Raw genomic sequence first — 55,637 nt, 5'->3', positions numbered from 1 at the left:
TCCTGCGGCGTCAGCGCGATGATCCCTGAGCACTTGCCTGCCCCGGCGATCGCGCGCAGCCCGGCCTCGATGGCGCGTTGCACGGGTTCGGCGTTCCAGTCGCTGCCGTGACCCATTGCGTGCGCCAGGTCGTTGGGGCCGATGAACACCGCATCCACGCCGTCCACCGCCGCAATCTCGCCCGCCGCCGCAATGGCCTCGGGCGTTTCGATCATGGCGATGAAGCCGATGCCGTCGTTGCTGCGCTGCGTATGCCCAGCGCCGCCGAAGGCCCCGTAACCCGCCGCGCGCGTGCTGAACGCGCTGCCGCGTCGGCCCAGCGGCGGATAGTGGATCATGCCGGCCAGGCGCCGCGCCTGCTCGGCGCTTTCGACCATGGGCACCTGCACGGCGCTCGCGCCCATGTCCAGGATGCGCGGCAAGTCCTGCTCGAAACAGCGCACGATGGGCACGATGCCCGTGGCCCGCGCGGCGCGCAGCATGTGTTCGGTCATGCCGAAGTCCGCGCTGCCGTGCTCGTTGTCCAGAATGATGAAATCGAAGCCGGCATACGCGCACATCTCGACGATGGCTGGGCTGGGCAATCCGTTGAACAGGCCGCGCAGCGGCTTTCCGCTGCGCAACATGTCCGGCAGGCGGCCGTCCAGCGGGAGGCGGGGATCGGTCATGAAAGTCTCCTGTGTCGGGGCGGGATCAGTCGGCCTGGATGCCGGCGTCCTTGATCACCTTGCCCCATTTTTCTATTTCACTGCGTTGGAACTTCGAGAATTCTGCCGACCCGCGGCCGTCGGGCGCCACGCCCAGCGTCAACAGCTTGGCGCGCACGTCGGGGGTGTTGACGATGGCCGCAATCTCGCGCTCCAAGCGCTCCACCACCGGCGCGGGCGTGCCCGCCGGCGCAAAGATGCCTTGCCACGATTGCATCGCAAAGCCCGGCAATCCCAGCTCGGCAAGCGGTTTGACGCCCGGCAGGTCCGCCAGCGCCGCACTTGATGTGACGCCCAGCACCTTGACCCGCTTGGCATCGATCATCGGCCGCGCGGCCGCGACCGTTTCAAACACCATGTCGATCTGTCCGCCGATCAAATCCACCATCGACTGGGATCCACCCTTGTAAACGATCTGGCGCAACCGCGTGTCCGAAATCGACTGGAAGAGCTGTCCCGACAAATGCTGCGACGTGCCCGCGCCGGCCGTGCCGTACGTCAGCCCGTCCGGGTCGGCGCGCGCGGCGTCGATCACCTGCTGCACCGTGTCGAAGCGGCTGTCGGCGCGCACCACCAACGCGTTGCTGACCATGCCCACCAGCCCGACGGGCGTGAAGTCCTTGACCGGGTCATAGCCCAGCGACTTGATGAAGAACGGGTTGACGGCATGCGTGGTGATGGTGCCGCCCACGATGGTGTAGCCATCGGGCTCGGCGCGCGCCACCTGCTGCGTGCCCACAATGCCGGAAACGCCCGGCTTGTTCTCGACGATGACCGATTGCCCGAGACGAGCGCTCAATTGCTCGGCCATCAGGCGCGCGACGCCGTCGGACACGCCGCCCGGCGAAAACGGCACGATGTACCGGATATTTTTGGTCGGCCAGGCGGGCGCGCCGCCTTGGGCGTGGGCCATGCTGGCGGTCAGTCCGATGGCCGCTACGGCGGTCAGGGTGCGTACAAAAATGCTGCGCATGCGTTTGTCTCCTGGTGTCAATGAGCGCGGTCTGCGCGCGCTTTTTTTGGTAATGCTGGAAAAAAAGAAAAGCGTGTCGTCAGGGCCCCGCCCGGACCGTCGCGCGTTCGACGAGACCGCAGGGCACGACGATGTCGCGCGGCCGCAGTTCGGCCTGCATCTGTTCGCGCAACAGCGCGACGGTGGCGTCCACCATGGGCTCGACCTGCTGACGCACGGTGGTCAGGCGATACGCGCCCCAGGCTGCTTGCGGCACGTCGTCAAAGCCCACGACGGCCACGTCCTCGGGCACGCGTGCGCCCAGCTCCTGACGCAGCACGTCCAGCGCCGCAATCGCCATGTGATCGTTGCCGGCAAACAGCGCGTCCGGCGGCTCCGTGGCAAACATCTTCCGCACGGCGGCCTGCGCCAGATCGAAGTCGTAGTGGCCCACTTCGCGGCAGGAGACGTCGTGGCCGAGTTCCCGCAAGGCATCGCGGTAACCGCGTTCGCGTTCGATGCTGGTGGAAGAATCCTCCAGCCCCGCCAGGTAGCCAAAGCGCCGGTAGCCGCGTGCCGCCAGCAGGCGCGCCACCAGTTGGCCGCCCGCATAGTTGTCGGACGTGACCGAGCTGCTGGCGTGACGCGCCAGCCCGCCCAGAATGGACACCCGATTGAATTGCACGACCGGTACGCCGACCTCGGCACAACTGCGCGCCACGTTGGACGACAGCATGGCGGACGCCATGACGATGCCATCGACCTGATACTGCAGGATCTCGGCCAGCACGCCGTCGGCCGCCTCGTCCACCTCGGCGATGAACATCAGCACGTGGTAGCCCTCTTTCTGCAGCTTCTGTGATAGCCGCTCGATCACCAGCGGGTAGAACTGGTTTTCCAGATAGCTCATCACCAGCGCCACGATGCGGCTGCGTCGAGTGATCAGGCTGCGTGCCAGCGCATTGGGCCGATAGCCCAGCTTTTGCGCGGCCGCCAGCACCTTGCGCCGCGTCTCTTCCGACACGCTGGCGCCGGGGGTGAACGTTCGGCTGACGGCCGACTGCGACACCTGCGCCAGATCCGCCACGTCCTGCGCGCGGGGCGCGGTCCTCATGCCGCGGTCCATCCTGCATCCAGCATCAGGGCGCTGCCCGTCATCAGACTGGACGCGTCACTGGCCAGGAAGACGATGGCGCCCATCACCTCGTCCAGACGGCCGACGCGGCCCAGCGCGTTGCGCGCACAGACCCAGTCCCGAAACCCGGGCTGCGCCAGCATGCCCGCCGTCATGGGCGTTTCGATGAAGGTCGGGCACACGGTGTTCACGCGGATGTTGGCGGCGCCCAGCTCCCACGCCAGCGCGCGCGTCATGCCTTCCAGCGCGTGCTTGCTGGCGCAATACAGCGTGCGCCGGGGACTGCCCACGTGCCCCATCTGCGACGACACATTCACGATGGATCCGGCGCGGCCTTCCATGATCAGACGGCGCGCCACGGCCCGGCAGGTGTAGAAGGCTGCCTTTACATTCAGGTCCAGCACGGCGTCGATGTCCTCGTCGGACTGATCGACGAGCGGCTTGGGGCGATTCATGCCCGCGTTATTGACCAGAATGTCGAAGGGCTCCGCGCGTGCGACCGCCTGGTCCACGGCCGCGGAATCCGTCACGTCCAGCACCAGCGGCACACAGCCGATGCCCTCAAAGCGCAAGGCTTCGCACACTTGCAAAAGCTCAGCCTCGCGCCGGGCCGCCACCGTGACATGCGCGCCCGCACGGCCCAGCGCGGCGGCCGCCGCCAGCCCGATGCCGCCGCTGCCGCCCGTCACCAGGGCGCGGCGACCGTCCAGGCGGAAGTCCGGTCCTTTGGGCAGCGCCATCATGCCTGGGCCTTTACCGGCTGATACCACGGCAGGTCGGGGCGATTGCCATAACGGCGCACGCGGATGTTGGCCTGCTCGCCATGGCCCGCAAAATTCTCCATGTGGCACAGGCGCGAGCAATACTCGCCCATCGCCGCGCTGGCTTCGTCCGTCAGCACGCGCTGATACGTGCAGGTCTTGAGGAATTTGCCCACCCACAGGCCGCCGGTATAGCGGGCGTTGCGGTTCGTCGGCAGCGTGTGATTGGTGCCGATCACCTTGTCCCCAAAGCTGACGTTGGTGCGCGGCCCCAGGAACAGCGCGCCGTAGTTCGTCATCCGGTTCAGGAAGTAGTCGGGATCGCGCGTCATCACCTGCACGTGCTCGAACGCCAGCTCGTCGGCCACCTGCAGCATTTCCTCGTCGCTGTCGCAGACGATAACCTCGCCGCAATCGGCCCAGGCCTTGGCCGCGATGCCGGCCGTCGGCAGGATCGAAAGCTGGCGCTCGACTTCGGCCAGCGTGTCGCGCGCCAGTTGTTCGCTGGTGGTCAGCAGCACTGCGGGGGACGTGGGGCCGTGTTCCGCCTGGCCCAGCAGATCGACGGCGCACAGCTCGCCGTCCACGCTGTCGTCCGCGATCACCAGCGTCTCGGTGGGTCCTGCAAACAGGTCGATGCCCACCCGGCCGTACAACTGCCGCTTCGCTTCGGCCACAAACATGTTGCCCGGGCCGACCAGCATGTCCACGGGCGCAACGCTGGGCGTACCCACCGCCATCGCCACCACGGCCTGCACGCCGCCCAGCACCAGGATCTCGTCCGCGCCCGCCATGTCCATGGCGGTCACGATGGCCGGATGCGGCTTGCCCTGATACGGCGGCGCCGTGGACACGATGCGTTTCACGCCCGCCACCTTGGCGGTCAGGACGCTCATGTGCGCCGAGGCCAGCAGCGGATATTTGCCGCCCGGGATGTAGCAGCCCACCGCATTCATCGGCACGTGCTTGTGGCCCAGGACCACACCCGGATACGTTTCCACTTCGACGTCGCGCATCGAATCGCGCTGGATCTGCGCAAAGTTGCGGACCTGGCTCTGAGCGAATGCGATGTCCTCGATCTCGCGCGCCGACAACTGCTTGCGCGCCGCCTCGATCTCGGCGCGCGAGAGGCGGAAATCCGCCGGGTCCCAGTTGTCGAACTTGCGGCTGTAATCGCGCACGGCGTCGTCGCCACGGGTTTCGATGTCGCGGATGATGTCTTCGACGGTGGCGCGCACCTTGGCGTCGTCGTCGGTCTTGACGGCGGCGGTCCGGCCGCGCTTCAGATATCGGATCATGGTCTCGGGTCCTGCAGCGTTGAAAGTTCATCGATGGAGGGCACTTTCAAAGCCTTGCATACGTATGCAAATAGGGAGAAACCCGGAGAAACGCCGGCATTGCCGGGATGGCCGGATCGCCTCGATTGGCCAACTGGGCTGTCAGGCTGCCGACAGCCAGGCGCGAAGGGCTTTCGATACACTCTCGGAATCCCGCATCGATGACCGCCGCGCCGTCCGGCGCCCCACGTTCCCCTCATGTCGCATCCCGAATCGTTCAATCTGAAGCAGATCGCCGTGCCGGCGTTCGGCCCGTCGCTGCTTTACGGCATCAGCAACGGCGCCATCCTTCCCGTGATCGCGCTCACTGCGCGGGAACAAGGCGCGTCATTCGCGGCAGCCGGCCTCATCGCGGCCCTCATCGGCGTCGGCTCGCTGCTGTCGAACATTCCGTCCGCACTGATCACCGAGCGCTTCGGCGAGAAGCGCGCCATGGCCGGCGCCGCCTTGTTGAGCGTGGCGGGGCTGCTGCTCGTGATCGGCGTGCCGCATCTCTGGGTGCTCGCACTGGCCATGCTGATGCAGGGCTGCGCGCAATCGGTGTTCCAGCTGGCGCGCCAAAGCTACATGATCGAGGTCGTGCCGCTGACGTACCGCGCGCGCGCCCTGTCGACGCTGGGCGGGACGACGCGGATCGGCACCTTCATCGGCCCCTTCGCGGGCGCGGCACTGATTCATTTCATGGGGCTCGACGGCGCGTACTGGATTGCCGTCTGCGCCATGCTCGGCGCGGGATTCATCGCCATCAAGGCGCCGGACATCGAACCCTCGCACGCCAAGGCCTCAGGCGCGCCGCGCGCACGCATCGGCGAGGTCGCGCGCGACCATCGCGGCGTGTACGCCACGCTGGGCGTCGGCGTGATGCTGATCAGCGCGCTGCGCGCGTCGCGCCAGGTGGTGATTCCGCTGTGGGCAGACCATCTCGGTCTGGACGCCACCACCACGTCCCTCGTCTACGGCCTGGTCGCGGCGGTCGACATGTCGGTGTTCTATCCCGCGGGCAAGGTGATGGACCAGCGCGGCCGGTTGTGGGTGGCGCTGCCGTGCACGCTGCTGATGGGCTTGAGCCTGATGGCGATCCCGCTGACAGGCGGCGTGACGAGCTTCATCCTGGTGTCGCTGCTGCTGGGCTTTGGCAACGGCATCGGGTCGGGCATTGTGATGACGCTGGGCGCGGATGCCGCACCGCCCGGCGCGCGCACGCAGTTTCTGGGCATCTGGCGCTTCATGGCCGATCTGGGTGCAAGCGGCGGGCCGGTGGCGCTATCGGCGCTGACGGCACTGTTGTCGCTGGGCGGGGCATCGTTTGGCGTGGGGACGTTGGGCCTGGTCGCGGCTGGGGTGTTCTGGCGGTGGCTGCCGCGCCGGGGGTAGGCAGAACAGGCCGCGGTGAGCGGCATTGCCGCACTGCGTCATCGCAAAGCGCTGAACCTACCGCGTCGCGGCATCTCCGCAGCGGCACGCGGTACCCCTCAAAGCGTCCAAAATAAGTTCAAAAAATATCAACCAAATCTGTATTGCTTCAAGGATTCGCAAGTTCCAGAATTCTGTTCATGGGCGCAGCATGCCGCTTGAGGACGGAAAATGGATACGACGCATTCCACCAACCAGAGACAGCTAACGGTTCGCATCTCACGCGGCACGGAGGAAGGAAAGTTCTCCACCTACCTGGTCCCGTGGCGCGACAACCAGACCGTTCTGGACGTGGTGACGGAAGTCCAGCGAACGCAAGAGCCCGGCCTGTCGTACCGCTACGCCTGTCGCGTCGGCGTGTGCGGGTCCTGTGCGATGACCGTCAACGGCAAACCGCGTTGGACGTGCCGCACGCACGTGAGCCGCGTCGAAGAAGCGGGCGTGATCGTGATCGAGCCCTTGCGCAACATGCCGCGGATCAAGGATCTGGTCGTCGACATGCGCGAGTTCTTCCAGAAGTGGGCGCGCGCCGGCAACACCTTTGTCGGCACCGCCACGCGCAATGATCCGCCGGCGCTGGTGTCGCCCCAAAGCAAGCAACGCAAGCTCGCTGACGCGGCCATCGAATGCATCAACTGCGGCGTGTGCTACGCCGCCTGTGACGTGGTGTCGTGGGACAAGGACTACCTGGGTCCGGCGGCGCTGAATCGCGCGTGGACGCTCTATAACGACGAGCGGCACGCCGACCCCAAGGATGTTCTGCACAAGGCCACCTCCGGCAGCGGCTGCAATTCCTGTCACACGCAGGGCAGTTGCATGAAGCACTGTCCCGTCAGCCTGAGCCCGACCGGCAGCATCGCGGGCCTGAAACGCAGCGCCATCTTCAGCCTGCTCAAGGGAGGCTGACGTGGAGGCCCGTCTGTTTGCACTCCAGCGCCTGACGGCAATGGTGATGGCGCCCTTCGTCCTGGTGCACGTCGGCCTCGTCATCTATGCGGTCCGCGGCGGCCTGACCGCCGGCGAAATCCTCTCGCGCACCGAGGGGAACTGGCTATGGATCGTCTTCTACGGCCTGTTCGTGCTCAGCGTATCGGTCCACGTTCCCATCGGCCTGCGCAACATCCTCATCGAGTGGCTGAAACTCGGCCGCGCGGCGGCCTCCGTCATCGGCCTGATGTTCGGCGCGGCGCTGCTCGTTCTGGGCATCCGCGCGGTCGCCGCGGTAGGCGGACTGGCATGAGAAAGTCCGCACGCAATCACCAGGCGTACTGGGCCTTTCTGGGACATCGGCTTTCCGGCCTGGCGCTGGCGCTGTTCCTTCCCGTCCATTTCTATGTGCTGGCCATGGCGCTGGACCAGGCCAGGCTTGACGCATTCCTGAAGCTGGCGGAGCTGCCGTGGATGAAAGCCGGTGAATGGGGGCTGGTGCTGCTTCTGACGCTGCATATGTTCTTCGGACTGCGCCTGCTTGCGCTTGAACTCCTGCCCTGGCGCACGCCGCGCGACGCGCGCGTCGCGTGGATCGGCTGGGGCTTTGCGATCTCGATGGCCACCGGACTGGCGTTCATCGCCGGAGTGATCTGACATGCGTATTGAAAACCACAAGACGGACATTCTGGTGCTGGGTACTGGCGGCGCGGGCCTCTTCGCGGCGCTGCACGCGAAGAAGGCAAACCCGTCGCTGCAGGTCACGGTGACCGTCAAAGGCCTGCTCGGCAAGTGCGGCTGTACCCGCATGGTCCAGGGCGGCTACAACGTCGCGCTGGCCGCGGGTGACTCGGTCGAGCGCCACTTCATGGACACGATCGAGGGCGGCAAATGGCTGCCGCGCCAGGATCTGGCCTGGCGGCTGGTCGAAGGCGCGGTCGAACGGGTTCGGGAGCTGGAAAACGAGATCGGCTGCTTCTTCGACCGCAATCCCGATGGATCGCTGCATTCCAAGGCGTTTGCCGGCCAAAGCTTTGACCGGACCGTGCACAAGGCGGACCTGACCGGCATCGAGATCATCAATCGGCTGATGGAGCAGGTTCGCGCGCTGGATGTGGAAGAACTTGAGGAGCACCGCGCCATCGAACTCATCCCGGCCGCCGACGGCTCGGGCATCTCGGGCGTACTGTTCATCGACATGCGGGCGGGTACCTATCGGTTCATCCAGGCCAAGGCAGTTCTTTTGGCCACCGGCGCCGGCCCGACGATGTACCGCTACCACACGCCTTCCGGCGACAAGACCTGCGACGGCCTGGCCATGGCATTGCGATACGGCCTGAAGCTCAGAGACATGGAGATGGTCCAGTTTCATCCGACAGGTCTGTTGGGCGGACCCGATACGCGGATGACCGGCACGGTGCTGGAAGAAGGCTTGCGCGGCGCCGGCGGTTACCTGCTCAACGGCGAAGGCGAGCGCTTCATGACGAACTACGACAAGCGCGGCGAACGGGCCACGCGCGACGTGGTCAGCCGCGGGATCTACGCCGAAATGCGCGCGGGGCGCACAGGTCCGATGGGCGGCGTCTACATCCAGATGAGCCATCTTGGTCCGGAGAACGTGGCCAAGACCTTCCCCGGCATGGTCAACCGCTGCAAGGACTGCGGATTCGACCTGGCCGGCGGAAAAGTCGAAGTGGTGCCGACCGCGCATTACCTGATGGGCGGCGTCGAATTCAATGTGGACGGGTCGACCGCCTCGCCCGGCCTGTATGCCGCGGGAGAGGACTGCGGCGGGGTGCACGGCGCGAACCGCCTGGGCGGAAACGGCGTCGCCAACTCCACGGTGTTCGGCGGCATCGCGGGCGACGCGATGGCCGCCTATGTCGCCAAGTCAGGCCAGTGGCGCGATCCGGACCAGCAGGTCATGGCGCGCGGTGTCGAACGCGCCGAGTTTCCGTTTTCGCGGCGTGCCGGGCGCATCCACGAGCTGCGCGATGCGCTGTCGCAGACGATGTGGGACGACGTCGGCGTGCTGCGCAATCGGGACGCCATGGAACACGGCCTTGGGGCCATTTCCGGCCATCGCGCGGCCCTGCGCAACATCGGTGTCGCGGACGGCGACCGGCGTTTCAACCTGACCTGGCACGACTGGCTCAACCTTGAAAGCCTGGTCGACATCTCGAAGGTCATCACGGTGTCGGCGCTGGCACGCGAGAACAGCCGCGGCGCGCACTATCGCGAAGACTTTTCCGAACCCGGCGACCTGTACACCAGCTGCTACACCCGCGTCAGCGCGCAGGACGGCGAATTGCAGCTGGAGATGGTTCCGGTTTCCTTTGACATCGTCAAGCCGGGCGAATCGCTGATCGAAGGCGAAGCAGGCATCCCCCAAAGCTGAAGGCAACCCACCATGAGAATTCCCGTCCAGAAAATTGAAGAAGCCGCGCTGGAAATCATGCGCCGCGCTGCCATCGAGATACCCAGGGACTACAAGGAAGGCATTCAGGCCCTGCAGAAAAAGGAAACCGGCAAGCTGCCGCGATTCGTCATCCACGCCATGGTCGACAACTGGGAGGCCGCCGACCAGGACCGGCGCCCGATGTGCGCCGATACCGGATTGCCGCGGTATTACGTCAAGGTGGGCAACGAGGCCTGCGTGGACGCTGGTTTCGTCGCCGTGGAGCGCGCGCTGCGACACGCCACGGCCGAAGCCACCGTGACCATCCCGCTGCGGCCGAACCGCGTGCATCCGCTCTGGCGCACCGACCACAACAACAACGTCGGGATCAACGCGCCGGAAGTCGAATGGTCTTTCGAACCGGACGCCGACTGGATCGAAATCACCACCGTGCACAAGGGTGGCCTGTTCGGCACCGACTACCGGATGCTGTTTCCCGGCGACGGCATCGACGGCATCAAGCGCTTCGTGCTCGACACCCTGATCGCGTTCGGCAAGCGCGGCCTGGCGTGCCAGCCCGCCATCGTCGGCATCGGCCTGGGCGGGTCCAAGGACACGTGCATGCAGCTCGGCAAGCAGGCGGCCTGTCTGCGCACGGTTGGCGACCGGAATCCCGATCCCAAGGTGGCCGAACTGGAGCTTGAACTGATGAAGCTCGGCAACTCGATCGGCATGGGCGCCATGGGCTTCGTCGGCTCCGGCATGGTGGTCGATTGCCATATCGAATGCGGCTACACGCACACCGGCGGCATGCCCATCAGCCTGCATACGTTCTGCCTGTCTTCGCGCCGCGCCACCGCGCGGATCCACGCCAATGGGGAAATCCAGTACCGCACCGATCCTCAATGGTTCACGCCCTACCTGCGCCGGGAGACGGTCGAATGGTGAACAACGACGACGACATCAAGGTCTTTCATCTTGACCTGCCCGCCAAGACGGAAGACATCGCCAAGCTCGAACTCGGTTCGGCCGTGTACCTGAATGGACTGGTGTACACGGCCCGCGAGGGTGTCTACAAGAAGGTGCTGGATGAGGGCCTGCCCCTGCCGGTGGATCTGCGGTCCGTCAGCAACGTCAATTTCCATTGCTCGCCGGCCGCCGCCCCCGACGGCCACGGCGGCTACAACGTGGGCGCCGTCACCGCCACCGCGTCATTCCGGTTCTCCAAATGGATTCCCCGGTGGCTCAGCGAGACGGGCTGCCGCATCCTGATCGGCAAGGGCGGCATGCCCGCCGATGACTACAAGCAGGTGTTGGCGCCGGGCGGCGCCATCTACCTGACCACGGTGGGCTACGGCACGGGCGCCTTGCTGGGACGGGGCATCAAGCAGGTGCGCGAGGTGCATTGGCTGGATGAGCTGGGCATCGCGCAGGCGATGTGGCTGTTCGAGGTCAAGGATTTCGGCCCATTCATCGTCGAGAGCGACCTGGACGGCAACTCGCTTTTCGCGCAGCACGCGGAAGCGATCAACGCCGGCATCGAAAAGCTGTATGCCGGACTGAAGCCGCCCGCGCTGCACCGCTACGGCGAGACGGACGACCGCAAGGACGAAGTGATGTAGGCGCTGCGTCGCCACGCCCCGCAATCGGATTCCATTCAGAGAGACTGCGATGATCATCGACTTTCGGCTTCGGCCGCCCGTTGGCGGCTTCTTGAACACACTGATGTATTCAGCGGGAGAACGGCGCGACGGCTTCACGCGGACGGTGGGATTCGAACCATCCAAAGCGGCGCAGCAGCAGTCGATGGACCTGCTTCTGCAGGAGATGGACGCGGCCCGCATCGACCGCGGCGTGGTGGTGGGCAGACTGGCCGGCGTGCTGGGCAGCGTGTCCAACGACGATGTGCGCGGCATCGTGGCCGGGCACCCGGACCGGTTCATCGGTGCGGCCTCGATCGATCCCACCGACCGCCGCAAGGCATGTCAGACCATCAACCAGGCCATCGAAAACGGCTTCCGGCTGATCAACATCGAACCGGGTTCCTATCCCGTGCCCATGCACGCCGACGACCGGCGTCTCTATCCCATCTATGGCCATTGCGAGGACGTCGGCGTTCCCGTGATCATGATGGTCGGTGGCACGGCGGGGCCCGACCTGAGCTATTCCGATCCGATACGAACCGATCGCGTCCTGACGGATTTTCCCAACCTTAATGTCGTGGTCGCCCACGGCGGTTGGCCGTGGGTCAACGAAATCCTGCACCTGGGGTTCCGGCGGCCGAATCTGTGGCTGTCGCCCGACATGTACTTTTCCCGCATGCCCGGCTGGGAGGAATACGTAAAGGCGGCCGACAGCTTTCTGTCAGACCGGATGCTGTACGCCAGCTCGTTTCCCTTCTGTCCGGTGCAAGGGTACAAAGAATGGTTTGAGCGCTTGCCGATCCGTGAGGAAAACCTGAAGAAGGTCATGGGAGGCAACGCCCGGCGGCTGCTCGGGCTGTAGCGCCCGCATCCCGCGCGTTTCGCGACGCCCACCGACCAGGACGAATACTGCATGGACATCCGGACCCTCTACACGCTGATTGCGATCGCAGACCACGGCAGCTTCGCCGAGGCCGGGAACACCATCGGCCTGTCGTTGTCAGCCGTGAGCATGCAGGTCCGCGCGCTGGAGGATGAGCTGGGCATCACGATCTTCGATCGCAGCCGCCGCCCGCCGATCCTGACGGACACGGGCCTGGCGCTGGTCCACCGGGCGCGCGACCTGATCACGCATTGGGAAAGCATGAGCGCTTCGCTCAAGAAGGGGACGTCGGCCGGCCTGCTCAAACTGGGCAGCGTGCATACCTGTGTGTCGGGCGTGCTGCCGCTGGCCTTGCGCCACCTGCAAAAGCAGGGGCACGGGCTGGAGGTTCACGTCACCACGGGGCTGACGCACGACCTGGAGCGGGCCATCTATCACCGCCAGCTCGATGTCGCCATCGTGACCGAGCCGGACGCGCCGCGCTCGGGGCTGGACTTTCTGCCCTTCGTCGAGGAGGAGCTGGTCGTCATTGCGCACCGGTCGGTGCAAGGCGCCAGCGACCAGGAAATTCTGGAGCAGACACCCTATGTCCGATTCAACCGCTCAGCCCGCGTCGGCCATCTGGTGCAGGAAGAAATGGTGCGCAGGCGCATCACGGTGCGATCGACCATGGAGATCGACAACCTTGAAGGCGTCATCGCGATGGTGGCCAACGGCCTGGGCGCGTCCGTGGTGCCGGCCAGGCGCGGCCGCAACGAGTTCCCGCCGGGCATCCGAGTCATTCCGTTCGGCGCGCCGACGATCACCCGCCGCCTGGGCATCCTGGCGCCGCAGGAGAATCCCAGATCCCATCTTTCGCAGTTGCTGCTCGATGCGTTGAAGTCGGTTTGCGCCAGCCAGACCCGATGACGGCGCAGGCGCGTCCCAATCCCTGATCCGCAGTAAGTAGTCCAGCAGTCCCGCAGTCCGCAGCCCAGTAGTTCAGTAGTCCGCCAACAATCACCGCGACGTCCCAAAAAAATCGAGCCAATCGGCTTGAGGGGCAGTTGCTGCCTGGCGAAACCCGCCCTGCCCGCAGATCGGCGGGTCGCGCCTACCGCGAGCGAAAGGAGACAAACCCGTGAAAGACGACAATCAACTTGTGCATGGACGCCGCCGGCTCATCAAGGCCATGGGATACGGGCTGGCCCTATCACCGTTTCTTTCGACACCTGCCCGCGCGAATTGGCCATCGGACAAGGCCATCCGCATGGTCATCCCATTCTCGGCGGGCGGCGCCACCGACCTGCTCGGGCGCGCGCTGGCCTCCGAAATGGGCAAAGGCCTGAACCAGAGCATCGTCGTCGAAAACCGTGCGGGCGCCGGCGGCAGCGTCGGCGCGCAGGCCGTGGCCGGATCCCCCGCGGACGGCTATACGCTGATGCTCGCATCGGGCAGCATGTTCACCGTCAATCAGTTCATCTACAGCAAGCTGCCCTACTCGCTGAATGACTTCAGCCTCATCGCCAAGGTCGCCAGCGGACCGATGGTCATCACCGTCAATGCCGAACTGCCTGTCAACAACACGCGGGAACTCATCGCCTACGCGAAGGCCCGGCCCGGCAAACTCAGCTTTTCGTCCGCCGGTGTCGGGAGCCAGACACATATGGCTGGCGAAGCGTTTACCGACGCTGCCGGGATCGACCTCATGCATGTCCCGTACAAGGGCGAAGGGCCCGGCTACACGGACCTGATGGCCGGAATCATCCAGGTGGCCGTCGGCAACATCAATGCGATCGCGCCGCTGCTCAAGGGCGGCCGCCTGCGCGCGCTTTCCGTCACGGGCAAGGAGCGCGCGGCCTTGCTGCCCGGCGTGCCGACCACGGCCGAGGACGGCGTGCCCGGATTCGAGTTCACCGGCTGGTTCGCGCTGATGGCGCCTGCCGGCACGCCGCAAGGCGCGATAGACCGGCTGCTCGCCGTTGCCAAACAGGCCGTTGAACAACCGGGCTTGAAGCGCTACCTTCAGGACCAGGGCATGGCCCCCACCATCGTGCCTGCCGCGGCGCTGCAAAAGGAGATCGCCGCGGAGTCCGCCAAATGGCAGGCCCTCGTGCAAAAGAAGGGAATCACCGCCACCTGACCACCCGCCGGGCGCCGGCACGCCCCAGCCCTGTTTCACCCATCGAGGTCCCTTCCCGCCTATGCCCGCCGAATCGCTCGCGCTTGTCATCCCCGTCATATTCCTTGCCTACACGGTCTTCGGGATGACGGGATTCGGCGCGGCCATGGTCGCCGTGCCGGTCCTGGTGCAGTTCATTCCCCTGCAACTGGCCGTGCCGCTGGTGGTGCTGTTTGACCTGACCTGCACCGCCCTTGTCGGCGGACGGAACTGGAGACGCGTCAGCCTGGCCGAATTCAAGCGCCTGCTGCCCTGGATGCTGCTGGGCATCGCGCTGGGCGTCACGCTGTTGCGCGACGCCGGCGCCCGCTGGCCATTGATCCTTCTGGGCGCGTTTGTGCTGGTCGTGTGCATCCAGGGCCTGCGGGGCGCACGGGGTGGCGCCAAGGCGCCGCTCAAACCCTTCTGGGCGTTTCCATTCGGCATCGTTGGCGGCGTCTTCAGCGCGCTGTTCGGCACCGGCGGCCCCATCTACACGATCTATCTGTCGCGCCGGTTGGATGCGCTGGAGCAGTTCCGGGCAACCATTTCGGTCGTGATCCTGCTGAGCGGGATCGTGCGGGCGGCAGCCTTCGCGACCGCAGGGCTGTACTCCAACCCGGACATCCTGCGCGCCGCCGCGGTGCTCCTGCCCGTTGCGCTCATCGGCCTGTACGCGGGGTCGCGCGCCCGGACCCGGGTGTCTCCCGAACTGCTGAAGCGGTCCATCTTCGTGCTGCTCGCGATCGCGGGCGCGGGCGCGATCTACCGCGGGTGGATGTCTCCGGCATGAGCGGCATTGCGCCGCCCGCGCCAGTGAAACGCGGCGCGGGCTGGCGGCCGCGTTCCGGCCGCCAGCCGCAACGGTCACTTCGCCGTTGGCATCGCAAACTCGGCGCCCTTGCCGATGCTCTCGGGCCAGCGCTGCATGATCGACTTCTGGCGGGTGTAGAAGCGCACGCCTTCTTCGCCGTAGGCGTGCATGTCGCCAAACAGGCTGCGCTTCCAGCCGCCAAAGCCGTGCCAGGCCATCGGGACCGGGATGGGCACATTGATGCCCACCATGCCCACTTCGATGCGCCGGCCAAATTCGCGCGCCACATTGCCATCCCGCGTAAAGCACGCGACGCCATTGCCGAACTCATGCGCGTTGATGAGGTCCACGGCCGCCTTCAGGTCCTTGACCCGCACGCAGCCCAGAACCGGGCCGAAGATCTCTTCCTTGTAGATGCGCATGTCGGGCGTGACGTGGTCGAACAACGTGCCGCCCATCCAGAAGCCGTCACCGCATCCCTCGCCCGCTTGCGTACCCCGGAATCCCCGGCCGTCGACCAGCAGCGTCGCACCCTCTGCCTCGCCCTGCGCGATGTAGCCGCTGATGCGCTCGTGCGCGGCGCGGGTCACGATCGGTCCCATTTCGGCGGCCGGGTTCTCGCCGTCCAGCACCTTCAATGCCTTCGTACGCTCGATCAGCTTGGGCAGGAGGCGGTCGGCCACGTCGCCGACCAGCACGGCCACGCTGATCGCCATGCACCGCTCGCCCGCCGAACCGTAGCCGGCCCCGATCAAGGCGTCCACAGCCTGGTCGATATCGGCATCGGGCATCACCACCATATGGTTCTTTGCGCCGCCCAGCGCCTGCACACGCTTGCCAAGGCGGGCGCCCGTCTCATAGATGTAGTTGGCGATCGGCGTGGACCCGACAAAGCTCACCGCCTTCACGCCGGGATGCGTGAGCAGCGCGTCCACGGCGACCTTGTCGCCCTGCACCACGTTGAACACGCCATCCGGCAGCCCCGCCTCGCGCAGCAGTTCGGCGATGCGCAGCGACGGACTGGGATCCGTCGGGCTGGGCTTGAGCACAAAGGTATTGCCCGCGGCGATCGCCACCGGGAACATCCACATGGGCACCATCACCGGAAAATTGAACGGCGTGATGCCGGCCACGACACCCAGCGGCTGGCGCAGCGTCCAGTTGTCGATGCCCGTGGAGACCTGTTCGGTGTGCGCGCCCTTCAGCAGTTGCGGAATGCCGCAGGCGAACTCCACAATGTCGATGCCGCGCGCGACTTCGCCCTGCGCATCGCTGAACACCTTGCCGTGCTCGGCGGTGATCAAATGAGCGAGCTCGTCGCGGTGGCGGTTCAGCAATTCAAGAAACCTGAACAACACACGTGCACGTCGGATCGGCGGCGTGTCGGCCCACGCCGGAAAGGCGGCCTGCGCGCTGGCCACCGCGCGCTGCACCTCGTCGGGCGTGGCCAGCGTGACGTGCCGGGTGACGGCGCCCGTGGCCGGATTGAAGATGGGCTGGCGGGCGCCTGTCCCATCGACACGGGATCCGGCGATAAAGTGTCCGGCGATGGAAACGCTGGCGCTGCGCGTGGTGGCGTTCATGGGTTTCTCCTGTGCTCAAGCGTGATGTGCGGGTGCTGGCACTATGTCGCGCCGCCGGCCGCCCGTCGAGACCAGAAGGCTGGAATCAGTGTTTGCAGTTTTGAACAATGGGAAATGGCATGACAAAGACGAGACGCCTGGAAGACTTGTGGTCGCACATTCACTGCCTGGGCGTGCTGGCCGACACGGGTAGCTTCACGGCGGCCGCCCGCCGGCTGCAGATCAGCAAGGCATCGGTCAGCCAGCGCATCGTGGAACTGGAGCAGGCGGCCGGCGTTCCCCTCGTGCGGCGCACGACTCGCAGCGTCAGCCTGACCGAAGCCGGTGCAAGCCTGGTCGACCAGACGGCGTCGGCCTATCTGCGCATCGAGGAAGGTTTCTCCGCCGTCCGGGATCTTTCCGAAGGCCCGCGCGGCGTATTGTCCGTGACGGCTCCCGTCGCGTTGGGCCGCCAGGTCATTGCGCCGCTGATATCGGGCTTTCTTGCGCGCTTTCCGGACGTCCGGATTCAGCTTGAGCTCAGCGACCACCTGGCCTCGTTGGCGACCGAAGGATTCGACCTGGCGATCCGGCACGTCGCGGGCGTGCCCGACACCCATGTCGCCACGTTGATCTGCGAGACGCGCTCGGTGCTCGTGGCCACCCCGGAATACCTGTCGACACACGGCACGCCGCGAACGCCGGCGGACCTCGAGGGCCACAATTGCCTGCACTATCTGCGGCGCAGCGGCGGCGCCACCTGGTCATTCGAGTCTCAGGCGCGGGATAAACACGTGGCCGTGCCGGTGCGCGGGACCTTCACGGCCAACAACAGCGAAGTCTTGCGGGAAGCGGCCGCGGGCTCTGTCGGCATCGCGCTGCTTCCCGATTTCAGCGCTGGCGAGGCCCTGCGGCGCGGAACGCTGGTCGAGGTCCTGCCAGGGTGGCGCGTTGTCGGCGACTATGCCGAACGCCTCTACGCGGTGCGGCCCTATACGCCGCGCGTACCTCTTACCGTCACATCGTTCGTCCAGTATCTGCGCGACGCCATTCCGGCCGCCGAGGGCCTCGGCGGCCCGTCGGCCCCGCTTGCGAGCGGCTAGTTGACCTGCAACCCCGCCTTGGCCACCAACTCGGCATAAATCCTGGAACCCTGATCGACGTACTTTGCCGTATCGGCGGGCGACAACACGTGGGGGATGCCACCGAAATTGGCGTTCCCCTCGATCCACTTCGGGTCCTTTGATATCTGCTGGAGAGCAGAAGCCCACTTATCAACCGCTTCCGCGCTCATGCCCGGCGGCCCGAAGAGCCCGCTCCAGCCGATCACCGCCTCAAGCTGCGGGAGTTTGGATTCCCGTGCGGTCGGGATATCCGGAAACTGCGCAAGGCGCTCCGGCGTCGTCGTCAGCAATGCGCGCAACTTGCCGCCCGCAAGAATGCCCGTCATCGAACTGAGGTTGTTGCAGGCAAAATCCACATCGCGGCTCAGGACCGCCATCGCCACCTCGCTGCCGCCCTTGTACGGAACACTGACGGCCGCATCCGGCTTCAATCCCAGGCTGCTCAGCAACAGTTGCGGCGCCAGGTTCTGCACGGTCGCGGGGCCGGAATGGCTGTAGTTCAGTTTGCCGGGCCGGGCCTTCAACGCCTGGGACAGGTCGCCGATGGTCCGGTAGGCGCTGTCCGGATGGACCACACAGACAACGGGGTTCAGCTCCAGCAATCCGATGAACGTGAAGTCCTTCGAGGTATACGGCGTCGTCTTGGGCTGCAAGGCGGGCAAGAGGACCTGGGAACCGATGCGGCCCATCAGCAGGGTGTACCCGTCGGGCGCCGCATTCTTGACCGCGGCAGATCCGATCGCGCCGTTCGCGCCCGCCTTGTTGACCACGACGACCGGCTGCCCCAGGACACCCTGCGCGGCGGCAGACAGATTGCGCGCCGCCATGTCGGCGTCGCCGCCCACGCTGAACGGCACGATGAGCTGGATGGGTTTCGCGGGGTAAGCCTGGGCAGCGGCCAGGCCGGGAAAGGTGAGAAGCAGGCAAAACGCGGCGCGAGCGGACCCGCCCGGGCGGATGCCGGTGAGGCTGATCATGGGATGTCTCCTGTTCGTTCTACGGGACGAAACCGGACTGCGGCGACGCTCGATGCCTTGAGGTCAATGACCGGTCGTGGACTGCGTGGATGCTGCGTGGAAAACCGGGGCGGCCTCGCCCGCGAGGGATACATTGATGCAGGCCGGCAGGCCGCTGTCGGCTGCCTGTCTCAACGCGGCGGTCAGCCCCGCGGCGTCGTGCGCCGCAAAACCCGCGCCCCCCAGCGCAGACGCAACGTCGTGATAGCGAGCCGTCGGTGCAAGCTCGCACCCGATCAGCCGCTGCGGTCCATAGGTGCGCATCTGGATCAGATGTTCGGCGTTCCAGCGCAAGTCGTTGCCGATCACCGCCATCACCGCCGCACCTTCGCGCACCGCCGTATCCAGCTCCATCATGTGGAATCCGGCAGTGCCGTCTCCCATCATGACGACCACCGTCGCGCCGGGCCGCGCGATCTTTGCGGCGATCGCATAGCAGACCCCCGCCCCGATCGCGCCGGACATGCCATTGATGATGCGTACCGGCGCCTGGCAGAACGCCTGCGCCCACTGACCGAACTCGCCGCCGTCGCAGATCAGGATCGGGTCGGGCGCGGACGCCAGGAATGCCTGCACGGTCTCGCACAGCGCGCGCGGACCCATAGCGCCTTGCGCCGGCGCGGACGGCGTCTTCACCGTCCGGCTTTGCAGCGCTTCATCGACCTGGGCGCGCCACGCAAGGCGTTCGGCCGGCGGATGCGCCGCCGCCACCGCCGCCATCGCCGCCACCGCGTCGGCCTGGAACGTCAGGACCAGACGCGCGCCAAGAAGCCGGCCCGCGCGTTCCAGCATCGCGGGGTCCGGGTCGATGACCGCAACACGGGCGTTTTCGCCGAGCGCGCCCGTGCCGCCGAATCCCAGCGTGAAGTCCAGGCACTTTCCCGCCAGCACGATCAGATCGGCGCTTGGCATGATGCTGGCCAACGCGCCCAGCGACGGATCCTTCAGTCCGCGGGGGCTTTCCATCGGAATGATGCGCACCCCCAGCGCTTCTTCGGCTGCCGCGCGCGCGGAACGTCCCTGCGGCCGCGCGCTCGTCGGCCCGGCCAGCACCAGCGGACGCTGAGCCGAATGCAACAGGTCAGCCAGTTGGTTCAGGCGCGTGGCATCCAGCGCGGCGACCGGCGGGGCCGCGGACACGTCAGGTAGGTCTGCGATACCCGATTCGGCTATCAGCAGGTCAAAGGGCAACGCGACGTGGACAGGGCCCCGCCGAGGCGCAAGCGCCTGCGTGATCGCGTTTTCGAGCGCGGGGCAAAGCTCGGCTGCGGATTGCGGGCGGACCGACAACTTGGTCAACGGACGGGTGATGGCGACCTGATCCAGCTCCTGGAACGCACCAGTGCCATCTTCCGACACCGAGGAGTCGCCCGAAATCAGCAGAACCGGGCTTTCCGCCTGCGAGGCAGAATACAGCGGCGCGAGTCCATTGGTCAGGCCCGGCGCCGCGGTGATCATCGCCACCCCGAGTTCGCCAGTGATCTGCGACCACGCATCTGCCATGAAGACGGCGGCCGCTTCATGCCGCACGTGGATGATGCGGATGCCTGCGTCGATACAGGCATCGTAAAGCGGCATGATCTGGTTGCCCGAAAGGCTGAAAATGGTCTTGACGCCCCGCCGACGCAGCGAGCGAATGATCAACTCAGAACCAAGCACGTTTGTCTCCCCCAGAGGTTGCGCTTGGCTGTGCCGTGCAACCTTTTATTGATCCGACATGTTTCTTTGACCCATTTGCGGCTCAGTGTATCGGGTAACAGCGGCATTTAGGTTGATGTTTTTTGAACCAAGGATCATGCCCTCCGAGGCGTGGCGGCCTGCCCTCAGACACCGAAAGCGGAGACCTCTATGCAGATCGGCGCGCCTGTAGTTTCATACCGTCTTGGGGGTCCATGACATTGCGCGGCGGTCGCGCGGCCCACCTCGAAGGCGACACCATGGCAAAAAGACACCTTGGCGCAGCAGTTGGCCTCATGACCTGGATGATGACGATGACCCCCAGTTTTGCCGGTTCCATTGGTTACCTGGGGCCCGCGGGCTCCTGGACCCATCAGGCGTGCCTGGACCTGTTCGGGCCCCAGGAGCTTGTCCCGCTCTCGCGCGACGAACTCTTTTCCGGCTACGCATCGGGCAAGCTGACCCAGGCGTGCGTCCCCGTGACGACATCGGTCGTTGGCGTCACACCGTATCTGGACGCGGTGCTGGATCTGCCCAATGCCGTGGTGGTCGGCGAATACCCAAAGATGCTGGGCTACAGCCTGCTGGCTCGGCCGGGCGCGAAGCTGCAAGACATCAAGGAAGTGTTCGCCCACCCGGTGGCATTTGAGGAAGTGAAACCCTGGCTGGACCGGGAAATGCCCGCCGTGAAGCGCACAGAGTCCGCAAGTGGCGGCGCCGCGGCCAAGACCGTCGCCGAAAGCGCCACCCTCGACAAGGCCTCGTTCGGTCCGAAGGTGGGCGCAAGCGTGTATTCGCTGGGCGCGCTGGTCGATGGGATCGAGGAAGGACCGCACAATGTGACGCGCTGGTGGGTGCTGGGCCGCGACGTGCCGGCGCCCACGGGGCATGACAAGACCTCGCTGGTCCTCTCGACCGCGGACGACAACTTGAATGATTCACTGCGCGCCCTCGTGCAGGCCAACGTTGCCGTGCTGACGATCTATGAGCGTCCCAGCAAAAAGACCCTGGACACGCATCGGTATGTCGTCGAGGTCGCGGGCCATGCCACGCAGGAACCCCTGGCCGGGCTTTTGAAGGCGCGTCCCGAATTCCGGTTGCTGGGTTCCTATCCGCGCAAGTGAGCCGGTGTTGATTCCCCATGCGGTGTTGCGCGCGCGCCGCGCCCCCGCCATCCGACAACTCTAATTAATAGTATTTCTTATTCGCATTCGGTAGACTGCTGGGCATCTTGCAATCTCCCGACTCCCTTTCTCTCCCCGTGGTCGAGCAGCTTTATCGCCATCACCATGGCTGGCTGCAAGGCTGGCTCCATCGCAAGCTGGGCGACAGCGGCGACGCGGCCGATCTGGCGCAGGACACGTTCTTGCGGCTGATGGCCGCGCGCCGGCCGCCCGTGCTGCGCGAAGAGCCGCGCGCGCTGATCACGCATATTGCCAAGGGCCTGCTGGTCGACCATTGGCGACGGCGCGCAGTGCAGCAGGCCTATCTGGATGCGATCGCGCACCTGCCCGAGCCGCAGGTGCCGTCTCCGGAAACAGGCCTCATGATCGTGCAGACGCTGGTCGCGATCGACGCCATGCTGCAGCGCCTGCCCGCCGCCACGCGCGACATGTTCCTGCTGGCGCAATTGGACGGGCTGACGCTACAGGAAATCTCCCAGCAGACCGGCAAACCCGTGATCACGGTGCGGCGCCATCTGCGCAAGGCCTTGATGGCTTGCATGACGGCCGCCGCATGAGCGCGCCGGGCGACCTGTTGCTGGAGGAAGCGGCCGACTGGGTCATCCGGCTGCGCTACGAGCCCGCCGACGCGGCCACGCAACGGACATTTGAACGTTGGCTGGCGCAGGGCGAGGCCCACGCGCAGGCCTGGGCTCGTGCCGAGCAGGTGCTGGGCGCGTTCGACGGCCTGCCCGCCCCCATCGGACATCGTGTGCTGCGCGACACCCGCAAGCGCCAAGGCCGCCGCGCCGTGCTGCGCGCGGCGCTGGGACTGGGCGTGCTGGCGCCGGCCGGCTGGATGGTCTGGCGCGAGGCGCCGTCCTGGCGCGCCGACCTGCGCTCCGCGGCGGGCGAACAACTGACCCGCCGTCTCGACGATGGCACGCAACTGGTGTTGAACAGCGGCAGCGCCGTCGACCTGCGCTACGGCGCCGGCGAACGCCGTCTGGTGCTGGTGGCCGGCGAGGTGCTGGTCACCACCGGCCAGGAATCGCGAGCCGCGTACCGGCCCTTCGTGGTGCAGACCCCGCAGGGCGAGGTGCAGGCGCTGGGCACGCGCTTCTCGGTGCGTCTGATCGACGACCGCACCGAGGTCATGGTGTTCGAGCATGCGGTGCTGGCGCGCCCCGCCAGTGGCCCGCCCCTGCGCATCGACGCCGGGCAACGTGGCAGCTTCACGCTCGGCCAGACCGGCGCGCTGGCGCCCGTGGACGACAGCGCGGCGCTCTGGGAGCAAGGCATGCTGGTCGTGCGCGATCAGCGCCTGGCCGACGTGGTGGCCGAGCTGGCGCGCCATCGCCCGGGTTTTCTGCGCTGCGCACCCGAGGTTGCCGACCTGCGGGTCTCGGGCGCCCTGTCGCTGCGCGACACCGATGCAGCGCTGCAGGCCTTGGCCGAACGCCTGCCGATCGCCGTGCAACGCGTCACTCGCTATTGGGTATCGGTCGGCCCGGTCGGCGCTTGAACCACCGCCCGGATAAATATTTTGCGTCGAGGTGATCACTTTTTCGTTGTCGTGCGGAGTAGGAAGTAAGACCGCATCAAGGGGATGCGGGCGCTTCTTGCTTGACGATGAAAGGATGAAAGAGTGATGGCACGTGTACGCGCAGCGCGGGGCAGAGGATCCCGCAAGGCAATGATCTGGACGGCGCTCTGGTGCACGGCCATGGCAAGCGCCACCGCGGGCGCACAGTCCGCGGCCCAGACCGGCGCGGCGCCGGCCGCCCAGGTGCGCTCCGTCGCAATCGGCGCGGGCTCGCTCGACGCCGTGCTGGCGCGCTACGCGGCCGCCGCCGGCGTACAGATCGTCTACGACCCCGCGTGGCTCGCCGGCCGCCAGAGCCCTGGCATCTCGGGCGAGATGAACGTGCAGCAAGGTTTTGACCGCCTGCTCGCGGGCACCGGTTACCGCGCCGTGCCAAGCGCGGCCGGCACCTACGCGCTGCAGGCCATGCCGCAAGGCGGCATCACGCAACTGGCGCCCGTCACCGTCACCGGCGCGGCCGAGCGCGCCACCAGCGAAGGCACGGGCTCGTACACCAGCAATGCCGTCACCATCGGCAAGGGCACGCAGACGCTCAAGGAAATTCCGCAATCGGTGTCCGTCGTCACGCGCCAGCAGCTCGACGACCAGAACCTGAACAGCCTGTCGGACGCGATGCGCAACGTCACCGGCATGACCGTCGAAACGCTGTCCAGCGGCGGCAATATTTCCGGGTTCATCTCCCGCGGCTATTCTCTCGATTCGATCCAGGTGGACGGCATGCGCGCCCCGGCCGGCGCGGGCAACCTGTCGGCGGGCTTCGACCTCGCCATCTACGATCGCATTGAAGTGCTGCGCGGGCCGTCCGGGCTTTACCAAGGGACCGGCGAGCCCGGCGGCAGCGTGAATCTGGTGCGCAAGCGCCCCATGCAGGAATTCGCCTTTGGCGCACAGGCCAGCGTCGGGTCGTGGGATTACTACCGCGCCGTGGCCGACCTGAGCACGCCGTTCGATAGCGAAGGCAAGGTCCGCGGCCGCTTCATCGCCGCCTACGAAGACCGTGGCTCCTTCGTCGACCGCGTCAGTTCCGAGCGGCCCACACTCTACGGCATCGTCGAGGCCGACCTGACATCGAGCACGACGCTGGCGGCGGGCATCACGCACCAACGCTCCCGCGTCACGCCGGCATTCGGCCTGCCCGCGTACGCCGACGGCTCGCTGCTCGACGTGCGCCGCGGCACCAATCTCAGCGCCGAATGGAACCGCATCGAAGAAGAAACCACCGAGGTCTTTGCCGACCTGGAACACCGGCTGGATGGCGGCGGCTCCATGAAGGCAAGCGTCTTTCATCGCGACACCGACACGCCGACGCGCGTGACCACCTGGCCCAACCGCGCCGTCGATCCGGTCACCGGCGACACCAACCTCATCGCCTGGTCGTACCGCAACCACTGGAAGACCACCGGCGCGGACGCGCACGTGAACCTGCCGTTCGAAGCCTTTGGCCGCGAGCACAGCGTGCTCGTGGGGGCCGACTACAGCTACACGCGCAAGCAATTCAACTACGGCGGCGGCACGATCTTCCCGACCAACGTGAATGACCCGGTCATCAACATGCCGCAGCCCGAGATGGAACAGGTCAACGGCAACGACGGCCGCACCAGCGAATTCGGTCTGTACACGCGCGCGAACATCCAGGCGACCGATCACTTGAAGGTCATTGCGGGCGCGCGCCTGTCCTGGTGGAAGAACGATGCACGCAACGCCAATCAGTACTTCGGCGACTTCAGCCAGGCGACCACGCGCATCGACGCACGCCCCTCGCCCTATGCCGGACTGGTATACGAACTGACGCCGCAGTTGTCCGCCTATGCCAGCTACACCAGCATCTTCCAGCCGCAAACCGAGATCGATGCGCAAGGCAGCACGCTGTCGCCGCGCGTGGGACGCCAGATCGAAACGGGCCTGAAAGGCGCGTTCATGGATGGCGCGCTCAACGCGCACGCCGCCCTGTTCCAGATCGTGGACCGCAACCGGGCGATGAGCGACCTGAACAATCCGATGTATTCGGTGGCCGCGGGCAAGGTGCGCAGCCAGGGCTTCGAGACCGAGATCAGCGGATCGCCGTTGCCGAACTGGGACATCGTGGCCGGCTACGCCTACACACAGACCAAGTATCTGGAAGCGAGCCAAGCCCAGGAGGGACTTTCGTACAGCACCATCACCCCGCGTCACGCCATCAACCTCTGGACCCGCTACCGCTTCACCCAGCCGGCGCTGGAAGGATTCAGCGTGGGCACGGGCGTTCGCTGGAACAGCGGCAACTATCTGCAAAGCGGCAACGTGCGTTGGGATCAGGGCAGCTACGCGCTCGTCTCGGCCCAGATCGGCTACCGCTACAACCGCCACGTCGAAGGCACGCTCACCGTCGACAACCTGTTTGACCGCAAGTATTACGAAAAGCTTGGCGGCGCCTCGCGGCAGAACTACTACGGCCAGCCGCGCAGCGTGATGCTGACGCTGCGCTATCAGTATTGATTCAGCGCGCTTCCTTCAGCAGGGTCCGAACCTCCTCCCGACGGCCCTCGTCAGCCACTTCGCGGCCGGGGCGGGGCGGGGCTTTCAGCGCCTTTTCCAGGTACGGAATCGCTTCGGACTTGCGGTTCCGGTACACCAGGTAATCCGCATAGAAGTAGTTCGGATCGATGCCATCCGGGTTGATGGTCAACGCCTGCTGCAGCAAGGCCTCGGCCCGCTTGTTGTCGCCGAATCCCACAGGCCAGCCCGGCACCTTGTAATACAGTACGCCCAGGCTGTTCAGTGCGGACCCGTCCAGCGCCTTGCTGTCGATCTGGATGGCGGTTTCGTACTCGGCCTTGGCCTGCTTCGCCAGGCTGAGCGCCCCCATGCCGCCCTTGGCGCCGGCCCACGAGCTCAGGATGATGCCTTCCCAGATATGCGGTTCGGCTTTGTTGACGTAACGCTGCGTCAGGTCGTGGGCCTGCTTGGACAGTGCCTCGAAGCGCTTGGCGCGATCGTTGGGCGGGGTCTTGTATTGAATGTCCGCCCAGCCGTTTTGCAGTTCGCGGATACCCTGGTCCATTTCGGCGGGCGCCGCGAGGGTGAAGGTGGAAAACAAGCACGCCACGCCCGCCAGCAAGCCAGCGGCCGCATTGCGCAGGCCAATATTCTGTTTCATGACTAGGCTCCAGTAGGAAATTTCAACGACATCAAGGCGCGGCGATGCTTCGCAAACGCGCCGTCCAACCATTCAGGGCAAAGACCATTCAGCCGCGCCGCGACGGATTCGATTCCGCCCGCGAAGCGTTGGCGTGATTCGCTTTGCAGCATGCGCGATACCGCCTCTGCGATCTCTTCCGGGCTATCGCTAGCCGAATCAGTCTCTTTGTTGAACGCCTGCACTTCGGGCGAGTTGAATGGCGTGTCGATGGCCCGGGGCGCGTAGTACTGCACCCGTACGGACGAGTCGGCCAGTTCGCGGCGCAAGGCTTCGGAGTACATCCGAAGCGCGGCCTTGCTTGCCGCATAGGCCGAAAACCCCGGCACGCCCAGGCTGCCCAGCGTCGATCCGATGTTCAGCACCTGTGCGCGCGGCTGCGCCAGCAACAGCGGCAGCATGCCGGCGGTCAGCATCATGGGCGCGACGACATTCGTGTCCATGAGCTGGCGCAGCGCTTCGGTCTGCAGGGACTGCGCCGGTCCGAACGCGGCCAGCGCCGCATTGTTGATGAGCACGTTGGCATTGCGGGCGCCCGCGGCATCGATGACCGCGTTGCGGCCGGCGTCGGTGGTCACATCCACCACCAGCGCGTCCACACGCGACCGGTCGCGCGCCCCGGCGCTTAGCGACTGCGCCAGCGCCAGCAAGGGCGCTTCGCTACGGCCAACCAGCAGCAGGCTCGCGCCTTCGTCGAAGAGCCGGCGCGCAATCGCGCTTCCGAGGCCGCCCGCGGCGCCCGTCAGTACGACGGAGGCATCGCGCGGGCTCATGCGACCTGTCCTTGCGAGGTCGAGCGCGGCAGGGAACGGAAGATCGCCCCATACAGCCCATAGAACATGTTGGCTGCATGGACCACGGCGGCACGGTCGGCGTCATCGTCCAGACGGTTGACCAGATCGGCGAAATGCGCGGTGTGCTCCTGGTCCAGGGTGCCATGGGACCGCAGATAGCTGAAGGCGCTTGGCGGCAGCGCCAGCGCGCGCTGGATCTGGTCGGCGGCGTTCAAGGCCAGCGTGACGCTGGTGCCCTCCAGCACGTGCACCATGCCGAAGAATCCCACCGGATTCTTGCGCGCGATGGTGTCGTAGGCGTAGGCCACCATGATTTCGGTGGCAGGACCGGGTCCGGCGCGGCGAACCTCGTCCGCATCGTGTCCCAGCGCACGCAGGTCATTGAGGATCCACGCATCGTGGCCGGTCTCCTCCTCGATGTATTCATCGATCGCGGGCAGCATCCATGCCAGGCGTGCCGGCATGCGCGCGCGGCATGCGTGCATCAATGGCACGGTGTGGCTGACGTGGTGATAGGCCTCGCGCAGAAACGCCGCATAGGCGGGCCGCGCGACTTGGCCGCGCAGGCAATCCTGGATGATGGGCGTGGCCACCAGGGACTCCCGGGCCTCGCGCGTCTGATCAAGCAACTGTTCGAAAAAGGTCATGATGGGTCTACATCGATAGTTGAGCGGTAACCCGCGGAAAAGAGATCGGCATGCAATTCGGCAACGGCCTGCCGGCGCGGACGCCCATTCACCGTCGCCAGGCCGCTGGTGGCAGAGAACTCGGCCCGCGCGCGTATCCAGGCCCCGATCCGGGCATAGTCCGGCAGCCCCTGGTTGACCAGGTCGACGCACGCTTGAATGGCGCTATCGCTCGGATTGCCCAGCGGCCAGATCACGGCGCCCAGCGCTGCCTGCCCTTCGCCCAACACGACGCAGTGGGCGATGACGGGCTGGTTCGCCAGGCGCAGCTCGACCCATTCGGGCGACACGTTGCGTCCGTATCCGGTAATCAGCACATTCTTCTTTCGACCTCGGATATGCAGAAATCCGGCATCGTCGATGCGGCCCAGGTCGCCTGTCGGCAGCCATTTCGAGGGCATGGCGGGCTGCCCCAGATAGCCCAGCGCCAGCGCGCCGGCCACCTCGATTTCGCCGTCGGCGGCGACGCGCACGCGCGCATGCGGCAAAGGGCGGCCCGCCGAGCCGGGACAGTCTGCGCCGGGCAGGTTCAACGTCTGCACCGAACAGGCCTCCGACAGCCCGTAGCCTTCATAGGCGGGTATCCCCAGCGTGCGGGCGCTTTCCAGCAGGTCGCTTCCCACCGCCGCCCCGCCCACCGCGACGAAACGCAGCGTGCCGGGGCCTGCGATGCCGGCCGCCGTCAGCCAGCCCGCATAAGCGCGCAACATCTGCGGCAACACGATGGCGCTTTGCGCGCGGCCCGCCACGAGGGCCTGGTGAAACACGGCCGGATCGAAGCGCGACGATCCCTGAAGCCCGATGTCCTTCAAGGGGTTGACGCAGATCGCCGCGCCCTCGATCAAGGGCGCGTAGACGCCCGCGATGTTCTCCAGCAGCACGGGCAGCGGCAGCGCCGTGAAGTGGCGCGCAATGCCTAGCGGCTGCGTGGCGGCCGTCAGACCGCTCGCCACCGCGAGCATCTCGGCCGCGCCCAGGCACACGCCCTTCGGGCTGCCGGTCGACCCGGACGTGAAGGTGATCTTCGCCGTGCGAGCGGGCAACGGCACCTTGGCGAAAGTGCGCCGGAAAAGCGCCGAGTGGCCCTGCGCTTGCGCGGCGATCTCGAAACCGAAGGCCTGCAGCATGGGCTGCAGTGACGCAGGCCCGACGACGGCGTTCACGCCCGCGGCGTCAAGGGTCTCGCGCCACTGGCCAGGCGTGAAGAACAGCGGCAGGGGCACGTGCACCACGCCCGCTTGAAGACAGGCCAGATCCAGCGCGATCCAATCAAGACCGTTGTCCATCAGCGAGGCCATGACCGTCGCTCCGCGCGCCGCGAGCGCTTCGGCAAGCGTGTCCACGCGGGCGAGCAGCGCGGCGTAGTCTGATTCCTCTGCCTGGGTCTGGACCGCAACGGAACGCGCGCGGGCGGGTTCCCTCAACAGCGAGAAAAAATGGGATACGTTCATGCGTCCAGCTCCGGCAGGCGGCCAAGAATGGCATTGAGCCGCCCCGCGAAAACCGTCGGCGCATGCGCGTAGTAATTGCCCCAGTCCTTGCGCTCGGCTTCGTTCAAGTGGTCCGAGGTGGCCGCCGAGATCGGCTGATGCGCCAACCCCATCCGCCGGAACAGATGGTGCAATTCGATCGTGAGCGTGCTGACCGCCCAATCAAAGCCCTCGGCGTGCAGATGCCTTGCCAGGAGCGGCACCAGCAGCCTGCCGCCGCCGGGCCGCACGGCGGCGAACTGCCCGGCTTCAACGATGAGACTGCGCGCAACAGGCGCGCCTTGATCGCGCAGGTATTGCTCGATGGGCGCGGACAGATAGCGCTCCAGAAAAAGCGGATCGCTCGCGCCGCGATAGCCCGCCGCCGCCAGGATCTCGCCGTCGCGCTGCACGCTGACCAGCGTGGGCAGCCACTCGGTCAGCCGGGCGCCGAAGCGCTGTTGATAACGTTGGTGAATGTAGGACTCGATCCGCGCGCGCATCGGATCCTCGAGGGGATGGACGTGCAGGGTTGCGGGCATGGCCCGTGGCCGCGCGGCCATCGCCGTCCAGGCGGACGGCGCGGAACATTTGTTGTGAGGCATGCGGTATTCCATGCTTAGGAACTGATTTTCCCGATACGATGGACCGCAGCTTAGGCATGGAACCTTAATGAGAAATTAACCAGCCGCGCGGTGTTAACCTCAGTCCTGCACGGCGAGAAGACGACAAATGAGAATTCTCATCATTGAAGACGACCCGCTCATTGGCGATGGTCTTAAATCCGGCTTACGGCTGCTGGGCTATGCCGTCGATTGGTTCTCCAGCAGCCGCGAAGGCGATCAGGCGATCAGCGTCGTGCATTACGACGCCGTGGTCCTCGATCTGGGCCTGCCGGGCGAAGACGGCGTCTCCCTGCTCAACCGCTGGCGCCGCGAAGGGCGCACCGTGCCGGTTGTCATCCTGACTGCGCGCGAAGCGGTATCAAGCCGCATCGCGGGCCTGGATGCCGGCGCGGACGATTACCTCATCAAGCCCATCACCCTGGATGAACTGGCGGCTCGGTTGCGCGCGGTGACGCGGCGCGTGGCAGGCAAGCCCGAGCCCGTCTGGCGTCATGGCGATCTTGACTACCACCCAGCCCTGCATGAAGTGCACTGGAAAGGCCAGAAGGTGGACCTCACAACACGCGAAGCCCTGCTGCTGGAACTGTTCCTGACGCATCCGAATCGCGTGCTGACGCGCGACTTCATCCGCGACAAGCTCTACGACTGGGAAGCCGAACTCGAAAGCAATGCGCTGGAGGTGTTCGTGCATCATCTGCGCAAGAAGATCCACCCGAAGATCGTGCGCACCGTGCGGGGGTCGGGCTACGCGCTAGGCCAGGTGGAAGCCGACTCATGACTTTGCAACGCCGCCTCATCATTGCCGTGCTGCTGGCGGCGCCAGTCGCCTGGCTCATCACCATCGCCGGCACGTACTGGCGCGCCGCCCACGAGATCAACGAACTCTACGACACCGACATGGTGCGCCTGGCACAGCAGACCATCGCCATATCCGCACTGATCCCGCCTTCCGCCCAGACGCAGCCGACACGCGCCCAGTTGCCCGCGTCGGACAGCGCCGGCGATGCCGGCCTTGGCGATCTGTCGGTGGCCATATGGCGCGGATCGCAAGCCCCCCTGGTGCTCGACCCCGAGGCCCTGCAGTTTCCTCGCAACGAAGACCGCGAAGGGTTTGCGGAAAGCATCGTCAACGGCGAACGCTGGCGCCTCTTTTACCTGGACGATGCCTCGGGCCAGACGCGGGTCGGCGTGGGACAGCGCATCGGAGAACGCGACGACCTCGTGATCGCCTACGTGGCGGGGCAGATCCTGCCCTGGCTGTTGGGCCTGCCGGTGCTGATCGCGCTGCTGATCTACGCGGTGCGCCAGGCGATGTCCCCCGTGCGCAGGCTGTCGTCCGAACTGGAACGGCGCAGCCCGGACGACGCCAAGCCCTTGCCGCTATCGGGCGTGCCGGGCGAGCTCACGCCGCTGGTGACTTCCATGAATGGCCTGCTTGCGCGGGTCGGTACGCTGATCGAGCAAGAGCGCCGGCTGACTGCGGATGCGGCGCACGAGTTGCGCACGCCCCTGGCTGCCGTGCGGGCGCAGTGGGATGTGATGCGGCGCACGCGAGACCCGGAGGCGCTGCAACAGGCGCAAACCAGCGTGACACGCGGGATGGAGCGGCTGGACCGGCTGGTCTCGCAGCTGCTGACGATGGCGCGATTGGACAATGCCAATCACACGGACTTCGGCAGTGCTGTCGACTGGGGCACCGTGGCCGAGCAGGCCGTCAGCGACTGCCTCTGGATCGCCAACCGGCGGGACGTGGACATCGCGGTGGAATGGCCCGAGCCGGGCGTGCTGCCGCTGCCCATGGCTGGCGATGCCGACGCGCTGGTCATCATGCTGAAAAACATTCTGGACAACGCCATCCGGTACGGCCCGCGCCATGGCCGCGTGCGTCTGGCATTCTCGCCCTCGCAAATATCGGTCGACGACCAGGGGCCGGGCGTTGCGCCCGAGGTGCTGCCGCGGCTGGGCGACCGGTTCCTTCGCGCCGCTGGCAACGAGGAAGCCGGCAGCGGCCTGGGCGTCTCCATCGCCCGCCGCGTCGCCCATGCGCACGGCATGCGCATCGCATTCGCCATGCGCGACGCGCAATGCGACTTCGGCCCGGGCCTGCGGGTGACGATACGCCGCGGCGCGTAGATGGCAAGCCCGCGCGAAGGCACTAGAATCTGCGCTTCACGTTCCTCCCCTGCCCGGCCTTGGCGCCGGCCGCTGGTATCTCCATGGCCCACGAGCCCGCAACGCCAACGCCGAAGGCAGACAAGCTGCTTTCCCTTTCCCAGGCCATGCATCAGGCCCACGCCCATTGGAATGCCGGCCAGGCAAACCAGGCCGAAATCCTGTGCCGCCGCATACTCGACGCATCGCCCGGACAGGCCGATGCGTCGCACCTTCTGGGCCTGATCGCGCACGCCTACGGCCAGCCGGCGCTCGCGCTGGATCTGCTGCGTCAGGCATGCCGGACCGACGCCGCGCCTGCGGTCTACCTCGGCAACCTGGCCGAGGTCTGCCGGCAGCAGGGCCTGCTCGCTGACGGCGAGGCCGCCGCGCGGCGAGCCACGAAGCAGGACCCCGGGCTGGTCATGGCGTGGAACAACCTGGGGATCATCCTGCAGGAAGCGGGGCGCTCGGCCGAAAGCGTCAATTGTCTTGAACGGGTGGTGGAACTTCAGCCGCACAGCCCGGAAGCGCTCAACAACCTCGGCAACGCGTATGTGGGCGTGAATCGCCTGGAAGAGGCGCGCCGGCTGTATGTCCAGGCGCTCGCATTGCGAAGCGACTACGCCGAAGGACACAGCAACCTCGCCTTCGTGCTGGGAGAGCTGGGTGACTACGATGCGGCGGCAGATGCGGCGCATCGCGCCATCGCGTGCAACCCACGCCTGGCGAACGCGTACATCAATCTCGCGGGCATCGAAGCGGCGCGGTTGCGGCCTCGCGAGGCGCTGCAGTGGACCGAAGCGCTGCTGGCCTTCGCGCCCACCCACCCAGAGGCGCTTGAATTGCGCACGCGATTGCGGACCGCGTGCAGCTCGCAGGCTGCCACAGCCGAAGCGCCAGCGACGTCAACGGACACGGCATCAGTCGGGGCGCACCCGGCCGCAGCAACAGCCCCAGCCGCAGCGCAGGCGCAAGACGTTCACGACTTGGCGCAACGCGTCCGCGCGCTGCTGACTGAGCGACAAAACGCCGAAGCCGAGCGGCTGCTGCGCGATAACATGGACCCACGCGGCGCGCCCGCCGCACTATGGCGGCTTCTCGGCTTGACGATGAAATTTCAAGGGCGCGTCCAGGAAGCCGCCGACATTCAGACCATGCTCGCCACAGCCATGCCGGGCAACCTGTCCGCCCGATTCGACCTGGCCGAAACGCTCTTGCTGCAAGGGGATTTCGAGCGCGGCTGGCTGGAATACCGTTGGCGCTACAGCCTGTCCCATACCGCGGCGATGGACCGCAAGGTGCAGCGGCCGCGCTGGGACGGCAGCCGCATCACGGGTCAGACGCTGCTCATTCATGACGAACAGGGGTACGGCGACACGCTGCAATTCATGCGCCTGATCGACGCGGCCCGTGCCCGCAGCGGCGCGCGCGTCGTGCTGGAAGTCCATCCCGACCTGCTGCCCTTCGCCCGGCGCCTCCTCGGCCCGGACGCCTTCCCGCGCGGCCAGATCCCCCCGCCGTTCGACCAGCACTGCGAACTGATGTCACTGCCCATGGCGATCGGCCTGCGCGTGGCCGACCTGCCGGGCCAGGTCGGCTACCTGTCGGCCGATGCTGCCCGCGTCGAGAAATGGCGCAAGCGGCTGGCCGGCTTGCCACGGCCGTGGGTGGCGCTGGCCTGGGCGGGCAGACCCACGCATTCCAACGATGCCAACCGGTCTCTTGCCTTGGCGGACATGGCGCCGCTGGCCTTGACCGGGATCACGTATCTCGCCATTCAGAAAGGGCCGGCCGCCGCTCAGGCCACCGCAGCACCGCACGGCATGAACATCGTGCCGCTGGACGCAGAGATCGCTGATTTCGACGACACGGCTGCCATCCTGTCGCTGGCCGACCTGCTCATCTCCGTGGATTCCTCGCCGGTGCATCTGGCGGGCGGCCTGAATCGCCCCGCCTGGGTGATGCTGCCCTTCCTGCCCGACTGGCGCTGGTTGCTGCACCGGTCCGACACACCCTGGTATCCGTCGCTGCGCCTGTTCCGCCAGCCCGCTCCGGGCGATTGGAAGGCGGTCCTGCACGACGTCGGGCAGGCGCTGGCAAAGCGCTTTCCGGGGTCTCAGGCCTGACCAGCAGGGTTCAGCGGCTGGCCGAGCCGACGCGCCGACCGCGCAAAGCGAAATAAAGGCCTGTATTTCCCCCTTGTTGCACGCTTTGAGGATGCGCCTTCGCCGGTAGTGTTCGGGGTGAGATCGTGCGCCTACCGAACGGCCGCCAGTCCGAATCCATAATCTGGCGCCTACCGCGTGGATTGCCGCTGCTCCCCCGGTTGCCGCCTGATATCCCATGACATCGCCCCTGCCGGGAGCTTGCCTTGAAGCTGAAACACCAAAAAAAGCGTACCAACTTCGTTCCCGTGGCATCCGCGCGGTCCGGCTCGACAGCGGCCTTTGCCCGGTCGACGCAAATTCTGTCGGGTGTTTCTCTCGTGGCCGCAGGCCTGCTTCCCGGCATGGTCCATGCAGCGCCGTGCATCAGCGTTGGGACCAACACGACGCTCTTCGGCTCCACCGACTGCATCGAATGGACGGGCGGTAACTTTTTGGCCAACGGGACCGGCACGCTCTCCGGCGCCGACATCGGTCTGCACGCCTCCGGCACCGGTCCCGGCCGCACGCTGACGAACCTCGGCACCATCGTTGGCACACTGGCGGGCCTGCAGAACGACGCCATTTTGTATGAAGTGACCAACAACGGCTTGATCTCCTCCACCGGAACGGGTGTCACCGTAGCGGGCATCGTGAACGCCAGCGGCGCAAGCATCACCCGCGTGGTCAACAACGCCGGCGCCACCGTCGCCGGCGCACGTGCCGGGATATTCAATGAAAGCAGCATCGGCACGATCAGCAATGCCGGGATGATCAGCAGCAACAGTTCCTTCGGCGGGACGATTGCAGCCATCTGGAACAATGGCGGAACGATCACCAACCTGACCAACACCGGCACCTTGCAAAGCGCCAACATTGGCGGTGTCCTTGCGGGGTTCGGTGTGGTCACCGAAAACGGCGCCATCGAAACGCTGGAGAACACCGGGGCCATCGTGGGCCAGCTCGGCTTGCTTGCGCAGGGCAACGGGCGGGTGGGCACGCTCACCAATTCCGGGACCATCTCTGGCGACATCGCAGGCATCTTCATGGATGCCAGCACGGCCGGCACCATCACGAACACGGGCCTGATAGTGGGTGCGCCCAGCAGCGCCATGGGCGGATCGTACGATACCGGCATCTACCTGTCCGGCGCCAGCACCGTGGGCCTGCTCGCCAACAGCGGCACCATCACTGGCCGGAATGCGGCGATCCAGCTCGACGGCAACAGCTATATCAGTACGATCACCAACAGCGGTCTCATCGCGGGCGACCTGACCTCCGCCAGCACCATCCCCCTCGCCATCGCAGGCGGCAGCGGCAACGTCGTCGGCACCCTTACCGGCGCGAGCGGCGGCCTGGGCGTGGCCGACAAAGGCCTCATCAAGGTGACGGGCGCAAACCTGGTGTTTTCGCGCGGAAACCTGCTGCTGAACGACGACATCGCTGCGGTGGGCCGTTCCGTCATCAACCACGGGGCGACCCTTCAGATCAACAACCCCATCACTGTCACAGGCAACTACTCGCAGACCGGCGGCGGACTGGCCTTCAATGTCGTCGACCCCAGCAGCTACGGCTACCTGGACGTGAACGGCACGGCGGCCATCAGCGGCGCCGCGATCAGCCTTGCCGGCACCGGTTTGGCGATCGGTCAATCCTATAGCGTCGTGCGCCCCACTGGGTTGGGCACGTACGGCAACAACACGGCCTTCGTCTCCGTCAACAATGGCCTGCTCGCACGACTGAGCAATGTGAACGGTGCGCTGACCGTAACACTCGCCCCCGACGCCAGCACCCACTACTGGGACGGCGCCAACACCGTGGCCGACGGCACAATTGCTGGCGGCTCCGGCACCTGGACGGCCAACGGCACAAACTGGACCACGACCAACGGCGCCACCAACTACCAGCTCGACCAGACCGATGTGCGCCCCGTGTTCGGCGGGACGGCGGGTACGGTGACGGTCGATAGCAGCCAAGGCGCAATCGCGGTAAACGGCATGCAGTTCTCCACCGACGGCTACCGCGTCACCGGCGACGACATCGGGCTGGCGGCGGCCTCCTCGGCCATTGAAGTCGATGGCAATGCCACCGCCATCATCGATTCCAGACTGACCGGGACCGGCGCGCTGGCCAAGACAGGCAGCGGCATGCTGATCCTGAACGGCGTGAACACCTACTCGGGCGGCACCTCGGTGTCGGCGGGCACGCTGGAAATCGGCGATGCCGCCCATCCCACCGCCAGCATTCTGGGTGACGTTGCCGTCGGCAGCGCCGGGACGCTGCGCGGACACGGTTCGATCGGTGGCAATGTGACCAACGACGGCGTCGTGCGTCCCGGCGGCTCCATCGGCACGCTGACGATCCTCGGCAACTACACGCAGTCCCCCACCGGCACGCTGTTCATCGACGTCAGCCCCACCGCCGCTTCGCAACTGAAGGTCGGCGGCACCGCCACCCTCGCCGGCACGCTGAACGTGCTGTACGGCCCCGGCACCTACAGCGCGACGTCGTTCCGCATCGTCGACGCAGCAAGTGTCACGGGCCGGTTCGCTTCCGTCACGAGCAACGCGCCGGCCGACCTGGCGCAGAGCGTGCAGAACCTGGCCGACGGCAGCACCCTCACCCTGGCCCCCGGCAGCAGTGCCGGCGCCGGGCCGGTCGTTATCGCCCCCACCAACGCCACGATCTTCGGCGCGGTCGCCTCGGCCGCCATTCGCGAAGGGCAGCGTGTGAACGACACGCTGCTCGCACGGCTGGGCCAGGAGTGCGCCGACGCCGCGACGGACGCCAATTGCGCGCGCCCGGGCCGCCAGGCGTGGGCCCAGATCGTCTCCAATACCGCGAACGTGCGGGGCAACGATGACGCCCCCAGCTACAAGGATCGCCATTACGGCTTTCTGGCCGGCCTGGATCAGCAGGTTGGCGCGTGGACGGTGGGCGTCGCGGGCGGATACAGCCACGTCGATGTGACCGAAGACGAGGCCACCGGCAAGATCGACACCCTGCGCATCGCGGGCTACGGCAGCCGCCGCGTGGGCGCGGTCACCATCGCCGCGACGGTCGGCGCCGCCTACGACTTCCTCCAGACGCGCCGCTCCTTCCCCGGCCCGGGCAAGGCCCGGGACGACTCGGATGGACAGGAGATCACTGCCGGCCTGCAAGCCAGTCTGCCGCTGGCTGCGGGACCCGTCACGATCACGCCGCGTCTCGGCCTGCGCTATCAGTACCTGCATACCGAACGCTTCAGCGAAACGGGCCCGACCAGCCAGAACCTGGATGTCGGCGCACAGGACTTCAACAGCTTGCAGCCCTATGCGCAACTCGTCGTGGGCCTTCCCTTCAGCATGAAGTCGGACAAGCCTGCCATCGTTGAGGCCCGCGTGGGTTACGCCTACGAAACCCTCGACACCAACCGCCAATACCGCGCAACGGCGGGCGATGGCACCGGCTTCACGCTGCCCGGCGTGGCGCCGTCGCGCGGCATGTTCTCGGCGGGCCTGGGTTTGACGCTGCCCGTCAGCAAGGCGATGGATCTGACCGCCAGCTACGACCGCCTGTTCGACACCGGCAACGTGTCGGGGCAGACGTTCCAGCTGCAAGCGGCGTACCGGTTCTAAAGCGCGGCAGCATTCGCGCTTTCAGCCGCGGTAAGAAACAAGGCCCACGCAATGGCGTGGGCCTTTTCTTTGAACTCAGGCAAACGGCTGCTTCGCCGTCCGCCGCCCCCAGCGGCGATACCACCACGTCAGCCCCGCCCATACCAATGCCCACGCGCCCAGCAGCGCGGCATAGAAGGGCCAGAAAATAAACGCGGAAACGTCCTGCCACCCTGGCGCCGTACGCTTCAACCCGATGGGCGCGCTGACTTCCAGTTCGATCTGCTCGCCCTGAAGCGCCGGCCCCGCCTCTTCCACCGTGAAGGTCAGATTCGACGACCCCTTAGCCAGCATCGGAAAGCCCGGCGCGGTCTCCAGCTGCGCGTCGTCGGCAGGGCTTTCAGGCCAGAGCTTGCGATAGAAATGCGTGGCGCGGGCGCCGCTGCGCGGCGCCGCGCTCACCACGACGTCCAGCTCCTTGCCATCGCGCACACGGATTCGCACTGGATCTCCGGGGTTGATGATGCGCGGCTTCGCGTCCGGCGCGTCGATTCGCGTTGCGGAGTCTCCCAGTTCAGGCCGCTCCCGGCCCATCGGACCGCCAAAACGCGCCTCCATCCACAACGGCGCTTCGCGGATGCGGTAAACCTCGGCCCGCGCCGTTTGGCCGGGTGTCAACGTAATGGGCGTCAGCGTCGCGTCGGCCGACGGTATGTACCGCGCCATGCCCACCGCAAACCACGCCATGGCGGCCAGCCAAAGCACCCAACCCACCGTCAACGACATCTTGAAGAACGTGCGCCACATATCGAGTCTTCCCGGATTTGCGAGCGTCAGAGCGTACCCGATTTACAGGGAACCGTTTGACGCGCAAATCGGACGATGCATGCGCTGCCCCCCGCCACTTCGCTGGTCACGCCCGGCGTGTACCGCAGCGCCTGCGTCACGGTCTTGGGTTGCTGGGCCTCGATCTGCTCGCTGGTCACGATCGACACCGACGCGGGATCTTCAATCAGTGGCGTGTCCGTTTTGGTCGCCGTCGCGCTGCGATACGGAGGACGGGAAAGGCCGCAATTGTAAATGACAATGATTTCAGTTTCCAGAACTCGCTCATCGAGTCGTTCTGCCGCCACAGACGCCCGCCGATGCACGATCGCGCCCGCCATCCGGTGTCACCGCTCGCAGCGTTGCGGCACCTTGCGCGGCGCTTCCGTATAACCCAACGCGGTCACCCTGCTCAGCAGATCGGCATAGACGGCGTCGTCCAGGCACGGCGTCCTTGCCATGATCCACACGTAATCGCGCTTGGAGCGGCCGATGATGGTGGTCTGGTACGACTCGTCCAGATAAGCGATGACGTACTCGGCCTTGATGGGCCAGATGAACTGCATGCCCCACACCGCGTTGCCGGTGCCTGGCCGCACGGTGGCCACCGGGTGCATGGTGTCGATGGGCGCCTCGAAGCTGCCATCGCGGTAGCGGAAATCGGTCTGCACGCGGCCGTCCGGCAACAGCCGGTAGCCTTCCACTGCGTCATAGGCATTGCGCTCGGGCCAGCTGGGAATATGCGCGATCACAAACCAGTCGCCCATGAAACGGTCCAGGTCCACGTGGGCCACCGGCGGCATGGCCGGCGGCGACGCGCAACCGGCCAGTAGGGCCGTCACGCCGATGCACAGGGTTCGAAACATGATCGTTCTCCTCAGGGCCGCGTGTAGCGGTAGTGCGCCACGCCCCACTGCTGGCCGTCCTCGTAGCCGAAGAGCTCGGCGCATGCCATCCAGAACATGCGCCAGCGCTGGTGCCACAAGCGGGCCAAGGACGGGCCGTAAGCCTCTGCCAACGCCGCCCGCGCCGGTTCCCGGCGGGCGTCCTGGGTGGCGAGCCAATGATTGGCGGTGCGGGCGTAATGCGTGCCGTCGAGAAACCAGCGCTCCTCAAGCCTCAGGTCTCGCTGGAAGTGCAGCAACGTCTGAGCCGACGGCATGATGCCGCCGGTGAAGAAGTGCCGTCCCATCCAGTTGCCGGCGCCGTCCGTCTCGAACGGGTAGGCGCGTTCGCGGTGCGCGAAGATGTGCACGAACAGCTTGCCGCCGGGCCGCAGCCACTGCGCGATGCGCGCCATCAGGTCCTGGTAGTTGCGCATGTGCTCGAACATTTCCACCGACACGCAGCGGTCGAAAGCGGCGGCGGGCAACGCCAGCACATTGACGTCGCAGGTCACGACGCGCACGTGCGACCAGCCGCGCTCGCGGCAGCGCGCCTCGATGTGCTGGCGCTGGGTGGCTGAGTTCGACACCGCGGTGATGCGGGCGTTGGGAAAGCGTTCGGCCATCCACAGCGTTAACGACCCCCAGCCGCAACCCAGCTCCAGGATGTCCTGGCCGTCAGCCAGCTCGGCGCGCTCGCCGTACAGGCGCAGCATGGCGGTTTCGGCCTGGTCCAGGGTTTCACCGCCAGTCGGGTAATAGCAGCTTGAATACTTCATGCGCGCGCCCAGGCAAAGCTGGAAGAACGCGGTCGGCAACTCGTAGTGCTGGGTGTTCGCGGCGTCGGTATGGATGGCAACCGCGCTGGTGCGCAGGCCGGCGATAAGCTGGCGGTCGCGCTCGGTCCATGCCTCGATGCCGCCCGCGTATTCCTGCGCCAGACGCTCGGCGCAGAGGCGCCGCATGCCCAGGCGCAGCAACGCATCGGGCAGCAGGCCACGCTCAGCCAGGCCGAGCAGGCCGGGCGCGGGGCGGTCGGCAGGCAACGAAGTGTCGTGCAGAATGGCGGTCGTCATGGCATGCCTCGTCAGGATTTCGGAAACCAGGGAAAGAAGGCCGGTGTGCGGCGTTGGTAGTCGCGATAGTCGTCGCCGCGCGTGCGCAGCGCCTGTTGCTCGGTAAACGGAATGCCGCTGATCCAGCGCAGGAACACATACATCAGCACCGGCCCCAGCCAGGCCATCCACGCCAGTGGTGATCCCCACGCCAAGGCGACGTAGGCGAACCAGTGGCACCACTCAAAGAAATAGTTAGGATGCCGCGAATAGCGCCACACGCCGTGCCGGCAGGTCAGGCCACGATGATTGGGGTTGTCGCGGAAGCGGTCGAGCTGGCGGTCGGCAATCACCTCGCCCGACAGGGCGGCCAGCCAGATCAGCAGGCCCAGCGCCACGGGCCCGCCTTGCGCCGGGCTGGCGCCCGCCGCCAGGAAGGGCAGGCAGAACAGCATCACCAGCCCGGCCTGGAGCATGAACAGGCCGAAGAACTTTCCCTGGTGGCCCTGCCAGTGTTCGCGCAGCGCGTGATAACGGCCGTCCTCGCCGGCGCGCACGCGGCGCCACAGATGACATGCAAGCCGCAGCGACCAGACACCCGCCATCACCGCAAGGGCGAGCCTGACGGCCAGGCTGCCCTCGCCGGTGGCGGCGATCAGCCAGGCGGCCCCGCCCATGCCCAGCGCCCACACCACGTCGACAATGCCCGCGTTGGCGTGGCGCCGCTGCCAGCGCCAGGCCAGCGCCATCGCGGCGATCATGACGACCGCGATGCAAACCCATTGCTGCCAGATCGTCATGATCCCTCCCCTACCCAGCGAGCGCCCTCGGCGCGCGCCTGCGGATGCGTCAGCAGCAGGTGCGCGACACCGATGGATCGCTCACGAAAACCGCCTTCGCAGTACGCCAGGTAGAACTCCCACAAGCGGCAGAAGCGCGCATCGAATCCTTGGGCCCGCACCTCGGGCTGCCGCGCCAGGAAACGCTCACGCCAGACTTGCAGCGTGCGCGCGTACGACAGGCCGAAGTCCTCCAGGTGCACCAGCGCCAGATCGCAGGCGCGGGTCTTGGCGCGCAGCATGGCGTCGATGGACGGAATGAAGCTGCCCGGAAAGATGTGGCGTTTGATGAAATCGACCGATGCCAACGCCTGCGCATAGCGGTGGTCTTCAATGGTGATCGCCTGGATCAGCGCACGGCCATGCGGGCTTAGCAGACTGGCGACCTTGGCGAAATACGCCTCCAGGAAATTCGCGCCGACGGCTTCGATCATTTCCACCGACACCACCTTGTCGTACTGGCCCTGCAGGTCGCGATAGTCGCGCAGCACGACGCTGACGCGGTCCTGCAGGCCGGCGGCGCGCACCCGTTCGACCGCCAGGTCGTGCTGCTCGCGCGACAGCGTCGCTGTTGTGACGTGGCAGCCGTGATGACGCGCCGCGTGGATGGCCAAACCGCCCCAGCCGCTGCCGATCTCCACCACGCGGTCCGCGGGACGCAGTGCCAGCTTGCGGCAGATCGTCTCCAGCTTGCGATGGGACGCCGCCTCCAGCGTGTCATCGCCGTCGGCCCACAGCGCCGACGAATACATCAGGTCGTCCGATAAAAACAGCGCAAAAAAGGGATTGCCGAGGTCGTAGTGGGCGGCGATGTTGCGGCGGCTGCCATCGCGGGTATTGCGGTTGCCGGCATGCCAGCGCCGCAGCGCCCAGCCGGCCAGCCGCGCCAACCCCGACTCCATGGCGTCCAGCGTCTCGCGGTTGCGCACGAGCAGGCGCACCAGCCCGACCAGGTCGTCGCAGCGCCAAAGACCGTCGCCGTAGGCCTCGCCCGCGCCAACGCTGCCTTGCGCGGCCACCAGCCGGTAGAAGCCAAGATCGCTGACGCTCAGGCGCACGCACGGCTCGCCGCGGCCCAGCGTGGCGCTGCCCAGGCAATCCTCGATCAGCAGCCGGCCGTGATCCAGCGCCGCCAGGCTGGCAAACAGGCGCTGGCGCAGCAGCCGGTCTAGCGCCGTGGTGCGGCGGCTGGCCGCGACCGAGGCGTGTTCCGAGGGCGTCATGGGTTTCATCGCGGTTCTCCGTTGGGCGTGCGGGGATGGTCGTAGACGGGATTGCGCTTGAGCCACAGCCGCAGCGCCTGCCAATGAATGGCGCCGATGACTTGCAGCGTCATCAACGGATAGCGCCACAGCAGGCGCGCCAGCGCCGCGCCGTCCAGGGCGCGGCGCTGCAGATCCAGGCGCGCGTCAAACTGCGCCACGCCCTCCCGGCTGACCCGCATATGCACCCGCAGGTCGTCGGCGGGCAGGTTGAAGCCCCAGTCGTACGCGCAGTCCATGGGCATGAAGGGCGATACGTGAAAGCGCTTGTCGAAACGCCACGCCATCGCGTCGCCCTTGCGCTCGGCGGCGGCGGCCGGCAGCACCACGCAATGGCGCTGCTTCCAAGGCGTATTGGTGATCTCCGCCACGATCGCCGCCAGCGTCCGGCCGTCGGCATCAAAGCAGTAATAGAAGCTCACGGGATTGAAGACATAGCCGGCGTAGCGGGGGTGCGCCAGCAGGCGGATGGGACCGTCCGGCACGTCTCCCAACTGCGCCCGCAGGCGTTGCCGCACCGCCTGCGCCAGCGGCAGCCCTTCACCGGCGTCGAGATAATCCGCCCGACGCCACTGCGCCAAGTTGGGCCGGTCCACCGACCACAGCCAGCGGCCCTGGAATACCGAGTCGATCTCGTCGAGGTCCAGGTAAAGTTGCGCCATGCGGTAGCCGAAGCCATGCGGGTGCGGATGGTGGCGCCGATGCGTCACTCGGCCCTCGTAGACGGCGCTTTGCACGTTCATGCCGCCTCCCTCGCCCAGACCCGCGGCTGTTCCAGGATGCCGCGCACCACGTCCAGCGCGCTGGCCACGCCGTCTTCATGAAAGCCCCAGCCCCAGTAGGCGCCGGCGAACCAGCTGCGCCGGCGACCGGATATCTCGGTGCGGCGCGCCTGCGCGGCCACGGATTCGTGGGTGTACAAGGGGTGGTGATAACGCATGCGCGCCAGCACCTTGCCCGGCTCGATGGCATCGCTGCGATTCAGCGTCACGATGAAGGGCTGCGGCGACCTGATGCCCTGCAGCAGGTTCATGCAATAACTGACCGAACACGGCGCGTAGGGATCGGCCGGCACGTAGGCGTTCCAGGCGGCCCAGGCCTTGCGCTGGCGCGGCAACAGGCGGGCGTCGGTATGCAACACCACGTCGTTGTCCTGGTAGGTGATGGCGCCCAGGATCTCGCGTTCCTGCGGCGACGGGTCGGCCAGTAGCGCCAGCGCCTGATCGCTGTGGCAGGCGAAGATCACTTCGTCATGGTGGTCCTGGCCATCGCGCGTCATCACCTGCACGCTGCCCGGCAGGCGCCTCACGGCGCGCACGGCGCAATTCAGCCGCTCGCGCACCGTCCATTGCCGACGCATGGCGTCGATGTAGCGGCTCGATCCACCCTGCACCACACGCCACTGCGGCCGACCGCCAAGGCGCAGCATCTGGTGGTTCGCCATGAACCGCACCAGGTATCGCGCAGGAAACTCCAGGATACGCGAGGCCGGCGACGACCACAGCGCCGACGCCATCGGAATCAGGTGGTCGGTGCGGAACGCCTCGCCGTAACGGTGTTGCGCCAGATATTCGCCCAGCGTGGGGCCTGGTTCCGGCGCGCGCAACAGCGCGGGCGCCTCCCGGTAAAAGCGCATCAGGTCGCGCACCATGCCCAGGAATCGCGGCGACAGCAGATTGCGCCGCTGGCAGAACAGCGTGTCCAGCGAGGTGGCGTTATAGGCAAGATCGTCCGCCTGCTTGTGCACCGAAAAGCTCATGGTGGTGGGCTGCGACGACACGCCCAGCTCCGCCAGCAATGCCGTGAAATGCGGGTAATTGAGCGGGTTGTGGACGATGAATCCGCTGTCCACCGTATAGCGCCGGCCACCCTGCTCGACCCTGTGCGTATGGGTATGCCCGCCCAGGTAATCGTTGGCCTCGTACAGCGTGACGTCGTGATCGCGGCTTAGCTTCCAGGCACAGACCAGCCCCGCGATGCCCGAACCGATGATGGCGATGCGCATGTTCACTCCTTGGCAGCGGCCAGCGCCCAGGCCGGCACCGCCTTGAGGTCCCAGATGAGGCCGGTGGCAGCCAGCAGGCGCAGGCCGTACCAGGTGATGTCGATCTCGTGCGCACGAAAACCTTGGCGCGCCGATCCCGGATAGAAGTGATGGTTGTTGTGCCAGCCCTCGCCGAACGTCAGCAGCGCCAGCCAGGCGTTGTTGCGGCTATCGTCGGCGGTGTCGTAGCGCCGCTTGCCGTAGCGGTGCGCCAGCGAGTTGATCGTCACAGTGGCGTGGAACAGGGCCACGGTTGAGATGAAGAAGCCCCACACCAGCATCTGCGGCCCGTCGGTGCCCAGGCCGGGCGCCACGCGTGCCAACAGCGCGCCCAGCCCGTAGCACCCCAACGCCAGCGCCAGCGGCACCGCCGCGTCGAAGCGGTCGAGCCACCGCAGTTCGGCGTAGCCGCGCAGGTCCGGCACCCGAGTGAGGTCGGTGGCGAAGGCGCGGCGCGTCAGGAACCAGCCCATGTGGCTCCACCAGAAGCCGTGAAGGCGCGGCGAGTGCAGATCATGCGCATCGTCGGCATGGCGATGATGGTGGCGATGATGGGCCGCCCACCACAGCGGACCGCGCTGCGCGCACGATGCCCCCAGCACGGCAAACACCAACTGCGCGCCGCGCGAGGTGCGGAACGTGCGATGCGAGAAGTAGCGGTGATAGAAGCCGGTCAAAGCGAACATGCGCACCGCGTAGAGCGCCCCCGCCAGCGCCAGTGCAACCGGCGACACGCCGGTCCACAGCACACCCAGGCAGCCGGCGTGCAGCAAGGCGAAAGGCAAGGCGCGAGTCCAGTCGATGTGATCGGAGTCGATGCGATCGGAGTCGAAGCGCGGCGCGTCCTGCGCCTGCGTATCGACCCAGCGCCGAATCGAAGCGGTCCAGCCGGTAAGAACGGAGCGCATCATGCTGTCCTGTGGGAAACGTGTGGGGATATACGGGCGCGGCGTTGCATCGGATGCGTAAGTGAATACCCTTACTTTCCCAATGGGGATGCGCAGGGGCGAGCGACGAACGCGCTGACGTCGTCGAGCACCGGTGCGCGCCAGCGCAGCGGCCGCGACAGCGCTCCCACCAGCAGCTTGTGGCCCAGATCGGGGTACTGCACCAAGTGCGCACACGCGCCCGCATCCTGCAGGGCGTGCGCCAGGCTGACGCTGTTGCGGCGCGGATCGACCGTCGTGTCAGCGGTGCCTGTCAGCAGCAGACCGGGTGGCGCGTGGCTACTGACATGGTGCATGGGTTGGGAGTCGGCCGGCGTGTCCGGATAGCCGAACACCGGCCGCACGCCGCCCGCCACGATGGGAAGGAAGTCATAGGGGCCGGCCAGCCCGATCCATCCGGCCAGGGTCGCGGGGCTGGAACCGGCGCCGCCCAGCCAGCGCCCATCCAGCGCCAGCATGGCCGCGATGTACCCGCCGGCACTGTGGCCTGCGACGAATACGCGCTCAGGATCTCCGCCATAGGCCCCAATATGGCGCTGGGTCCACGCGACCGCCATGGCGGCATCATGCAGGAATGCGGGAAAGCCGGCTTCGGGATAGAGGCGGTAGTCGGCGACCACGGCCACCATGCCGCGTGCCGCCAGCGCGTCGCCCACAAACCGGTAGTCCGCGCGTTCACCGCTGCGCCAGCCACCGCCGTAGAAGAAAACCACCACGGGCGCGCCCGTCGCGCCGGGTGGCCGGTAGACGTCCAGGCGCTGACGCGGCAATGTGCCGTAGGCAATGTCCGCGGTGACGCCGCTGGCGTCCTCAGGTACAGCGCCGTTAAGCAGCGTCAACGGTGAACAGGCGGCCAGCAGGCCCAGGGCCAGCGCTGCCACGGCCATGATGGCGAGCAACCCACGCGGGCTGGCGTCGATCCAGGAAGACATGGGGGCACTCCGCAACGGAACACCCCTCTATACGCGGCCCGCCCCGATTTGGATGCGGCTCAGATCTTGAGCACGTCGCCCTTCATGATGACCGGTCCGGTGGGCTTGCCCGTCGGTGACCCTCCCGGCGGTTCGAGCGTGATGGCCAGGGTCTGCCCCCCTTCCAGGCCTTGGGCGCGGGGCGGCAACGCCGTCAAGCCCTCGGGCGCCACCACCCCGACGGATATCGGCGCCTGTCCCGGCGGAATCACCCAGAGCTCCAGCGCTTTGCCGTCGGCGCGCGAGGCCAGATCCTGCAAGGCGTGCACGTGCAGGCCGCCGCGCTCGTCGGCGCGCACCACCAGCATGGCCTGCGCCTCGGGGCTTTGCAGCACCGCCATCAATTGCGAGCGCGCAGCACGGTCAACCTGCATCGGGTAGATCACCACCCCTGCCACCAGCAAGGCCGCCAGCGCGCCGCTCACCACGCGCCAAAATGCCAGGCCCTGCCAGCCGCGGCCGCCGCCTGGCTTCAGGCGCGCCTCGATGGCGCGCCACACGCGGCGCGGCGGCACCCGGGCCGGCAGCGACCACAACAGGGGGTAGATGTCGTTCTCCCACTCGCGCACCTGGCGGCGCAGGTTGGCGTCGGCGGCCATCAAGCCCTCGAAACGGCGGCGTGCGCCCCCGCGCATGGCGCCGGCCACGTAATCCGCGGCAAGCCGCTCGCGCAGTTGAGGATTGGTGTAGTTCATGACAGACACCTCTTGAGCCGGTCCATGCCGCGCCGCACCCAGCTCTTGATCGTGCCCAGCGGGGCCTGCAGGCGGCGGGCGATCTCGCTGTGACTGAGGTCGTCGAAAAAGGACAGCGCGATGGCAGCGCGTTGCTGCCCCTCGAGCTGTTTCAGGCAGTCCGCCAGGCGCTGACCGTCCTGGTCGCGTTGCAAGCGTTCGAACGGGCCCGGCGCGTCATCGGCCCAGGCCTGCGTCAATGCGCCGTCGGCATCGGGACGTTCCAGGTCCGGCCGGCGGAGCAGGTCGATGCAGCGGTTGCGCACGATGCGCGTCATCCAGGTCATGACTTGGCTCTGCTCCGATGAATAACGGGCGGCGTTGCGCCAGATATTGATGAAGCTGTCCTGGAGGACTTCCTCGGCCCAGTCGCTTCGCCGCAATATACGTACCGCGAGGGCAAACAGATGCGGGGAAGTCTGACGATAGAGTTCCGCCAGCGCGGACTCCTGGCCGCGAGCGCATTCCTGTATCAAAGCCTGCAGACGAAGCGGATCGGGCATGGCGGCTATCCGGGGTCACTGCGATCAGGCCGCGCGACAGAAATAAGCCGCTCGGAGGACGGATGTCTTGCAGCGGATGATACAGGCAAGTCCAAGCCGCGAAATATTTCCCGCGGCCTGCATCCGATCACGGCTCCCGCGTGTAGTACCTGCAACGGCGCACATTCCGTGCGCCGTATCCGCAGCGTTTTACTGCGCAGGAGACCGCTCATGATGATTCGCCACACCCCCGCCAACGGCCTATTCGCGGCCGCTCTGCTGGCCGCTTGCGGCATGTTGCACACCTCCCCGGCTCTGGCCGCCTCGCAGGACACCCTGCCCGCTTCTGTTCAGGTACCCGCCGGCCACAAAGTGGCCTGGGAAACCGTGGGCACGGGCGACATCACCTATGAATGCCGCGCCAAGGCCGATGCCAAGGACCAGATGGAATGGGTCTTCGCCGGTCCGAAGGCGGTGCTGAAAGACCGCCAGGGCAAGCAGGTCGGCACCTACTACGGCCCGCCCGCCACCTGGGAAGCCGCGGACGGCTCCAAGCTGACCGGCACGCAGGTCGCCGTGGCGCCGGCTGGCGCGGGCAACTTGCCCTATCAACTGGTCAAGGCCAATCCCGCCATGGGCGCCGGCGCCCTGACCGGCGTCACGTACATCCAGCGCACGGCGCTCAAGGGCGGCGTGGCGCCGCAGAAGCCTTGCACCAAGGCCGGCGAACGCAGCCAGGTGTCGTACCAGGCCGACTACCTCTTCTGGAAGGCGGACTGACACCGGGCGGGCCGCGGCGGCGGGAGTCCGGTAACATGCCTGGATCCGCCGCCGCCCGGGGCTTGTCAGCCCGGTCCGTGCCCACCCCTTCCTGCTCTGCGCGCATGCCGAACCGACCTGATCCGGATTTCGATTACAACGCCGCCCTCGAGCAGTGCGCCGCGGGGCGCCGCTCGGCGCTGGAAGCCCTGTACCGCCACGAAGGCCCCCGCCTGCTGGGCGTCGCGCAGCGCATCGTGCGCGACCGCGCCCGGGCCGAAGACATCGTGCACGACGCCTTCGTCAATATCTGGCACCGTGCCGGCAGCTTCGACGCCACGCGCGGCTCGGCCCGCGGCTGGCTCTACAGCGTCGCGCGCAACCTGGCGCTGAACGCCGTGCGGGACAGCCGCCACGAAACCGCCGTCGACGACGACACCGCCGCCGCGCTCGACGCCCGCGACGCGATCGACGCCTGGCACGACACGCGCGACGCGTTCGACTGGCGCGACAGCGCCGGCCGCATCGGCCCGTGCCTCGAGCAACTGGAACCCGTGCGCCGCAACTGCGTGCTGCATGCCTATGTGGAAGGCCTGTCGCACAGTGAGATTGCGCAGCGCCTGGGCGCACCGCTGGGCACCGTCAAAGCCTGGATCAAGCGCAGCCTGAAAGCGCTGAAGGAATGCCTGGCATGAGCGCCCCATCCCCTTCCCCCGACAACCTGGACGAACTGGCCGGCGAATACGTGCTGGGCACCTTGTCCGCCGCGCGCCGGCGCGACGTCAACGCCCGCCTGCCGCATGATGCCGCCCTGCGCGCCGCCGTCGACCGCTGGGAAGAACGCCTGCTGCCGCTCAGCAGCCTGGCCACTCCCGTGGAGCCGTCGCCCGGCCTGTGGCCTCGCATCGCGGAAACGCTGGATCGCCAGAGCGCGGCCCGCCAAGCCGCGCAGCCGACGCGCCCGGGTTGGTGGGACAGCCTGTTTTTCTGGCGCGGCGCGGCCGCCAGCGGTCTGGCCGCCGCCCTGGTGCTGGCCGGAACGCTTGCGCTGCGGCCCACGCCAGCGCCGGTTCCCGTGCAGTACATGGTGGTCCTGGTCGCGCCGCAGTCGCAAACGCCGGGCTGGGTCGTGCAGGCCAGTGCCGGTCAGCGCGAGGTGCAACTGGTGCCCATCGCGGCCATGCAGGTCCCGGCCGATCGTGCGCTGGAATTCTGGACCAAGGCCGACGGCTGGGCCGGCCCGGTCTCGCTGGGTCTGATCAAACCCGGAGAGCCCGTGCGCATCGCGCTGGACAAGCTGCCCCCGTTGGAGCCGAACCAGTTGTTTGAACTGACGCTGGAACCGGCCACCGGCTCGCCCACCGGCAAGCCGACCGGACCGATCCAGTTCATCGGGCGGGCGGTAAAGGTGATGTAGCGCAGATTCAAATACAGCGGAGGTTTTTCATGCGCCATGCAGAAGCCGTTCGTCGTTTCATCCACCCGTTGCGGCACGTCGCCCCGTGGCTGGCCTTGGGACTGTTGGGTTTGACGTTGTATGGCTGTGCCGCGACGACGCCGCCCAAGGGCGTGAGACCCGTTGGCTCCTTCGACGTGCATCGTTATGAAGGACGCTGGTTTGAAATCGCGCGGCTGGACCACAGCTTCGAACGCGGCATGACGGACGTCACCGCCCACTACACGCTGCAGGATGACGGCACCGTGCGCGTCGTCAACCGCGGGTTCGACCCGGCCAAGGGTTCGCAAGGCGATTGGCGTTCGGCGCAGGGGCGAGCCCGCTTCACGGGTGACCCGTCGGTGGCATCGCTGAAAGTGTCGTTCTTCGGCCCCTTCTATGGCGGCTACCATGTGGCCGCATTGGACCCGGATTATCGTTGGGCCCTGGTCGTTGGCCCGGATCGCAGCTACGCCTGGATTCTCGCGCGTGACAAGACGCTTGGCCGCGATACGCGCGACGACATCCTGCGCCGCGCCAAGGCATTGGGCCTGGACACCGACGCATTCATCTGGGTCAGCCAGGATCGCGAACAGCCGCCACTGGAACCGGCCTCCTGATGCGGGACCGCGCGCCATGACATCCAAGCGCGAGGGCGCACACCCTACGCCTGATTCTCGGCGATCAGCTGAATCCGCTGCACAGCTGGTTCGCCCGGACCGACCCGGACGTCGTGTATGTGCTGATGGAATTGCGTCAAGAGACGGACTACGTGCTGCACCACGCACAAAAAATCCTGGCGATATTCGCCGCCTTCGCCTTGAACACCAAGATGCGGCACCCAGACGAGCTGGCGCGGCAGGCGCAGGCCGCCTACGAAACGGGGCGCGCGCACTTGGCAGCGGTCGAGGGCTTCATCCGGCAAATCCTGGGGCGATTACTGCCGTGGATGCTCGTACGACAGGAAACAGAAAACGGGCGAGCACGCCGCGCTGACCTTGACACGCCTGGACGAGCTTTAAGAGACGTTCCACATCAGAAGCGGTCTGCCCGCCCGGCTGGATGTGGCAGGTATCAACCTGCCGCGCCCCCCATAGACTCCCCGTTCAAGTCCGGCCTGCGGCCGGGCGCCCCTTGAATGCGGAGTGATTCATGACAGCACCTCGGGTGGATATCCGACTCGCCGACTTCCTATCCCCGACCGTCGCGGCACTGATATCGGTTTTGGTGAACTACGGCGGCACGTTTGTCCTGGTGTTTCAGGCGGCAGAGCTGGCCCGCTTGTCGCCGGCGCAGACCACCTCCTGGGTGTGGGCGGTGTCCATCGGGGTGGGCGCCACCGGCGCGCTGCTCAGCTGGCGCTACAAGGCGCCCATCATTACGGCGTGGTCCACGCCCGGCGCCGCGTTCCTGGCCACGGTCATGCCCTTCACGCCTTATCAAGAAGTCATCGGCGCGTACATGTTATCGGCGCTGGGTTTTATCGTGCTGGGGCTGTCGGGTGCTTTCGAAAAGCTTGTGCGCAGGATCCCGGGGGGCATCGCCGCCGGTCTGCTGGCGGGCATCCTGCTGCAGTTTGGCGTCAATGCCTTTGGCGGCGCCAGCGCCGACCCCCTGCTGGTGATCGTTCTGGTGGTGTCCTACGCGCTGCTCAAGCGCTTCTCCTCGCGCTTCGCCGTGATCGGCATCCTGGCCATCGGCCTCGCATTGCTCATCGCGCAGGGCCGGATCGACTTCTCGGCTGTCCATCTGCGCCTGGCGGCGCCCGTGTTCGAAATGCCCGGCTTCTCGCTGCAGGCCGCGCTGGGCGTTGCCTTGCCCCTTTTCATCATCACACTCACGGGTCAGTACATGCCCGGCATGCTGGTGCTGCGCAACGATGGCTACCGGACCAGCGCGAATCCGATCCTGACCGTGACGGGACTGGGCTCGCTCCTCATGGCGCCTTTCGGGGCGCACGCATTCAATGTCGCGGCGATCACCGCCGCCATCTGCACCGGCAAGGACGCCCATGAAGATCCCGCCAAGCGTTACATCGCGGGTCTAGCCTGCGGTGCGTTCTACATCCTGGTCGGCACCTTCGGCGTTACGTTGGCGACACTTTTCATGGTGCTGCCCAAGGCATTCATCACCACGCTGGCCGGCCTTGCCTTGCTTGGCGCGATTGGCGGCAGCCTGGCCAACGCCATGGCCGACGTGCGCACGCGTGAGACGGCGCTCATCACTTTTCTGGCCACCGCCGCGAACGTCACGATGCTGGGCGTGGGCGGCGCATTCTGGGGGCTGGTGGCCGGCCTGACTGCGCATCTGCTGATGCACGGCGGCCCTCAGGCACGGCGCTCCATGCTGCCCCTTCAAGGCAGGTCAGGCCCTTGACAGCGCGTTCTCCAGACGCAGCACGGCGTCCTCGATCTCGTAGGCCGTCAACGACGCATAGCCCAACAGCCAGCCCGGTTGCTTGTACGCGCCGGCATACAGCCGGCTGAGGCCGGGCAGGCGCAGGCCGGCGCGCTCTGCCAAAAGCAGGGTCCTTTCCTCGGACCAGCCTGGCTCGAGCAGGCACGGGATCTGCAGGCCGCCGGGGGGACGCACGGCCTGCGCGACGTGGCCGAGCCGCTTTACCAGCGACGCCAGCAGAACCTCGCGGCGCCCCGCGTACAGCTTGCGCATCGCCCGAACGTGCGAATGGTAATGACCGTCTTCCATGAAGCGGGCCAGTGTCAACTGCAGTATCTGCGGCGTGTGTCCGTCCATGATGCTGCGCGCCAGTGAAAAGGCGTCGACCAGTTCCGGCGGCAGCGCCATGTATCCCATCCTCAGGCCGGGATACAGCGTCTTGCTGAACGTACCCAGGTACAAGGTTCGTTGATGCCGGTCCAGGCCCTGCACGCAGGCGGTCGGCAAACCGTCGTAATGGAATTCGCTATCGTAGTCGTCCTCGATGATCCACTTGCCATGGTCGGCTGCCCAACCGACCAGCTCCAGCCTGCGTTCCAGTGACAACGTCACGCCCGTCGGATACTGGTGCGACGGCGTCACATACACGCAACTGGCGCCGCTGCGGTCCGCGCGCAGGAGGTCCATGCGTATGCCCTGCGCATCGACGTCTATCGGCACGATCCGCGTTTCGGCGGCCTCGAACGACTTGCGGGCGCCGAAGTAACCGGGATTCTCCATCAGGATGGGCGTGTCGGCGTCGGCCAGCAGTTGCGCGCACAGGAAGAGCGCTTGCCGGGTGCTGCTGAGCACCAGGACCTGCTCGGGCACGACCTTGGCGCCACGCTCCAGATTCAGATAGGCAGCGATGGCTCGGCGCAGCGGTTCAGCGCCCTGCGGTTCGCCATGCAGCAGCACGTGGCTGCGGCTGTCCTTCATGACTTGGCGCTGCAGGCGTTCCCAGACGCCGGTGGGAAACGTGCGCGTCTCGGGCAGCCCGGTGGCGAACGCCTTGATGACCTGCTGGTCTGAAACGCCGCCGCTATCCAGGATCGCCCGCCCGCGGCGGCTCAGACCCGCACCCGGTTGCGCCGCGCCGGGCTTGCGCTCCAGCCTTGCCCGCTTGCGCGTCGCGCCCCGCAGTTCGATTCCCACCGTCTCGGACACATAGCTACCCGAGCCCTCGCGACGCACGATGTAGCCATCGCGATGCAGTTGCACGTAGGCGTTTTCGACGGTGTCGCGCGACACGCCCAGCGACTTGGCCAAGCCGCGCGTCGCGGGCAGCTTGACCCGCGGTCCCAGCGCGCCGTCCAAGATCAGCGCGCGGAGCGCCCGCTGGATGCGCTGATGCAGGTCCAACCGCTGGAGCGCCGCCTCGTTCATCTGAATCTTGAGCGTATCCAGCTGGAATGTCGTTGCCATACGGTTGTTGAACGGTCTGCTGATCGGCGCGGAAATAGCCGGTCTTGACCGGCAATTCTAAGTCACTGTCGGGCGATGCCAGTGAAGGTGATGCGTCGGGCCTGCACACGCCGCAGTATGATTTCAACGACTAAGCCATCAGCCATGGCGCCGCATTCTGGGTCAGGCTGGTACAGGATCGAACCGCACTCTGAGTTTTCCGCATGGCACGTACACGTCACCCCTCGCTCGCGCACTGGGGCGCCTTCACGGCAATCACCGAAGCCGGCCGCCTGGTCGGCTGCGAGCCCTTTGGGCCGGATCCGGCGCCCTCGCCCATGCTGGACTCCATTCCCGAGATGGTGCATTCGCCACTGCGCGTGCGCCGTCCGGCGGTGCGGCGCGGCTGGCTGGAAGGCCGCCGCGACCGCGAGGGCGACGACTACATCGAAATCTCCTGGGACCGCGCGCTCGACCTCGTGTCTGGCGAGCTGGCGCGCGTGCGCGCCAAGCATGGCGCGGCCGGCGTGTTTGGCGGCTCGTATGGCTGGTCCTCGGCCGGGCGGGTCCACCATGCGCGCAGCCTGATCCGGCGGTTCCTGTTTCTGGGCGGCGGCTGCGTCGACCAGATCGGCAACTACAGCTGGGGCGCGGCGCAGTTTCTGCTGCCGTATGTCATTGGCACCACCTCGCCTGTAAGCGGCGACGTGACGGATTGGGATAGCGTGCTGGAACACACCCGGGTGCTGATCGCCTTTGGCGGCATTCCGGTCAAGAACAGCCAGGTGACTTCAGGCGGCTCGGGCCTGCACAACCTGCCGCGCTGGCTGGGCGAGGCACAGCGGCGCGGCATCAAATTGGTGGTGATCAGCCCGACACGCGCCGACATTCCCGCCGAGATGGCGGCCGAGTGGCTGCCGATACGGCCCAACACCGACACGGCGTTGATGCTGGGCATGGCGCATACCCTGCTGACCGAAAATCTTCACGACGCGGCATTTCTGGCCAGCCATTGCACCGGGTTTGAGCGCTGGGCCGCGTACTTGCGTGGCGAAACCGATGGCCAGCCCAAGGATGCGGCGTGGGCCGCAGCCATTACCGGCATTCCGGCAGAACGCATCGCTGCGCTGGCGCGCGAGGCGGCGCAGCAGCGCAGCCTGTTGACGGCCGCCTGGGCCTTGCAGCGCGCGCAGCATGGCGAGCAGCCGTATTGGGCGGTGATCGGGCTGGCGGCGATGCTGGGCCAGATCGGCATGCCCGGCGGCGGCTTTGCCTTTGGGCATGCCTCGTTGAACGGCATCGGCCAGCCGCGCCGTCAGGTCCCCGGGCCGGAGATTCCGGTGCCCAAGAATCCCTCGGGCCTGGCGATTCCCGTCGCGCGCATCGCCGACATGCTGCTGGCGCCGGGCGCGGAGTACGAGTTCAACGGCGGACGGCATGTCTACCCGGACGTGAAGCTGATCTACTGGGCCGGCGGCAATCCGTTTCATCACCATCAGGACCAGAATCGCTTGCGGCAGGCCTGGAGCAAGCCCGAGACGGTGATCGTGCACGAGTCCTTCTGGACACCATTGGCACGACGCGCGGATATCGTGCTGCCCGCCACGACGGCGCTGGAGCGCGAAGACGTGGGCGGATCTTCGCGTGATCCTTATGTG

General features: G+C 66.6%; 52 protein-coding genes and 1 pseudogene (2 of these 53 cut by a window edge). 27 read left to right on the top strand and 26 right to left on the bottom strand.

All coding sequences use genetic code 11. From position 1 onward, the window contains the following. From AC6LJW_RS01545 to hisD, 5 genes are all read right to left on the bottom strand, one after another. Nucleotides 1-668: the 5' portion of an HpcH/HpaI aldolase family protein gene (locus tag AC6LJW_RS01545; RefSeq protein ID WP_056558612.1), read on the bottom strand. The gene continues 121 nt to the left of window position 1, outside the view; only the first 668 of its 789 coding nucleotides appear in the window; it begins with the start codon at nt 666-668; the stop codon falls past the left edge of the window. Between the two features lie 25 nt (nt 669-693). Further along, the gene (locus AC6LJW_RS01540; RefSeq protein WP_498086299.1) at nt 694-1,680 is read right to left on the bottom strand and encodes a Bug family tripartite tricarboxylate transporter substrate binding protein; all 987 of its coding nucleotides are present in this window, start codon (nt 1,678-1,680) and stop codon (nt 694-696) included. Between the two features lie 79 nt (nt 1,681-1,759). Then, nucleotides 1,760-2,773 carry a LacI family DNA-binding transcriptional regulator gene (locus AC6LJW_RS01535; protein WP_498086298.1) on the bottom strand — a complete coding sequence of 338 codons (1,014 nt, stop codon included), beginning with the start codon at nt 2,771-2,773 and terminating at the stop codon, nt 1,760-1,762. Then, on the bottom strand, nt 2,770-3,537 hold the full coding sequence (locus tag AC6LJW_RS01530) for an SDR family NAD(P)-dependent oxidoreductase (RefSeq protein ID WP_056558616.1): 768 nt from the start codon (nt 3,535-3,537) through the stop codon (nt 2,770-2,772). Before AC6LJW_RS01530 ends, AC6LJW_RS01535 begins: the two co-directional genes overlap by 4 nt. After that, nucleotides 3,534-4,853, bottom strand: a complete 1,320-nt coding sequence (hisD, locus tag AC6LJW_RS01525; RefSeq protein WP_056566247.1) for a histidinol dehydrogenase — start codon at nt 4,851-4,853, stop codon at nt 3,534-3,536. The genes AC6LJW_RS01530 and hisD overlap by 4 nt, the downstream gene beginning before the upstream one ends. Before the next feature lie 237 nt (nt 4,854-5,090). Between hisD and AC6LJW_RS01520 the strand changes: the two genes are divergently transcribed. The 11 genes from AC6LJW_RS01520 (at nt 5,091) to AC6LJW_RS01470 (ending at nt 15,089) form a co-directional block, all read left to right on the top strand. Then, a complete protein-coding gene (locus AC6LJW_RS01520) occupies nt 5,091-6,266 on the top strand; it encodes an MFS transporter (RefSeq protein ID WP_498086297.1) in 1,176 nt (391 codons plus the stop codon). Between the two features lie 210 nt (nt 6,267-6,476). After that, nucleotides 6,477-7,211, top strand: a complete 735-nt coding sequence (locus AC6LJW_RS01515) for a succinate dehydrogenase/fumarate reductase iron-sulfur subunit (RefSeq protein ID WP_056558621.1) — start codon at nt 6,477-6,479, stop codon at nt 7,209-7,211. Between the two features lies 1 nt (nt 7,212). Beyond that, nucleotides 7,213-7,545 (top strand): succinate dehydrogenase, encoded by a 333-nt coding sequence (locus AC6LJW_RS01510; protein ID WP_056558624.1) that lies wholly within the window; start codon nt 7,213-7,215, stop codon nt 7,543-7,545. Further along, nucleotides 7,542-7,889, top strand: a complete 348-nt coding sequence (locus AC6LJW_RS01505) for a succinate dehydrogenase/fumarate reductase transmembrane subunit (RefSeq protein ID WP_056558628.1) — start codon at nt 7,542-7,544, stop codon at nt 7,887-7,889. Before AC6LJW_RS01510 ends, AC6LJW_RS01505 begins: the two co-directional genes overlap by 4 nt. 1 nt (nt 7,890) lies before the next feature. Next, nucleotides 7,891-9,630 (top strand): L-aspartate oxidase, encoded by a 1,740-nt coding sequence (locus AC6LJW_RS01500; RefSeq protein ID WP_498086296.1) that lies wholly within the window; start codon nt 7,891-7,893, stop codon nt 9,628-9,630. A gap of 12 nt (nt 9,631-9,642) precedes the next feature. Beyond that, nucleotides 9,643-10,578, top strand: a complete 936-nt coding sequence (locus AC6LJW_RS01495) for a fumarate hydratase (protein ID WP_498086295.1) — start codon at nt 9,643-9,645, stop codon at nt 10,576-10,578. Next, a complete protein-coding gene (locus tag AC6LJW_RS01490; RefSeq protein WP_056558638.1) occupies nt 10,572-11,252 on the top strand; it encodes a fumarate hydratase C-terminal domain-containing protein in 681 nt (226 codons plus the stop codon). Before AC6LJW_RS01495 ends, AC6LJW_RS01490 begins: the two co-directional genes overlap by 7 nt. A 49-nt stretch (nt 11,253-11,301) precedes the next feature. After that, the gene (locus AC6LJW_RS01485; protein ID WP_427985606.1) at nt 11,302-12,135 is read left to right on the top strand and encodes an amidohydrolase family protein; all 834 of its coding nucleotides are present in this window, start codon (nt 11,302-11,304) and stop codon (nt 12,133-12,135) included. A gap of 51 nt (nt 12,136-12,186) precedes the next feature. Next, entirely contained in the window at nt 12,187-13,065 is an 879-nt protein-coding gene (locus tag AC6LJW_RS01480) for a LysR family transcriptional regulator (RefSeq protein WP_056558646.1), read from the top strand. Nucleotides 13,066-13,327: 262 nt separating this feature from the next. Further along, nucleotides 13,328-14,278: a tripartite tricarboxylate transporter substrate binding protein gene (locus AC6LJW_RS01475; RefSeq protein WP_498086334.1), complete on the top strand. Its 951-nt coding sequence runs from the start codon at nt 13,328-13,330 to the stop codon at nt 14,276-14,278. 61 nt (nt 14,279-14,339) lie between these two features. Further along, entirely contained in the window at nt 14,340-15,089 is a 750-nt protein-coding gene (locus AC6LJW_RS01470; protein ID WP_056558650.1) for a sulfite exporter TauE/SafE family protein, read from the top strand. A 74-nt stretch (nt 15,090-15,163) separates the two neighbouring features. Here AC6LJW_RS01470 and AC6LJW_RS01465 read toward each other — a convergent pair whose 3' ends face one another. After that, nucleotides 15,164-16,693: a CoA-acylating methylmalonate-semialdehyde dehydrogenase gene (locus AC6LJW_RS01465; protein WP_498086294.1), complete on the bottom strand. Its 1,530-nt coding sequence runs from the start codon at nt 16,691-16,693 to the stop codon at nt 15,164-15,166. Between the two features lie 119 nt (nt 16,694-16,812). Between AC6LJW_RS01465 and AC6LJW_RS01460 the strand changes: the two genes are divergently transcribed. Continuing rightward, entirely contained in the window at nt 16,813-17,775 is a 963-nt protein-coding gene (locus AC6LJW_RS01460; RefSeq protein WP_082578738.1) for a LysR family transcriptional regulator, read from the top strand. On the opposite strand, the gene AC6LJW_RS01455 is transcribed toward AC6LJW_RS01460, so the two are convergent. Further along, on the bottom strand, nt 17,772-18,773 hold the full coding sequence (locus AC6LJW_RS01455) for a Bug family tripartite tricarboxylate transporter substrate binding protein (RefSeq protein ID WP_056558657.1): 1,002 nt from the start codon (nt 18,771-18,773) through the stop codon (nt 17,772-17,774). The genes AC6LJW_RS01460 and AC6LJW_RS01455 overlap by 4 nt on opposite strands. 63 nt (nt 18,774-18,836) lie before the next feature. Then, nucleotides 18,837-20,471 (bottom strand): thiamine pyrophosphate-binding protein, encoded by a 1,635-nt coding sequence (locus AC6LJW_RS01450; RefSeq protein WP_498086293.1) that lies wholly within the window; start codon nt 20,469-20,471, stop codon nt 18,837-18,839. A 314-nt stretch (nt 20,472-20,785) separates the two neighbouring features. Here AC6LJW_RS01450 and AC6LJW_RS01445 point away from each other — a divergent pair, with 314 nt between their 5' ends. The 4 genes from AC6LJW_RS01445 to AC6LJW_RS01430 all read left to right on the top strand — a co-directional run bounded on the left by AC6LJW_RS01445 (nt 20,786) and on the right by AC6LJW_RS01430 (nt 25,733). Continuing rightward, nucleotides 20,786-21,613 carry a prephenate dehydratase gene (locus tag AC6LJW_RS01445; RefSeq protein WP_235512153.1) on the top strand — a complete coding sequence of 276 codons (828 nt, stop codon included), beginning with the start codon at nt 20,786-20,788 and terminating at the stop codon, nt 21,611-21,613. A 107-nt stretch (nt 21,614-21,720) separates the two neighbouring features. Further along, on the top strand, nt 21,721-22,230 hold the full coding sequence (locus tag AC6LJW_RS01440) for a sigma-70 family RNA polymerase sigma factor (RefSeq protein ID WP_498086292.1): 510 nt from the start codon (nt 21,721-21,723) through the stop codon (nt 22,228-22,230). Continuing rightward, complete coding sequence (locus AC6LJW_RS01435; RefSeq protein WP_498086291.1) at nt 22,227-23,177, top strand: FecR domain-containing protein; 951 nt, start codon at nt 22,227-22,229, stop codon at nt 23,175-23,177. Before AC6LJW_RS01440 ends, AC6LJW_RS01435 begins: the two co-directional genes overlap by 4 nt. A gap of 201 nt (nt 23,178-23,378) precedes the next feature. Next, nucleotides 23,379-25,733 carry a TonB-dependent siderophore receptor gene (locus AC6LJW_RS01430; RefSeq protein ID WP_156395050.1) on the top strand — a complete coding sequence of 785 codons (2,355 nt, stop codon included), beginning with the start codon at nt 23,379-23,381 and terminating at the stop codon, nt 25,731-25,733. A gap of 1 nt (nt 25,734) precedes the next feature. Here the strand turns inward: AC6LJW_RS01430 and AC6LJW_RS01425 are convergent, their stop codons facing one another. From AC6LJW_RS01425 to AC6LJW_RS01405, 5 genes are read right to left on the bottom strand one after another with little or no spacing between them, the layout of a single operon-like run. Then, nucleotides 25,735-26,394: a tetratricopeptide repeat protein gene (locus AC6LJW_RS01425; RefSeq protein ID WP_498086290.1), complete on the bottom strand. Its 660-nt coding sequence runs from the start codon at nt 26,392-26,394 to the stop codon at nt 25,735-25,737. A gap of 2 nt (nt 26,395-26,396) precedes the next feature. After that, entirely contained in the window at nt 26,397-27,206 is an 810-nt protein-coding gene (locus tag AC6LJW_RS01420; RefSeq protein ID WP_498086289.1) for an SDR family oxidoreductase, read from the bottom strand. Next, the gene (locus AC6LJW_RS01415; protein WP_498086288.1) at nt 27,203-27,874 is read right to left on the bottom strand and encodes an iron-containing redox enzyme family protein; all 672 of its coding nucleotides are present in this window, start codon (nt 27,872-27,874) and stop codon (nt 27,203-27,205) included. Before AC6LJW_RS01415 ends, AC6LJW_RS01420 begins: the two co-directional genes overlap by 4 nt. Then, entirely contained in the window at nt 27,871-29,364 is a 1,494-nt protein-coding gene (locus AC6LJW_RS01410; protein ID WP_498086287.1) for an AMP-binding protein, read from the bottom strand. The genes AC6LJW_RS01415 and AC6LJW_RS01410 overlap by 4 nt, the downstream gene beginning before the upstream one ends. Then, entirely contained in the window at nt 29,361-29,987 is a 627-nt protein-coding gene (locus AC6LJW_RS01405) for a thermostable hemolysin (protein WP_498086286.1), read from the bottom strand. The genes AC6LJW_RS01410 and AC6LJW_RS01405 overlap by 4 nt, the downstream gene beginning before the upstream one ends. A gap of 127 nt (nt 29,988-30,114) precedes the next feature. Between AC6LJW_RS01405 and AC6LJW_RS01400 the strand changes: the two genes are divergently transcribed. From AC6LJW_RS01400 to AC6LJW_RS01385, 4 genes are all read left to right on the top strand, one after another. Then, a complete protein-coding gene (locus AC6LJW_RS01400; protein ID WP_108696766.1) occupies nt 30,115-30,786 on the top strand; it encodes a response regulator in 672 nt (223 codons plus the stop codon). After that, on the top strand, nt 30,783-32,141 hold the full coding sequence (locus tag AC6LJW_RS01395; RefSeq protein ID WP_498086285.1) for an ATP-binding protein: 1,359 nt from the start codon (nt 30,783-30,785) through the stop codon (nt 32,139-32,141). The genes AC6LJW_RS01400 and AC6LJW_RS01395 overlap by 4 nt, the downstream gene beginning before the upstream one ends. A gap of 83 nt (nt 32,142-32,224) precedes the next feature. Next, the gene (locus AC6LJW_RS01390) at nt 32,225-34,288 is read left to right on the top strand and encodes a tetratricopeptide repeat protein (RefSeq protein WP_082578739.1); all 2,064 of its coding nucleotides are present in this window, start codon (nt 32,225-32,227) and stop codon (nt 34,286-34,288) included. Between the two features lie 245 nt (nt 34,289-34,533). Then, nucleotides 34,534-37,923, top strand: a complete 3,390-nt coding sequence (locus AC6LJW_RS01385) for an autotransporter outer membrane beta-barrel domain-containing protein (protein WP_498086284.1) — start codon at nt 34,534-34,536, stop codon at nt 37,921-37,923. Between the two features lie 75 nt (nt 37,924-37,998). Here AC6LJW_RS01385 and AC6LJW_RS01380 read toward each other — a convergent pair whose 3' ends face one another. The 12 genes from AC6LJW_RS01380 to AC6LJW_RS01325 form a co-directional block, all read right to left on the bottom strand. Continuing rightward, nucleotides 37,999-38,709 (bottom strand): hypothetical protein, encoded by a 711-nt coding sequence (locus AC6LJW_RS01380; RefSeq protein WP_498086283.1) that lies wholly within the window; start codon nt 38,707-38,709, stop codon nt 37,999-38,001. Between the two features lie 26 nt (nt 38,710-38,735). Next, nucleotides 38,736-39,068: a TonB-dependent receptor plug domain-containing protein gene (locus AC6LJW_RS01375; RefSeq protein ID WP_498086282.1), complete on the bottom strand. Its 333-nt coding sequence runs from the start codon at nt 39,066-39,068 to the stop codon at nt 38,736-38,738. Between the two features lie 6 nt (nt 39,069-39,074). Then, nucleotides 39,075-39,593 carry a lipocalin family protein gene (locus AC6LJW_RS01370; RefSeq protein WP_056558685.1) on the bottom strand — a complete coding sequence of 173 codons (519 nt, stop codon included), beginning with the start codon at nt 39,591-39,593 and terminating at the stop codon, nt 39,075-39,077. 11 nt (nt 39,594-39,604) lie between these two features. Continuing rightward, nucleotides 39,605-40,687 carry an SAM-dependent methyltransferase gene (locus AC6LJW_RS01365; RefSeq protein WP_498086281.1) on the bottom strand — a complete coding sequence of 361 codons (1,083 nt, stop codon included), beginning with the start codon at nt 40,685-40,687 and terminating at the stop codon, nt 39,605-39,607. Between the two features lie 11 nt (nt 40,688-40,698). After that, complete coding sequence (locus tag AC6LJW_RS01360; protein ID WP_498086279.1) at nt 40,699-41,466, bottom strand: DUF1295 domain-containing protein; 768 nt, start codon at nt 41,464-41,466, stop codon at nt 40,699-40,701. Next, complete coding sequence (locus AC6LJW_RS01355) at nt 41,463-42,737, bottom strand: class I SAM-dependent methyltransferase (protein ID WP_498086278.1); 1,275 nt, start codon at nt 42,735-42,737, stop codon at nt 41,463-41,465. The genes AC6LJW_RS01360 and AC6LJW_RS01355 overlap by 4 nt, the downstream gene beginning before the upstream one ends. After that, entirely contained in the window at nt 42,734-43,510 is a 777-nt protein-coding gene (locus AC6LJW_RS01350) for a DUF1365 domain-containing protein (RefSeq protein ID WP_498086277.1), read from the bottom strand. Before AC6LJW_RS01350 ends, AC6LJW_RS01355 begins: the two co-directional genes overlap by 4 nt. Continuing rightward, a complete protein-coding gene (locus tag AC6LJW_RS01345) occupies nt 43,507-44,772 on the bottom strand; it encodes an NAD(P)/FAD-dependent oxidoreductase (protein WP_498086276.1) in 1,266 nt (421 codons plus the stop codon). The genes AC6LJW_RS01350 and AC6LJW_RS01345 overlap by 4 nt, the downstream gene beginning before the upstream one ends. Nucleotides 44,773-44,774: 2 nt before the next feature. Beyond that, a complete protein-coding gene (locus AC6LJW_RS01340) occupies nt 44,775-45,722 on the bottom strand; it encodes an acyl-CoA desaturase (RefSeq protein WP_498086275.1) in 948 nt (315 codons plus the stop codon). Nucleotides 45,723-45,790: 68 nt separating this feature from the next. After that, a complete protein-coding gene (locus tag AC6LJW_RS01335) occupies nt 45,791-46,690 on the bottom strand; it encodes an alpha/beta hydrolase (RefSeq protein ID WP_498086274.1) in 900 nt (299 codons plus the stop codon). Nucleotides 46,691-46,749: 59 nt separating this feature from the next. Beyond that, nucleotides 46,750-47,424 carry an anti-sigma factor gene (locus tag AC6LJW_RS01330; RefSeq protein ID WP_056558705.1) on the bottom strand — a complete coding sequence of 225 codons (675 nt, stop codon included), beginning with the start codon at nt 47,422-47,424 and terminating at the stop codon, nt 46,750-46,752. Further along, entirely contained in the window at nt 47,421-47,966 is a 546-nt protein-coding gene (locus AC6LJW_RS01325) for an RNA polymerase sigma factor (protein ID WP_056558708.1), read from the bottom strand. The genes AC6LJW_RS01330 and AC6LJW_RS01325 overlap by 4 nt, the downstream gene beginning before the upstream one ends. Before the next feature lie 210 nt (nt 47,967-48,176). On the opposite strand from AC6LJW_RS01325, the gene AC6LJW_RS01320 reads away from it, so the two are divergent. The 6 genes and pseudogenes from AC6LJW_RS01320 to AC6LJW_RS01295 all read left to right on the top strand — a co-directional run bounded on the left by AC6LJW_RS01320 (nt 48,177) and on the right by AC6LJW_RS01295 (nt 52,515). Beyond that, a complete protein-coding gene (locus AC6LJW_RS01320; protein WP_427985635.1) occupies nt 48,177-48,725 on the top strand; it encodes a DUF3455 domain-containing protein in 549 nt (182 codons plus the stop codon). A gap of 104 nt (nt 48,726-48,829) precedes the next feature. Then, a complete protein-coding gene (locus AC6LJW_RS01315; RefSeq protein WP_498086273.1) occupies nt 48,830-49,399 on the top strand; it encodes a sigma-70 family RNA polymerase sigma factor in 570 nt (189 codons plus the stop codon). Then, entirely contained in the window at nt 49,396-50,121 is a 726-nt protein-coding gene (locus AC6LJW_RS01310) for an anti-sigma factor (protein WP_498086272.1), read from the top strand. Before AC6LJW_RS01315 ends, AC6LJW_RS01310 begins: the two co-directional genes overlap by 4 nt. Nucleotides 50,122-50,150: 29 nt before the next feature. Then, nucleotides 50,151-50,759: a lipocalin family protein gene (locus AC6LJW_RS01305; RefSeq protein ID WP_498086271.1), complete on the top strand. Its 609-nt coding sequence runs from the start codon at nt 50,151-50,153 to the stop codon at nt 50,757-50,759. A gap of 50 nt (nt 50,760-50,809) precedes the next feature. Further along, a pseudogene (locus AC6LJW_RS01300) lies at nt 50,810-50,953 on the top strand (cryptochrome/photolyase family protein); the annotation flags it as partial. Between the two features lie 338 nt (nt 50,954-51,291). Then, nucleotides 51,292-52,515, top strand: a complete 1,224-nt coding sequence (locus AC6LJW_RS01295) for a benzoate/H(+) symporter BenE family transporter (RefSeq protein WP_498086270.1) — start codon at nt 51,292-51,294, stop codon at nt 52,513-52,515. On the opposite strand, the gene pdxR is transcribed toward AC6LJW_RS01295, so the two are convergent. Then, nucleotides 52,504-54,000 (bottom strand): MocR-like pyridoxine biosynthesis transcription factor PdxR, encoded by a 1,497-nt coding sequence (pdxR, locus tag AC6LJW_RS01290; protein WP_498086269.1) that lies wholly within the window; start codon nt 53,998-54,000, stop codon nt 52,504-52,506. The genes AC6LJW_RS01295 and pdxR overlap by 12 nt on opposite strands. 203 nt (nt 54,001-54,203) lie before the next feature. Between pdxR and AC6LJW_RS01285 the strand changes: the two genes are divergently transcribed. Beyond that, nucleotides 54,204-55,637, top strand: the 5' portion of a protein-coding gene (locus AC6LJW_RS01285; RefSeq protein WP_498086267.1) for a molybdopterin-dependent oxidoreductase. The gene runs 855 nt beyond the window's last position; 1,434 of the gene's 2,289 nt are visible here — the first part of the coding sequence; its start codon is at nt 54,204-54,206; the stop codon falls past the right edge of the window.

This window comes from Achromobacter sp. 1012554356, from assembly GCF_059760815.1.
The sequence above is the reverse complement of the archived record's forward strand: the minus strand, read 5'-3'. Positions and strand labels throughout refer to the sequence as shown.

What these genes read in the sequence shown, in the direction of transcription:
- AC6LJW_RS01540 (WP_498086299.1), bottom strand. Translation starts at nt 1,680, where the DNA reads ATGCGCAGCATTTTTGTACGCACCCTGACCGCCGTAGCGGCCATCGGA.
- AC6LJW_RS01535 (WP_498086298.1), bottom strand. Translation starts at nt 2,773, where the DNA reads ATGAGGACCGCGCCCCGCGCGCAGGACGTGGCGGATCTGGCGCAGGTG.
- AC6LJW_RS01530 (WP_056558616.1), bottom strand. Translation starts at nt 3,537, where the DNA reads ATGATGGCGCTGCCCAAAGGACCGGACTTCCGCCTGGACGGTCGCCGC.
- hisD (WP_056566247.1), bottom strand. Translation starts at nt 4,853, where the DNA reads ATGATCCGATATCTGAAGCGCGGCCGGACCGCCGCCGTCAAGACCGAC.
- AC6LJW_RS01520 (WP_498086297.1), top strand. Translation starts at nt 5,091, where the DNA reads ATGTCGCATCCCGAATCGTTCAATCTGAAGCAGATCGCCGTGCCGGCG.
- AC6LJW_RS01515 (WP_056558621.1), top strand. Translation starts at nt 6,477, where the DNA reads ATGGATACGACGCATTCCACCAACCAGAGACAGCTAACGGTTCGCATC.
- AC6LJW_RS01505 (WP_056558628.1), top strand. Translation starts at nt 7,542, where the DNA reads ATGAGAAAGTCCGCACGCAATCACCAGGCGTACTGGGCCTTTCTGGGA.
- AC6LJW_RS01500 (WP_498086296.1), top strand. Translation starts at nt 7,891, where the DNA reads ATGCGTATTGAAAACCACAAGACGGACATTCTGGTGCTGGGTACTGGC.
- AC6LJW_RS01495 (WP_498086295.1), top strand. Translation starts at nt 9,643, where the DNA reads ATGAGAATTCCCGTCCAGAAAATTGAAGAAGCCGCGCTGGAAATCATG.
- AC6LJW_RS01490 (WP_056558638.1), top strand. Translation starts at nt 10,572, where the DNA reads ATGGTGAACAACGACGACGACATCAAGGTCTTTCATCTTGACCTGCCC.
- AC6LJW_RS01485 (WP_427985606.1), top strand. Translation starts at nt 11,302, where the DNA reads ATGATCATCGACTTTCGGCTTCGGCCGCCCGTTGGCGGCTTCTTGAAC.
- AC6LJW_RS01480 (WP_056558646.1), top strand. Translation starts at nt 12,187, where the DNA reads ATGGACATCCGGACCCTCTACACGCTGATTGCGATCGCAGACCACGGC.
- AC6LJW_RS01475 (WP_498086334.1), top strand. Translation starts at nt 13,328, where the DNA reads ATGGGATACGGGCTGGCCCTATCACCGTTTCTTTCGACACCTGCCCGC.
- AC6LJW_RS01470 (WP_056558650.1), top strand. Translation starts at nt 14,340, where the DNA reads ATGCCCGCCGAATCGCTCGCGCTTGTCATCCCCGTCATATTCCTTGCC.
- AC6LJW_RS01465 (WP_498086294.1), bottom strand. Translation starts at nt 16,693, where the DNA reads ATGAACGCCACCACGCGCAGCGCCAGCGTTTCCATCGCCGGACACTTT.
- AC6LJW_RS01460 (WP_082578738.1), top strand. Translation starts at nt 16,813, where the DNA reads ATGACAAAGACGAGACGCCTGGAAGACTTGTGGTCGCACATTCACTGC.
- AC6LJW_RS01455 (WP_056558657.1), bottom strand. Translation starts at nt 18,773, where the DNA reads ATGATCAGCCTCACCGGCATCCGCCCGGGCGGGTCCGCTCGCGCCGCG.
- AC6LJW_RS01445 (WP_235512153.1), top strand. Translation starts at nt 20,786, where the DNA reads ATGACCTGGATGATGACGATGACCCCCAGTTTTGCCGGTTCCATTGGT.
- AC6LJW_RS01435 (WP_498086291.1), top strand. Translation starts at nt 22,227, where the DNA reads ATGAGCGCGCCGGGCGACCTGTTGCTGGAGGAAGCGGCCGACTGGGTC.
- AC6LJW_RS01430 (WP_156395050.1), top strand. Translation starts at nt 23,379, where the DNA reads ATGGCAAGCGCCACCGCGGGCGCACAGTCCGCGGCCCAGACCGGCGCG.
- AC6LJW_RS01425 (WP_498086290.1), bottom strand. Translation starts at nt 26,394, where the DNA reads ATGAAACAGAATATTGGCCTGCGCAATGCGGCCGCTGGCTTGCTGGCG.
- AC6LJW_RS01420 (WP_498086289.1), bottom strand. Translation starts at nt 27,206, where the DNA reads ATGAGCCCGCGCGATGCCTCCGTCGTACTGACGGGCGCCGCGGGCGGC.
- AC6LJW_RS01415 (WP_498086288.1), bottom strand. Translation starts at nt 27,874, where the DNA reads ATGACCTTTTTCGAACAGTTGCTTGATCAGACGCGCGAGGCCCGGGAG.
- AC6LJW_RS01410 (WP_498086287.1), bottom strand. Translation starts at nt 29,364, where the DNA reads ATGAACGTATCCCATTTTTTCTCGCTGTTGAGGGAACCCGCCCGCGCG.
- AC6LJW_RS01405 (WP_498086286.1), bottom strand. Translation starts at nt 29,987, where the DNA reads ATGCCTCACAACAAATGTTCCGCGCCGTCCGCCTGGACGGCGATGGCC.
- AC6LJW_RS01400 (WP_108696766.1), top strand. Translation starts at nt 30,115, where the DNA reads ATGAGAATTCTCATCATTGAAGACGACCCGCTCATTGGCGATGGTCTT.
- AC6LJW_RS01395 (WP_498086285.1), top strand. Translation starts at nt 30,783, where the DNA reads ATGACTTTGCAACGCCGCCTCATCATTGCCGTGCTGCTGGCGGCGCCA.
- AC6LJW_RS01390 (WP_082578739.1), top strand. Translation starts at nt 32,225, where the DNA reads ATGGCCCACGAGCCCGCAACGCCAACGCCGAAGGCAGACAAGCTGCTT.
- AC6LJW_RS01380 (WP_498086283.1), bottom strand. Translation starts at nt 38,709, where the DNA reads ATGTGGCGCACGTTCTTCAAGATGTCGTTGACGGTGGGTTGGGTGCTT.
- AC6LJW_RS01375 (WP_498086282.1), bottom strand. Translation starts at nt 39,068, where the DNA reads ATGGCGGGCGCGATCGTGCATCGGCGGGCGTCTGTGGCGGCAGAACGA.
- AC6LJW_RS01370 (WP_056558685.1), bottom strand. Translation starts at nt 39,593, where the DNA reads ATGTTTCGAACCCTGTGCATCGGCGTGACGGCCCTACTGGCCGGTTGC.
- AC6LJW_RS01365 (WP_498086281.1), bottom strand. Translation starts at nt 40,687, where the DNA reads ATGACGACCGCCATTCTGCACGACACTTCGTTGCCTGCCGACCGCCCC.
- AC6LJW_RS01360 (WP_498086279.1), bottom strand. Translation starts at nt 41,466, where the DNA reads ATGACGATCTGGCAGCAATGGGTTTGCATCGCGGTCGTCATGATCGCC.
- AC6LJW_RS01355 (WP_498086278.1), bottom strand. Translation starts at nt 42,737, where the DNA reads ATGAAACCCATGACGCCCTCGGAACACGCCTCGGTCGCGGCCAGCCGC.
- AC6LJW_RS01350 (WP_498086277.1), bottom strand. Translation starts at nt 43,510, where the DNA reads ATGAACGTGCAAAGCGCCGTCTACGAGGGCCGAGTGACGCATCGGCGC.
- AC6LJW_RS01345 (WP_498086276.1), bottom strand. Translation starts at nt 44,772, where the DNA reads ATGCGCATCGCCATCATCGGTTCGGGCATCGCGGGGCTGGTCTGTGCC.
- AC6LJW_RS01340 (WP_498086275.1), bottom strand. Translation starts at nt 45,722, where the DNA reads ATGATGCGCTCCGTTCTTACCGGCTGGACCGCTTCGATTCGGCGCTGG.
- AC6LJW_RS01335 (WP_498086274.1), bottom strand. Translation starts at nt 46,690, where the DNA reads ATGTCTTCCTGGATCGACGCCAGCCCGCGTGGGTTGCTCGCCATCATG.
- AC6LJW_RS01330 (WP_056558705.1), bottom strand. Translation starts at nt 47,424, where the DNA reads ATGAACTACACCAATCCTCAACTGCGCGAGCGGCTTGCCGCGGATTAC.
- AC6LJW_RS01325 (WP_056558708.1), bottom strand. Translation starts at nt 47,966, where the DNA reads ATGCCCGATCCGCTTCGTCTGCAGGCTTTGATACAGGAATGCGCTCGC.
- AC6LJW_RS01320 (WP_427985635.1), top strand. Translation starts at nt 48,177, where the DNA reads ATGATGATTCGCCACACCCCCGCCAACGGCCTATTCGCGGCCGCTCTG.
- AC6LJW_RS01315 (WP_498086273.1), top strand. Translation starts at nt 48,830, where the DNA reads ATGCCGAACCGACCTGATCCGGATTTCGATTACAACGCCGCCCTCGAG.
- AC6LJW_RS01310 (WP_498086272.1), top strand. Translation starts at nt 49,396, where the DNA reads ATGAGCGCCCCATCCCCTTCCCCCGACAACCTGGACGAACTGGCCGGC.
- AC6LJW_RS01305 (WP_498086271.1), top strand. Translation starts at nt 50,151, where the DNA reads ATGCGCCATGCAGAAGCCGTTCGTCGTTTCATCCACCCGTTGCGGCAC.
- AC6LJW_RS01295 (WP_498086270.1), top strand. Translation starts at nt 51,292, where the DNA reads ATGACAGCACCTCGGGTGGATATCCGACTCGCCGACTTCCTATCCCCG.
- pdxR (WP_498086269.1), bottom strand. Translation starts at nt 54,000, where the DNA reads ATGGCAACGACATTCCAGCTGGATACGCTCAAGATTCAGATGAACGAG.